Raw genomic sequence first — 55,217 nt, forward strand, 5'->3', positions numbered from 1 at the left:
GCATGGGTAGCTGCGTGCTGCTGCCGGCCAATCTGTTCGCGAGCAGAGCGGCGGCGCTGTCGTGCGCCAGCCCGAAACGGACCGGTCGACAGCGGTAGCCGCCGGGTGGGCGAACAAGGGTGGATTGCGAGGTTCGGGTGGCACGCGATCTGTTCCGGGGCCGCCGCGGTCCACATCAAGTACTTCGTTTCAGTCCAGCATCACGCGCCCCGGGTCCAGGCGAATACCGACAGGGCGAGGAAGCGTCGCACGAGAACTTCTCCGGCGGTCGAAAGATCAGGGCGACCCCGGGTGGCACCGCCCTCTCGACCACGAGCGGCAAGCCACCCACACACTTGCCCGAGTTGGCAGCGGTCGGCATAGCAGGACGCGTGGACGATCGGTTCGGTGTACATCCTGCGAGGCATGGCGTCAGCTCTTGGCTGTGACGCCCCGTGGACGAGATCGACCTACCCCGGACCAACCTCGGTGTGCCTGAAGAGCATGAGGTCGCCGGGGAGCTGTTACGCCGCAAAGGCCGGCGTTCCTCCGTCGACCGGTGCCTCAGAGCGCATCTTTGCCGGACGGTGCCCTGATTGCTGCCGTGAGACCTGTTCCTCCGAGCCGCTCAGAATCTCTGCGGTCCGATGCGTTCGACAGCGATGAAGACTGCTGCAGCAAGCAGCATGAGGTTCGTCCCCATGTTGAGGTACTCGCGTCGGCGCCCGTGCGTGACGATCGCCCCGAGCATCAGGACGATGAGTCCGAGCGCCGCGACCGGAACCAACCAAGTCAAGACATCGAACGCCCCCGGGAGGACGAGGCCCAGCACTGCAGCCATCTCCACCGCACCGAGGAGCCTGACCACGTCATCGGGAACGTCACCCGCCCAGCCTTGACCGGCGTCAACGAGTTCAGCCTTGGATTTCGTGAGTTTCATCAGACCAGCCAGGAGGAAGAGTGCGGCAAGAACTCCGGTCACTATCCAGACCGCGACGTTCATACCGCGGCAACCTCGTCGAATCGGAACCGCGCGAGTGCATCATCCTCGCTGCAGCAGCTGGCAGCGATCCGGGGATCGGACACGTGCACTCTCCTCGGGTTTGGCAGGACTGACTTGAAACTTCAAGTACGAGCATAGAGCCATTGACATGAAGGTTCAAGTCAGCAGCCGTTATCCTCCGTGGATGGCGACTAGGAAGACCTCGCGCGACGCTCGCTGGCTGACCCCCGATGAACTCGAGACGTGGCGGGCCCTGCACGAGATGGTCGTGAGGCTCCCCGCAGCACTCGGCAGTCAGCTTCAAAACGACTCGGGGCTGAGCTTCATCGAGTACTACGTGCTTGCTGCCCTCTCCGACCAGACCGACCACACGCTGCGGCTGAGCCAGTTGGCAGCCTTGGCCAACTCTGAGTTGTCGCGCCTGTCCCACCTGATCACCAGGATGGAGAAGCGCGGGTTCGTACGGCGTGCGCCCGATCCGAGCGACGGTCGCTTCAACATCGCAACCCTGACGCCCAGCGGGCTCAACCACCTCGTGGAGGCCGCTCCCGGCCATGTGGCCGAGGTGCGCCGCCTGATCTTCGACGCGCTCGACGAGCGGGCTCAACACGATGTGCGCACGGCGGCTCGGGCGATCGTTCGACGCGTGGACGAAGGGGACCTCTAGGTCGCTCTCAGTCCGTTCGGCACATCGGCTCAGAACGATTTCGGGGCTCGCGCGGCGAATCCAAGGGTCCAGGGCGGAGCGAGCTCCGACATGATGGTCGCTCCGAGGATCAGACACCCGCCGACCGCAAGACGCCACGTCAGCGGCTCCCCGGCGAAGGCGATGGCGGAGCCCGCGGCAAACACCGGCTCAAGTGCCAGGATCAGAGCGGACCTTGTCGGGGACAGTCTGGTTTGCGCCCACATCTGGGCAACGAGGCCGCCGGCAGCTATGACGAGCGCCAGGTACAGCAACAGGATCCAGTCTCTCGTGGTTGCAGGAGTCGCAATGCCTTGTGGCGCCGCGGCCGCTATGTACATCACTGCGACCACGATCATCTGGACTGCGGACATGCCGACGATCTCGTCACGCCGGCTCCAGGCGCTCAACCCGACAATCTGGAGCGCGTAAAGGATCGCCGAGAAGGCTGTGAAGAGCTCCCCCACGCCGAGCGAGACCCCTTTCAGGGCAAGGATCGCGAAGCCGATGCTCGCGATCACCACGGCTGCCCAGCCAGATCCCGGAATTCGATTTCGAAGCAACAGCCAAGCCAAGACCGGCGTGATCACGACGAACAATCCGCCGATGAACCCGGACACGCTCGCATTCGTGTACCGGAGGGCTGAGACCTGGACCAGCTGGGCCACCCCCCAGACCACACCCAGAGCCACCGCCCGTCGAAGGCTGATTGAGCCCAGCCCGAGTACCGCCCGGCGAGCCACCAGAGTCAGGGCCGCGGCAGCGATCAAGTACCGGACCGCCATGAAGTCAGCAACGGGCATGTCGGCGGTGACGGACTTCACGATGGTCAGGCCAGAGCCCCAGGCGGCAGCCATTGCCACGAGCACCATGACCGCAGGAGCGCCCGAGGTCCGCAGGTCGCCCGCAGGCGTGCTCAGTGCTCGATCCTCGTGCCCCGCGCTCTGAGGAAGCTGCCAGCCTCGCCCCCCATGACGCTGCTCAAGCGCTGGCGACCGGCGCTTGGAACCCACCCGCGTCGGCGCCAAACGTCGGGATGGCGTTGACCAGCTCGCGGGTGTACTCATGCTCCGGAGACTCGAAGAGCCGATCCACCGGACCCACTTCACGGACCACGCCCTCCTGGAGAACCAAGGCGCGGTGGGCTACCGCCCGGACGACCGCGAGGTCGTGCGACACGAAGACCACCGACGTCCCGCGTTCTGCGGAGAGACTCGACAACAGGCTCAGAATCGCAGCCTGAACCGACACGTCGAGGGCGGAGGTGATCTCATCGGCAAGGATCAACTTCGGATTGGCAGCGAACGCCCTCGCGATCGCCACGCGTTGCTTTTGGCCGCCGGAGAGCTCCGCGGGGTAGCGATGCGCCATCGACTGCAGGAGATTGACCTGTGAGAGCAGCTCCCGAACGCGCTCTTCGCGGTCTCGTCGTGACAGCTCGCCTTCGAACAACTGCATCGGCCGTGCGATGAGACTCATGACGTCGTGGCGAGGATTCAACGACATGTCAGGATTCTGGAAGACGATCTGCATGTCGCGACGGATGCTCCTCGGCCGCTTCCCGGCGTCAGGGGCAAGTTCGACGCCCTCGAAGCGGACGCTCCCGGACGACAGTGGGTGGAGGCCGGCGATCGCCCGAATGAGGGTCGACTTGCCGCTTCCGGACTCACCCACGATGGCCAGGGTTTCGGCCTGGGCTACATCGAAGCTCACACCCTTGACCACCGGCGTGCCCTGCCGGCGGGAGCGGTACTCGCACCAGAGGTCGCCCACGCGGAGCAGGGAGGAGCCAGACCTCACCTCGGGGAGCTGGAGCGGGCGGTCGTCGATCGTGAGCGCCACCTGCTCGCCGGCACGGACGCAGCGAACAGACTGCGAACCTTCGAAGACCTCGAGCCGGGGGTTGCCTTGCACGCACTGCTCGATGGCGTGGAGGCATCGCGGCGCGAACGGGCACGCGTCCTCGACGACGCTGTGGGGTGGCGCCCCCGGGATTGCGGAGAGGGCTCGCTTGCCCGAGGGGTCGGGAACCGCAGCCAGCAACGCCTTCGTGTACGGATGGGCGGGCCTGGAGAGCAGGGTCTCGACGGGCCCTGCTTCGACGACCTGCCCCCCGTACATGATCGCGACCTGATCACAGACCTCGGCCAGCAGGGGAAGGTCGTGACTGACCAGCATCGCCGCGGTCTGGTGCTGCGCCACGACCCGCTGAAGCAGGCTCATGATCCGCGCTTGGGTGGTGACGTCGAGTCCGGTCGTCGGCTCGTCGAGGATCAGAACCTCGGGATTGCAGGACAGGGCGATGGCCAGGTTGATCCGCTGCTGCTGCCCCCCACTGAACTGATGCGGATAACGCTGGAGAGCGGCCTCCGGGTTCGGTACGCCGACCTCGGTCAACAGTTCGACCTGCCGAGCGCGGAGCTCCTGGCCCCTCAGCCCCAGGTGGAGCTTCATCGGCTCCGCCATCTGGGTACCTATCGTCAGGGCGGGCGTCAGCGTCAGCGACGATGCCTGCGGTACGTAGACGACACGGCTGCCCCACACCTGGCGCAGCTTCGCGAGCGGGAGTCCAAGGAGGTCGACGTCACTCAACCGGGAAGTGCCGCCGAGGATCCGCATCGCTCCCGGCCGATAACCGATCGCCGCCAGGGCCATCGTGCTCTTCCCGCATCCGGACTCGCCCGCGACTCCGAGGACCTTGCCACGGTGAAGAGTCAGGTCGACATCGCTCACGACCTTGCTGAGCGATCCATCGCGTTGGGTGTAGGCGACGGCCAGGTCCGAGATCTCGAGGGCCACCGATGACGTGCTCATAGCATGGAGTCCTTCACGCTGTCGTTGCTGAGGTAGCGCATCATCGAGTCGGCGATCAGGTTCAGTCCTACCGAGAGCGCGGCGACCCCGACTACGGGCGCGAGCGAGGCAAAGGGCTGGACCTGCACGTATCCCAGGCTGTTTGCGATCGACAGACCCCAGTCGGACGACGGCGGCTGGGCACCGAGGCCCAGGAAGTTGAGGCTCGCGACAAAGATGACTCCGTAGGTCACCCGCAGCGCTAGGTCTGACACGACGGGCGCCATGATGTTCGGTGCGATCTCGCGCACGGCAATGGTGATCCGGCGCTCACCGCGCGCGCGCGCCGCCTGCACGTAGTCAGCCGTGACGACTGCAGCCGTGGCTCCACGGGTGACGCGACCGATTTGCGGTGCGAAGACGACGGCCACGGTGAGCAGCAGGACGAGGACCGACGATCCGAAGCCCGCGATCACGGCAAGCGCGATCAGCAGGGGCGGAAGCGTGAGCAGGATGTCGAACACGCGCGCCACGATCGCGTCGAAGAGGCCGCCGACGTACGCCGCGACCATTCCCACCAGGCCCCCTGTGAGTGTGGCAAGGGTGACAGCAGCGATCGGTACGAGTAGCACCATGCGACCGCCTGTGAGGAGGCGGCTGAGGACGTCACGGCCGAGGTTGTCGGTACCGAGGACGAGGCCGTTGCCCGGACGGGTCAGGGGCAGGCCGACGTTGAGCTGGTTCGGCGGATGCGGGGCGAGCGCCGGGCCGAACACAATCACCACCAACATCAGGGTCACCAGGAACAGGCCGATGCGGCCCATCCACGTGTGCGTGACCGGACGCAGGAACGCCAGACCGCGAACCACGCGACTTCGCGCGTCGCCTGCCTGCATCATGCCGTCGACGCTCATCGGGCGCTTCCTCTCAGCCGCGGGTTCAGGTAGGTCACCACGACGTCGGCCAAGAGACCGAGGATGACGAACACCGCGCCGAGGAGCACGATGATCGCGAGTGCCGTGTGGGAGTCCCCCTGGGCGATCGCGGCCAGGAGCAGCCTGCCGAGCCCGGGGACGGCGAACACGTTCTCCACGATGATCACGCCACCCATCAGGTAGATGATGTTGATCGCAATGGCGTTCACTAGCGGCACCGCAGCCGAGCGGAACGCGTGCCTCCAAATCACTCGATGGCGCCGCAGGCCACGCAGGACAGCAGCCCTGGTGTACGGCGCGGAAAGGGACTCAAGAACCGATGCACGGGTGATCCGCCAGATGTAGGGCACCACTCCCACGCCGAGCGTCAGCGAGGGCAGCACGAAGGCTTTCACCTGCTCGGCCGGGGTACCCAGTCCGATCGCATTGGAGGCGACCGGAAACCACCGGAGCTGGACGGCCAGGGCGATCATCACCGTCAGACCGACGACGAACTCGGGCAGCGCGGCGAGCACGGTCATGACGACGAACAGGCCCCGGTCGATCGGCCCGCCGCGCCGCGCGACGGCAACGCCCACCGCGATGGCGATGGGCACAGACCAGACGAGCGTGATCACCGCGAGCTCCGACGTGTGCGCGAAGGCCGGCAGGACGAGAGGCTTGACTGGTTGGGTTCCGGCCAGGTTCGTGCCCCAGTCGCCGCGCACGAAGTGCCAGAGCCAGTCCAGGTATTGGACGATCAGCGGCCGGTCCAGTCCCCGCGACGCCGCGAACGCGTCCAGCTGCGCGCGCGAGGCCTGCCGGCCCAGCACGTTCTTCCCGAGCTGGTCGGCCGAGTGGTTCAGCGCGAAGAACGAGATGAACGAGATGAGGAGGATCGTCAGGAGCGCCATCGCCAGCTGACGCGAGAGGGCGCGCGCTCGCGCGGCGCGCCCTCTCACGGTTCTGGGCGGCTCGTCAGCCTGTGGCTCTGCGACAGACACCAGTGTGCTCACTGACATAGGTTTCCTTCTTCGAAAGCACGCCGAAGCATGTCGGCTCAGGCAATCCAGGCCCGGCTGAAGTCGATGCTGCTCACCCTGTCCCACGTGAGTCCCTGCACCTTGCTGGCGCGGGCGTAGCCTGCGTCGACGAACAACGGAATCAGGTACGAGTAGGTCTTCCGTGCTTCGAGGAGTGCCTGCTGGCTCAGCGCCACTCGCTTGTCGGCGTCGAGCGTCGCGTAGATCTCCCCGGTCAGCTTGTCGACGGCGGGATCGTCATGGTGCGTGCCGTTCCACACGGCGCCCTTGCGGTAGAAGTAGTCGAACAGCACTGACGGGAAGGCGTTGTGCCAGTAGTCCTGGAACGCCGCAGTCTGCAGCCATCCCTTGCTCCAGTACGTCGTGGCCGGGAACTCCTTGAGCTTGATGTTGAACCCAGAGTCCTTGACGATCTGCTGCCAGGCCTGGGCGACCTCGCTCATGCCCGCCACGCCGGAAGAGGTGCTCAGCTCGACGTCGACACCGTTGGGATACCCCGCATCGGCAAGCAGTTGCTTCGCCTTCGCTGGGTCGTACTCGGGCTTGAGACCGGGCGGGTAGAACGGGCTCTCCGACGTCACGGCGATGTCAGCTGCTACGGCGCCATGTCCTTGGAATGCGGTCTTGAGCAGCGTTTCGCGGTCTGTCGCGAGCCGCAACGCTTCAACGACCCGCTGGTCGTTGAACGGCGCCTTGTCCTGGTCGAAGGTGAACACCCAGGCGCGCTCAGCCTTGATGGTCTCCAGAGCGACGTTGCTGCGCCCCTGCAGTCCCGACCAGAGAGCGGTGGGGAAGGTGTCGGTGACATCCGTGGACCCCGCCAAGACACCTTGGAGCTTCGCGCCCTGGTCCGGCGTGACAGTGGCGTCGATGCCGTCGAGGTAGGGGGCCCCGTTCCAGTAGTCGTCGTTGCGTACCAAGCTCCAGCCCTGCCCGGGTTTCCAGCTCTTCAGCTTGAAGGGGCCCGTGCCGGCGACGGTCGCAGCGCTGAAGTCGGTGCCGTCCTTGAGAATCCCGCTACCGAAAGAGGTACACACGGACTCGAGGAAGATGCTGTTTGCCTTGTTGAGCTTGAGGACCACCGTCGATGCATCAGGCGTGGACACGCCGCTGGCGTCCATGTACGGGGCGACGGCGAGGTTCACGGCACTGCCCGCCTTCGGGTCCAGCCAGTGCTTGAACGTAAAGGCGACGTCCTTGGAGGTGAAGTCGCTTCCGTCGTGCCACTTGACACCCTCGCGAAGCTTGATCGTCCACTCAGTCGCATCGGCGTTCGCCGTCCAAGCCGTCGCGAGTGCCGGCGTCGCTGCCAACGTGGTGTCGTCGATCTTGAGCAGGCGGTCGAAGATGTTGTTCAGGCACATGGCCGCGTTGATGGTGACGATAACTCCGGGGTCGAGGGCGTCGCTGGTGTCGGCATCGCTGATCGCGACGCGCAGCGTGCCTCCCTTCTTCGGCTTCCCCGCCGACTTGGTATTCGAGGGGCTGCTGGCGGGACTGCCCCCGCACGCCGCCAGGAAGAGAGCCCCCAGACCGGCGCCGCCGACGGCCAGGACGGAGCGTCGCGAAGCGACGTAGGTCAGCGGGTTGGCGGAATTCCGATCCGACCGATCAGTATCCTTCGTGGCCATTGGACGTCCTCCAGATTGGCTTGCGGGGCGCGAACAGGAGTTGCTCACGACCCGTGAAACCTAGGCCGCAGTGCTCTGGGTCACACATTGTGAGAATTCAGGACTTCGAGGCACACCACCGTCGATCCACTAGGCCGATGACACCCCCACACGCCTGCGGCATCTGCGGCGTGGTCCGATAAGGGACACTTGTTCCTCCGGGTGACGGGGCACAACGTGCGAACTGCACAAGACGGCGGGCGATGCACCAACAACGGCATTCCGGCGCGCAGCGGCTGCGAACTTCGCGGTCGATCGCGTTCGCATCCGATCCAAAGCGGTCGTTCGCGAGAGGTGTAGCTTGCTCCCAGCACGGGCCCAGCACCCGCAGTGGATCGCTCCTGGAGCCAGACGTACCCGAAGCCGCCGCGAGTCGCGTGAGCGCGAGGTGCCATGGCGGGCGGGCGCTCGGCGAGGCACTCGAAGACGAGGTACAAGAGGCCCCGCGCTCCGCCAGCGCGACGGCGGGCTTCACTCGATCGCAGCGTCTGCAATCATCCGATGGTCAGGCGGTAACATCGGGCCCCAGGTCACCGACGCGTCATGCCCGCGCATCCGGCGAGTCTTCGGGGCTTTCGAGGATGTGCTTGCGGATCAAGGCCCGTGGGTCGAGGTCGCTTAGCTCAAGCTCGTTGAACTCTGGCCCGAGATCGGCCAGAAGATCATCCTGGGTGGACTTCATGATGCGACGCAGCGTGCGGATCATCTGCCCAGCCTGACGGGCGTAGTCAGGCAACCTGTCCGGCCCCAAGATGACCGCGGCCACCAAGAGGATGACCCCGATCTCGGGTAGACCTACGCCGAACATGAGCTGTCTATGTACGCCACACCCAACGGATTCGGAACAATGATCCCGGGCACCGACGTATCTCAGGCGATCGGGCTGCGACGCTCGGAAGAGACAGCCGGGGTTTCCGAGACAATCGGATCGGAAGCGCTCAGCACGCTGTCCGCATCCACATCGTCATCGTCGATCAGGCCCTTGGTCTCCGCCTTGAAGATGCGCAGAGCACGGCCTGAGCCCCGCGCGAGCTCAGGAAGCTTCTTCGCACCGAAGAGGAGCACGAAGACGCAGAACAGGATCATCAGCTCAGGGGGTCCGATATTACGCATAGGTCCTCGCTTTGGATTCGTCGTGTCTGCCGGGATGAAGGGGCCGGTCATCCATCCGAGTGTGAGATTCATGGCTCAGTTCGCACAGGTGGAGAGTTCCAACGCGCGGTGCCGCCCGTCGTCATCTTCACAGCGAGAGCGCCTGGAGTAGACGGCGTACTCGAGGGCGGCCCGGTCTCAATCACCGGATGCACCGCCAATTCGCTTACGCGCTCATCCACGCTTTCCGGAAGTCCATCTGGTTGACGAAGTCCCAGACCACCCCATTGACCTTGTTGGACTGGGCCCAGCCGCCGTCTGTGTAGAACGGGACGACGAAGCTGTAGGTCTCGCGGACCATGACCAGGGCGGCCTGGATGAGCTGGGCCTGCGTGGTCGGGTCGGTCTCCTTCATGATCCCGGCGACCATGTCGGCCAGTCGGGGGTCTTGGTAGCGCGTATCCCACCACGGTCCCGAGGACATGTAGAAAAGTTGAAGCATCTGCGCAGGGTGGAATCGGTTCCAGTAGTCCTGGAAGGCTGGTGTTGCCATCCAGCCCTTGTCCCAGTAGGTGTTCAGTGGGAACTGCTTCAGGGTGACGTTGAAGCCCGCCGGCTTGACCACCTGCTGCCACGCTTGGGCGACGTCGAGCATGCCGGCCGTGACGTTGGACGTGCTGAGCTCGATGTCGAGGCCCTTCGGGTACCCGGCCTCGGCCAGCAGGCTCTTGGCCTTCTCGATGTTGAACTCGGACTTGTGTCCGGTCGGATAGAAGACCGACCCGGGCGTCGCCCCGAAGTCGTCCGTAAGGACGCCGTGGCCCTGAAGTGCGACGCGGAGCATCGTGTCCCGGTCGGTGGCCAGCTTGAGTGCCTCCAAGACCTTCTGGTTGTCGTAGGGCGCGTGCCGCTGATCGAACGCGAAGACCCATGCGCTCTTGTTCTTGAACGTCTGCACAGAGACGTCGGACCGGCCCTTGAGGCTGGTCCAGTAGGAGATCGGAAGATCGTCGGTGACGTCGGTTGAGCCGGCAAGAATCCCCTGGAGCTTCGCGCCCTGATCGGGCGTGATCTTGACTTCGATTCCGTCGAGGTACGGTGCGCCGCCCCAGTAGGCGTCGTTGCGAGCTGCTGCCCAAGCTGTCCCGGCGGTCCACGACGTGAGCTTGAATGGCCCGGTGCCGATAGCAGTCCTCGGCGTGAAGGACGTCGTGCCCGCCTTGGTGATCTTCGCGTTCCAGTTCGACCCGACCAGCGCCGGCAGAATGCTGTTCGGCGTCTTGAGCTTCACGACCACCGTCAGAGGGTCGGGGGTCTCGATGCCGGATGGGTCGATGTACGGGCTCATTCCGCCGTACATCTCGTTTCCGCTCTTGGGATCGACCCATCTCTTGAGAGTCGCGGCGACGTCGGCCGAGGTGAAATCGCTTCCGTCATGCCACTTCACGCCCGGGCGCAGTCGGAACGTCCACGTCAGCGCGTCGGGGGTCGATTCCCACGACTCAGCAAGGGCAGGCTTTGCAACGAAGTCGTCGTCGACCCGAGTCAGGGAGTCGTAGAGGGCGTTGCAGACGATGGCGGTGTTCTGCGAAATGATGAGGCCCGGGTCGAGACTGTCCGTGGCTTGGCCATCGCTGACCGCCATCTTGATGATGCCGCCCTTCTTCGGTGCTTGCGCAGGGCCGGAGGTCCGTGGTGCCGAGGCCGGTGAGCTGCTGCAGCCAGCGAAGAGCAGTGCGCCCAGGCCCACCCCGCCGACGGCGAGCACTTGCCGACGGGAGAGATTCGCCCCCGCCACCGCACTGCGAACCGCTTCAACGTCCCTGGTCGGATCGGTCATCTGAAACCCCTTCGGCCCGTCGTGGAATCTCGGCGACGCTAGCGACGGGCACCGAGCGCGTCACTTGGAGAAAACAAGAGCGCGCATGCAGGCCACAGTTGGTTTTCCAGCCCCGACGGCCAGCGTGCCCGGGTCGTACAGCCGCTGGCTTGGGCATGCGCGAAGTGGGGCGAGCGCGCCGCCCATCAGCACCGACCGGCGTCGACAGAACGCCCGATGGCCATCGCTGGCGGCCGGCGGATCCACGCGCGCAGCTGTCAGCAGATCTCACTCCTGGCTCAGGGGCCAGGTCCAGCCACGCCTACTTCGCCGCGGTTGTGCGCCGTCATCCCGGAGAGTCGCACGTCGCATTCGAATCCATAACGACCCGCCGTTGGGGCGCGGTGGCGTGTCCGTGCTGGTTACTTCCGCGCACCCTGCGGCGGGCGGCTGGGAATTGCCTCGGTGATGGCGTAGGCGGTGTCCACGAAAGCCTGCGCCTGATGCTCCGACAGATTTCGAGTGGAGGCCTTCTCCAGGGTCTGCCACAGGGTCGCGATGGGTTCACGCATGGCTCGGCCCTTGTCGGTGAGGTGGACCAGCATCACGCGTCGGTCGTGTGCCGACGGCTCACGCACGAGGAGACCCGCGTCCTGCATGCGACCGAGGGACTTGGAAACGGTGGAGTGATCCAGACCGACGCTTTCGATCAGCTCGGACTGGCTCTGGCCGTCCCGGTCGAAAAGCTGCATCAGCAACAGTTCCTGTCCAGGATGGAGGTCCATCTCGCGGAGCAGGGTGGCGGCGTAGGCACGGTGGGCGCGGGCGAGTTGGAAGATCGCGTAGCTCATCGGCCCTCCCCCGGCCGTGGTGGGAATGCGAGGCATGATCCTCCCTCTCAGCCGCGTCGGGACGCGTCGTCGGTGTAGCCGGCCGTGGCCACCGTAGAACGTCGCTGTACCTGGGCGTCGTACTCGCGTCCAGATCGGGTCAACGGCGCGAGTGGTCAGGCGACGGTGAGGACGAGCTTTCCCCGCACGTGCCCGGCGTCGCTGGCCTGCTGGGCCGTGGCGGCCTGGTCGAGCGGGTAGGTCGTGACCGTGGTTCGGAGCTCGCCGCTCGCGGCGGCCTTGGCCACGGCGGCCAGGCGATCTGTCGGCGCTTCCGAGCGTCCCCTCGCGAAGGTGATCCCCAGCTGCTCCGCCCCGAAGTCGGCGATGGTCACGATCCGCTCGGTGCCACCCCGCAGCGTGATCGAGTCCTCGAGAGCGCCCTTCCCGGCTAGGTCGAAGACGGCGTCCACGCCGCCAGGGGCTATCGCCTTCACGCGCTCGACCAGGCCATCGCCGTACAGCGTCGCCGTGGCGCCGAGCGAGGTGAGGTAGTCCTGGTTCGAGGAGCCCGCGGTGGCGATGACTCGGGCTCCACGGGCCGTGGCCAGCTGGACCGCCAGGGTTCCGACCCCACCGGAGGCGCCGTGCATCAGTACGGTCTCGCCGGCAGCGACAGCGAGCAGATCCAGGACCCGCTCCGCGGTTTCACTCGCCACCGGCAGCGCCGCCGCGTCCTGCCACTCGAGGCCATCGGGCTTGAGGACCACTTGGGAGGCCAGCGCGTACTCGGCGTAGGAGCCGGTGTCCGACCAGCCCAGCACACCGTCGCCCACCTGCACGTCGGTGACGCGCTCACCCACGGCGTCCACCACGCCAGCGAGCTCACCACCGGGAATGACCGGGAAGGTCGTCGGGCGTATGGCCGCCATCATTCCGGACCGGATCTTGCCGTCCACCGCGTTCAGGCCGGCAGCCTTCACGCGGACCCGGATCTGGCCAGGTCCGGGAACCGGGACCTCCAGGTCCGTTTCGTGCAGCACGTCCGGACCACCGAAACGCTCAAACACGATTGCCTTCATGATGTCTCCGTTCCTCAGCGCGAGCACTTGTGTGGCCAGCCACATAACTACCGTACAGCAAATATGTGGCTAGCCAAGCAACTGGCCGAGACGCCGCGCTCAGTGCCGCCCGGCACACGCGCCGCCTGGGTCTGTTCGAAGACCGGCCCTGGGTTTCGCCGAAGGTGCAAGAGGTGTGAGGGCTTGCGATCTTCGATCGCTGCTCTGGTGGATGAGAATCGGTGGGTCGCCTGGCGACGTCGGGACACACTGGTGCGGGTGAGCCCGTAGAGGTGTATGGCGTGAGGTCTTCGGGTTCTCTGGATTGTTGCTGCGAGCACGTGGGTCTGTATCCCGGCAGAAGGCCTCCCAGGCGACCACCCGGCCGCGACGGCCGCGGCCGCGGACCCGAAGGGAGTGGTCGCGATGGAAGTGCTGTTCGAGCGGGTCGCTGGCCTGGACGTCGGCAAGAACACGGTCACGGTCTGTGTGCGGGCACCTGGCGCCCGCCGCGGTCGTCACACCGAGACCAGGACGTTCAAGACGACCACGGGGTCGCTGCGCCTGATGCGGGACTGGTTGCTGGAGTCCGGGGTGACGATCGCGGCGATGGAGTCGACCTCGACGTACTGGAAGCCGCCCTTCTACTGCCTCGAGGAGGTCATGGAGGTCTGGCTGCTCAACGCCGCGCACATGAAGGCGGTGCCCGGCCGGAAGACCGACGTGCGCGACGCGGAGTGGATCGCTCAACTGCTCGAGCACGGGCTGCTGCGCCCTTCGTTCGTGCCGCCACCGGACATCCGGCGGCTGCGGATGCTGACCCGCTACCGGGTCCAGCTGATGGGTGACCGGACCCGCGAGACGATCCGGCTCGAGCTAATGCTCGAGGACGCCTCGATCAAGCTCTCCGCGGTGGCGTCCTCGGTCACCACCGTCTCGGCACGTGCGATGCTGGCCGCGCTGATCGACGGCGAACGCGACCCCTCGCACTGGCCGACCTGGCCAAGGGCAAGATGCGGCGCAAGCTCCCCGAGCTCGCCCAGGCCCTGGATGGCAACTTCGACGCCCACCACGCGCGGCTGGCCGGATCGATCTTGGGCCGCCTGGACTTGGTCGAGCAGGCTCAGGCCGAGCTCGACGAGGTCATCCGGGCCGCCTGCCAGCCGTGGGCACGCCAGATCGAGCTGCTCCAGACCATCCCCGGGGTCGGGGAGAAGGTCGCCCAGGTGATCGTGGCCGAGACCGGTGCCGACATGACCCGGTTCCCCACCGCAGCGCACCTTTGCTCGTGGGCCGGGCTCGCGCCGGCAATGTATGAGTCGGCCGGCAAACGCACCCCAGCCGGCCGACGCGCCGGCAACAAGTGGCTCACCGCGATGCTCGTCGAGGCCGCCGGCTCGGTGGGCCGGATGCACGGCAAGAACTACCTCGCCGCCCAACACGCTCGCCTGACCCGCCGCCGCGGCATGGGCCGCGCCCAGGTCGCCGTCGCCCACTCGATCCTGACCGCGGCCTACTACATGCTGCTACGCGACCAGCCCTACCAAGACCTCGGCGCCGACTGGCTCACCAAGCGCAACGAGGAAGCACACACCCGCCGCCTGGTCGCCCAGCTCGAACGGCTCGGCCACACCGTGGTCATCGACCCCGCAGCCTGACCACCTCAGCCGAACACACGTCGGGCTCCGCCCGACGCGCTGACGCGCACGCCCTCGGCTAGGTCATTCACGGGTCTGTGTCCTCTTCCCTAGCCACTACGAGCGACCTCGAGGAGGATGTGTCAGCTGGGCGCCGTCAAGGGCGTCACTCGAGCTTCGGCCTGTCCTTCAGGTGCTCTGGAGTACCTGATGTCCACGTGCACCCTGATGCCGAGACGTCGACCGGCTTGGCGCGCTGACCAGTTGAAGTCCACGATGCGTTGAGTCGTCTGCGCGTCGATGCGAGCCTCGTACTCGCCGGCGGCAACCAAGGCATCCGCGATCTCGGCCACCATCTCCTCTGACCGGGCGCGACGCTCTGCATCGCCCCCGATGGCAAGGAAGCGTTCCGGGCTTCCCCAGGTGCTCACATCTGTCCCTCTCGCCGACGCCTTCCCTGCGCAGTCCGTGCGGAGATTCCTCCGACCCGTCCGAGAGCACTGCCGCCTGTCTGGAACCGGCGCGGATCCGTGGGAGACCGCAACGACGAAAGTCGGGAAGGAGCGGGGGAATCAGACCCGCGCCGGTCCGGGGACCGTACGACCGACTGGACCCGTTACCGTGAGGTAGTACCGCAATGTGGATGTGACGCCGACCACAGCACCACGAGGAACGCGGCGGTTAGAACCGGGTCTGTCCATCCATCGGCCGGCGGGCGAGGTCCGCCAACCGTGCCGCCCGAGACCCCCCGCAACCAAGCTCCTTCTGGATCTGGAGCCGGGAAACCGGACCCGCCGGCGAGGCGCTGTCGAGCGCGCGGATCACCGAAACGGCAGCCCTGTCGTCGAGACCGGCATGCCGAGTGGCGGCCGGTCCGTCGCCATTCGGCCGGTTGGGCGCAGGGTTCGTGCCGGCCATGTCGCCGGCACCCTCAGCGCCGAGTCTCGTGCCGTTGATCCCGTCAGTCTCGGCGGCTGATGCCGGGCGACCAGGGGCAGGCGGGCGCGATCCGGCCTCTGCGTCCGAAGATGCGCTCTCGCCGCGACGCGCCAAGCCGGCGAGCACCTCGATACCCAGGGCGAGGGCGATCGGCGGCCAGGCCGCGACGGCACGTGCCGTGGCCGACGGCTCTGCCGCTGCCACATTGGCCGCCAGCGAGGCGCTGAGCCCCAGGGCAAGCAGGAGCCAGGTCAGCGCTGCCGGCCGCCTGCCGGCACGCGAGTCGGCCAGCAGCACCGAAACGGCAGCCACGACGGCACCGTCGATGGAGACCGGCAGCAGCCACGAGGTCAGGCCACTCTCCCCCGACCGCAACGCAACCGCTCAACTAGGTCGCTTCGCGAGGCGCGGTCCGCACGTTCCTGGCTGATCGATTCTGGCCAAGAGGTAGCTCTGGCGCTCTCCGAGCCAATCGCCACCCTCAGGTGGTGCCGCGGGTAACGACGGACGGCTTAGAGGGACCAAGCGTTCGACGGTGTTGGGATCGACGCCGATCTGCTCGCCGAGGGACACCGCGGTCAGACCGGAACCAAGGAATGCGTCGCATAACCGTTCGTTGGACATGGGCACTCCCCAGACCTCATCAGACGATTTCACGCTGGCGGGACGTCCCGAGACGTCCCGAAGTCGTCGTTGAGAAGTCCCGCAGGCAGGCAGGAAGGTCGAGGTGGTTCACAACTCGGGATCAGGAGGAACCATGGCAACCACGGAGACCGCTTCCCTTGCAGCCGCAACTGCGGGTCCCCTCGAGCCCGCATCAGGTCTCGCCGGTCTGCCGATGCTGATCCCGGTGCCGCGGGCCGCGCAGATCCTCGGTATCAGTCGCTCTGCGGCGTACCGCTGCGCGGCCTGCGGCGACCTCCCGACCACGCACCTCGGTGGCAGGGTCTACGTGATCACCGCCAAGCTGCAGGAGCTGCTGTCGGCATGAGTGGAAACGTCTCACGTCGCCCGTCGGGCGAATGGGAGTACCGGTTCGAGGCCGGGCCCGATCGGCTGACCGGGAAGCGCCGCCGGGTCACGAAGTCGGGCTATCGCACAAAGCGAGAAGCAACCCAGGCGATGAACCAAGCCATCGCCGCCTTCCATCAAGGTCGACACGTACAGCGGACACGACGCACCGTCGAAGACTTCCTCAACGAGTGGCACAGCGCCGTGCGGAGCGCGCTGCGGCCCTCGACCTGGGTGAATTACCGCAACTACCTCGACGCTTACGTCATCCCTGTCATCGGCGACACCCCGTTGCAGGACCTCGACGCCGTGCGGTTGAACCTTCTGTACGGCCACCTTCTCGAGCGCGGCCGCGTCAAGTCGAAGGGTGGCCTGTCCCCGAAGACAGTGCAGAACGTCCACCGGATGCTCCACCGCGCCATGCGCGACGCGGTCAAGTGGGGGCAGCTTCCAAGGAACTACGCGGAGGACGCCGAGCCTCCACGCGCACCACGGCCCCGGCCGACTGTCTGGACTCCTGAGCAGCTCGGCGCATTCGTGCAGCACGTGCGAAACGACCGGTTCTACGCGCTCTGGCTTCTCGTAGCGACAACGGGTCTGCGCCGTGGAGAACTCGCCGGCCTTCAGCGTCACGACATCGACTTCCGCACCCGAACGATCTCGCCCAGTACCCCTCGGGTGGTCGTAGCTGGACGTGCCGTCGAGTCAGAGGCGAAGACACGAAGCGGCGTTCGCAACCTCGCCCTGGACCCGGTAACACTGGAGGCGCTTCGTGACTACGTGGTCAGCTGGGACACCGAGCGCGACGCGCTCGGCCAGGACACCCAGCTGCTGTTCGTGTGGCCCAACGGTCGTCCCCTTCACCCGGACACGATCACGGCGCTCTTCCACCAGCACTGCGAGCGAGCCGGCCTTCCGCGGATTCGCCTGCATGACGTACGCCACTCATACGCGACCGCAGCTCTGAAGGCTGGGATCCCGGCCAAGGTCATCAGCGAACGCTTGGGACACGCGACGGCCGCCTTCACACTCCAGACCTACACCCACGTCATCCCCGGCATGGACGAGCTCGCTGCCGAGGCCATCGCCCGGATGATCCTCACGCCCGCCGTTGCAGACGCAGACGCGGGCGGCAGCATTCTCGGCAGCATCACAGAAGATGCAGCGCCGGAAACAAGCAAAGAACCCGCTGACCTGCTGCGTTTCCGCAGGTCAGCGGGTTCTTCATCCAGTAGCGGGGGCAGGATTTGAACCTGCGACCTCTGGACGCCGTCGGGGGCATCGCGGCTACTACGGATTCGGTCCGGAAGCTACCGATTCGCTCGGTGTGGTGAGGGATCCGCCCTCGCTTCCAGTCACAGGATACCCGTCCAGTACCGAGTGGGACGGCCCCAATCTGGACACTAAATGGACACGGATCGAATCGCGCAACCAGGTCCTCGGCCCTGGATGCCCTAAGCGTTCAGGGTTCCAGCACGCGCTTGAGGTTTCCGACAAACACCTTGTTACGGCGCGGAACCATGAGGGCCATCATCGGCGTCATGAGCATCCTGAGTCCGCTTGGTCGCATCTCGACCGCGCGCGTGAAACGTGCGTCATCCCCGGCCGGCTCGACCGTGTAGGTGATCTGTGGCTGCAGGCCGGCGAAGTCAGCGCGATACACCACCCGTGCGCCGGGCTCGACCTCCAGCGCGGTGAAGGTGCCGTCGGTCTTGCCCATGAACGGCTTGAACTTCAGGGGGTATGTCTTGCCTACGACGGGGACGGGATCGGTCTCGGGAGGCACCGAGGCTATGTCGACGTGCCAGTTCGGTTCATTGCGGAGGTCGGCGACGTACGAGAAGACGTCGTCTGCCGTTCGGGCGACGACGACACTCTCAGCCGATGTGATCATGACTCCTCCTCAGACAGGGCGTCGCTTGGCTGGCATCCGCGGGGTGCCCTGACGCCAGGTCCCATTCCAAACTATCGCTCCGCCGCTCGTTGGGGCGGCGAGTCGCGAGCGGCTCGAGTGCTCAATTTCAAGCTGTCCGCCGGCCTCGGCGTCGTTTGCCGAAAGATGCGCGGACCGGGAATGCCGCTCAGGCCCCGGGTCGAGATCGCAAATCAGGCCGCCGCGATTGACCGGCTCGTGGCCTTCCTCGGCCTGGCATCCCCACGGCTAGGTAGCCGAGTCACGGGAGTGGCTCCAATGGCCTGGCCCGCGCGTGGCGGTCGATCGAGGTATTCACTTTGTTGCGGAACCGAACGATGCTTGGGGTGACTCGCCAATCCCCGTCCGCGCTGAGGAGCCAGGAATGCCGGATCAACAGGGACCGAAGGTGGTTCTGCGCGGGCCTGCCGAGGGCGACAGCATCATCTTGCCGATGGGGGGCCTACAGGCGCACATCACGCGCAAGGCGTCCCGCACTGAGACCGGCGGACATTGGGCTCTCGGGGAGGCCTGGCAGGACCCGGGCTTCGACAACCCGCCGCACACCCACGATGAAGCAGAAGCCTTCTACGTCCTGGAAGGGTCCTACACCTTCTACACCGACACCGATCCGGCAGAGGGGGTGGGGCCGGGCACCTTCGTGTTCATCCCGCCTGGAGCGGTGCACGGCTTCAGGACCGGTCCCGAGGGTGGGCGACTGCTGTGCCTGTGGCCATCGACCGTCGAGGCGGCGTTCTTCGGTGCGTCCTCATGAGCACAACCAGCCGACGAGCGACCGCAGCCTCTGGTTAATGGGCGGGGCTTCCGAAGCGCACCCGGTTCCCGAGCGGGTCGGTGACTACGAACTCGACCAGACCGTAGGCCTGCTCCTCGGGGGCCGAGACTCCGAGTACATCTGCTTCGCGCAACTTCTTCCAGTAGGCCACTGCGTCTCGGACATGCACGAAGCAGGTTCCCGGAGTGAGGGAGACGCTCTGCTCCCCGGGCGGGGTTTGCGAGAAGTGCAGCTCGACCGGGCCGTCGTGCATGACCAGGTATCCGTCGTACCGGCCTGCGACGTCGAAACCGAGTTTGCTGTAATGCGCCTCGGTGGCAGCCAGGTCCGCGCTGGGCAGAATCGGGATGGCCGAGCGAGCATCCGACCCCCTGCCCTGGGCGCGGAGTCGTTCCAGCCACACCCGGAGCGGAACCGTGATGTTCAGCCCACTAGCGCGGCGCGCCGCCCACAGTGCGCACCCGGCACAGATGTACACCCCGGGGGTGTCGCCCAGCTCGGTTAACCGAGCCCGATCCCGCGTGCGGCCGCAGCAGCCACACTGAGCAGTCGAAGGCTCTGCCACGCTATTGGTCATGCCCCATTGTCCGCCGTCTCGTCAACTGCCAGGACCGGCGCAACCTCCGTCAGCGGCGAACCAGCAGTTGAGGCACGAGCATGTGGCGTGACCTCGCGATCGGCTTCGCAGCCACAGTCATCGTCGCGTGGCTGGTGCTCATCGTGGCTTTGCTCGTCGTGCGACCCAAGGGAGGCCTGCTCAGGGAGGCGCTTCGCATACTGCCCGATCTGATCCGGCTTCTGACGCGACTGGCCAGGGACTCGACGCTCCCCCGCGGCGTCCGAGTACGCATCGCACTGCTGATGGGGTACCTGGCCCTGCCCATCGACCTCATCCCGGACTTCATCCCCGTACTCGGCTACGCCGACGACGCGATCGTGGTCGCAGCCGTCCTGCGCAGCGTCGTCCGCCGCGTCGGCTCGGAGCCATTGCAAAGACACTGGCCCGGCACGAACGACGGCTTCGCGGCACTGTGCAGACTCGCTGGCATTGCCCCGCCGACCGAGCAGACTGCCAACAACTGACGGCCGAGTCCCCACCGCCCAACTGTCTCTTCGACTCGCCTGACCCACGCTGAGCCAATTGTTCATGCTCGGCCGCCGATTGGCCTTGGCCGATGCCGACTCGGCGCTACTCGGCCAGCCCCTGCCGCGCGAAGTCGACGGCCTCGGCGAGCAGTGTTTGCCACAGCTCCCGGTCGACGCTGGGGATCGACACCCACTCACGGAAGACCTTGCCGGCCGGGGCGAACGGGTCGCCGTCGTGGTTGCCGACGAGCTCGGTGACCCGCTGGCGAGGCAGCTTTACGACCAGGCATCCGGCCTTGTCGTCGTAGGAGGCCAGGAACTTCCCGGCCAGCCGCACGCAGGCGTAACCCATCATCGTGGCTCGGCCGATGGCCGGGTCGTAGAGCAGGTCGTCGGTGAGCTCCTCGTAGAGATCGCGGGCCACGTCGGCAGCGTCCCCGCCGGACTGCTCCGACGGGGACATGCCTTTCGGGTCTCGCGGCATCAGGCCACCGGTGGCGTGAAGACGCCGAACTGGTTGCCTGACGGGTCGCGCAGGTAGGCGAAGGTCGGGGCGCCGGGTCCGGGGTCGAGGTGCTTGCTCACCACCGAGCCGCCGAGCTGTTCGGCGTCGGCGCAGGTGGCCTCGACATCGGCGACGAGGATGTAGAAGACGGCGTGGTCGGGCACCTGCCCGCCGGTGCCGAAGATGCCGCCCATCGGTCCCTCGGCGCCGGACGCCGTGATGTTGCGGTAGTCCATCCCACCGGACGCCGCTGGCCCGTCGGCCTCGAAGGTCCAGTCGAAGAGGCTGCCGTAGAACTTCGCGGCGCCGTCGGGATCACTGGTGGCGACCTCGAACCAGGCGAGGGTGCCGGGGGCTGGGTTGGTCATGGGGGGTCTCCTTCTGCGTTGCGGGTCACCCGCCGGGGCGACGGGTCACACCCACGGTCTCGGGCCTTCGCGACACCCCTGTGTCGGAGTTTGGCAGGAGATCTTCGGGACGCAGCGCCGCCTCCGGCAGCTTCGTCTCGTGGCCGTCGACGATCGTCTCCGGGGCGACCCGCTGCGGGCGCGGCAGCGAGGGCGTCGGTTCGGCTCGGGTGATGCGATCCATCCGGAAGACGCGGTCGTCCTCCCGCAGGTGGCACCAGGCGGTGAGGTACGAGCCGTTTGGCCCAACCACGACGTGCTGCGGCTCGACCTCGCGCTCGGTCTCGAGGCCGCCGACGTCGATGTAGCTGATGCGCAGCACCTGGTTGTCACGCACGGCTCGCCAGATCGTCTCGGCGATCTCGGCATCGGGGTCGGGAGCAGGCTGGACGAGCAGCCTTACCTTCTCGGCGGTCGCACGCGCCTCCGCGAGGGCTCGCTCGGGCATCGCCGCCACGATCTTCTGCAGCGCGCTGCGGGCGTCGCGCGTGAAGAGCACGTGCTCGCTGCGGCTCAGCGCGACCGCGACCGCGGCCGCCTCGCGTGGCGTGAAGTTCAGCGGCGGCAGGCTCAACGAACGGTCCAGGGTGTAACCCCCGCCGCGTCCCTGCTTCGTCGCGAGCGGGACTCCGGCCTGCCCCAGCGCGCTCAGGTCGCGCTCGATGGTCCTGACGCTGACCTCGAAGTGCTCGGCCAGCCGGCCCGCCGTACGCCCCCTGGGCCCGGCCGCCCGCAGCTCCTCGACCAATGCGTAGAGGCGGTCGATGCGGTTCATGTTCGCCAGCGTAGACGCGGGCGGGGACAAGAAATCAGATCCACTTCCCGGTTGTCCTGATCAGGTCCCCGCCGGCCGTCAGGTTTGAACAGGTGGCCGCGGGAAGCCTGGACCCAGACTCGCCCAGGTGGAGGCTTGGGGAGGCACGGGGACCATTGCCACTACGAGCGGCGTGCCTCATCAAGGTTCGCGGCGAGCTTGTCGAGTGCCATCGCCCATCCGGCGGCACCCGGGGATCCTGCGGGAACGCCGAGGTGGGTCAACACCATCCTGGTTCCACCACTGACGTGCTCGAGCTCGACTCTGACCTCGGTCGTGGTGGGGTGACCCTCGGGCATGCCCATCTGCTCCGGTGACTTCACGTTGCCGTTCTCGTCCGACATCGAGTCGGTGTACACGAGGCGCTGGTTCTTGATGACCTCGAGATATTCGCCGGTGAACCACATCTGCATCGTGCCGTCCGACGTCGTCATCTCCATGCACAGCAGACGGATGCCGCCCACGCGCACATCCATCTTGACTACAGGGATGGTTGCTCCGCCTGGGCCGTACCAGGCTGCGAAGTGTTCGGGCTCTGTCCACATCTTCCAGATCAGTTCCGGCGGTGCATCGAGAGTCCGCTCGATCACCAGGTTCTGGCCGTCGTTGTCATCGTTCATCGTCATGGCCCGTCTTTCGTTGCTGGCGGAGTTGTTGGAGGTAGGTGTCCATCCGTTCGAAGCGGGCCTCCCAGACGGGTCGGTACTGCTCGGCCCAGGTCGAGACCTCTTCGAGTGGTGCCGCGTCGAGGGCGCAAGGTCTGAACTGCGCACGTTGACCTCGCACGATCAGCCCGGCGCGTTCGAGCACCTTGAGGTGCTTGGAGATCGCCGGGAGTGAAAGCTCGAACGGTTCGGCGAGCTGGTTGACGTTTGCCTCTCCTTCGGTGAGGCGCGCCAAGATCGCTCGCCGCGTTGAGTTGGCCAGTGCCGCGAAAGTCTCGTCGAGCCGATCCTCCTTGGCCGCCGACGTCGTCCCTGCACTCATAGTTTTCCTATCAGTTAATTAACTGATAGGAAAACTACGCGCTGGGCGGCTCCGAGTCAAGCCCCGCTTAGCCACGACGGTGCACTCGAGACTGAGCACTGGCCCGGTCACACGACCATTGCGGCCGCGAACGGCGCCGACGTCACCCGCGTCGCTGCCCAGAGCAGGCGCCGCGATCTCGGACTGTGATGAGGGCGAAAGAAGCCGAAGTCTGGTGACATGTTAGGGAAGAACTCGGCGGTGCGCCCATCGGGTCGCCCACGACGCCGAGCACGAACTGACCCATGTCGTCCCGAAACTGACGGCCGCCGTAGTCCCGCCTACCCAGCCGACCGGAATGCCCGATAGGTCATTCCGCTGCCGACCGGGCGCGCCAGGCTTGGAATCCACCGACCAGATCGGTGGAGGATCGCAGCCCCAGCTCCTGAAGCGTCGCGGCGGCCAGGCTCGAGCTGTAACCCTCGTTGCAGACGATGATGAACCGCAGGTCGGCTCTGGTCGCAATGGGCAAGCGGTGTGGTGAGGTGGGGTCGAGTCGCCATTCCAGGACGTTGCGGTCGACCACGATGGCGCCGGGCAGGTCACCCTCGCGTTGGCGTTGCTCGAGTGGTCGGATGTCGATGAGGATCGCCCCTTGGGCGATTTCATCGGCGAGGTCCTCGACCTGGACCCGGTCGAGGTTGTTCCGGGCCTGCGCAAGCAGCTTGTCGATTGCCGAGGGGTCTGTCATGGCGCCGCCTCCTCAACGCGATTCTAGGAGGCGCGGGCCCTGACGCGAATCCGGCTGCCGTGGCTCGGGGCGTTGATGATGCCCCGCGGGCGAAGGTGTTCGGGACGTGGCCGGACCGGCTCGATCTCGTAGGCACGGAGCAGCTCGCGGAGGATCTCGACGGACTCCACGAGCGAGAAGGCCGCTCCGATGCACCGGCGGGGGCCGCCCCCGAATGGGATCCATGTGTTCGTTGAAGGGTTCGAGCCGAGGAACCGATCGGGACGGAACTCGCTGACGTCGTCGTGGAGTGCCTCACTGAGCCCGACGAGTCCGAGGGCGGGTGAGACCACGACGCCGGCGGGGAGCCGGTATCCGGCCACGTCGGTGTCTTCGGTGAGGGTGCGGGTGGCCTGGAAGATGACGGGGCGCAGCCGCATGGCCTCCTTGACGACAGCCTCGAGGTACTGGTCACTCTCGAGGCTCGGATTGTCGACAGCCTGTTGAGCGCGGCTCATTGCTTCGGGGTGATGCGCGAGCTCATGCAGCGTCCAGGACAAGGCGGTAGCGGTGGTCTCGTGGCCGGCGAGGAGGAAGGTGATCAGCTGGTCGCGGAGTTCGGCGTCGGTGAGCACGTCGCCGTCGTCGCTCGGGCGAAGCAGGCGCGACAGCAGGTCGTCCCGGTCCGAGGTCGTCGGGTCCGCACGGCGGGCGGCGATCTCGGCGTACAGCAGATTGTCGAGCTCCTGTTGCGCGGCGGCATGGCCTCGCCATGGGGGAAGCTTCTGGAGCTGGGGGTAGCGCCAGGCGAGCAGCATGATCAGGTCGAGGTTGGCGATCTTGGTGACCAGCGGGCGGAGCTCGGCCAGCCGTTCCGGGTCGGTCACCCCGAAGACGACCCGCAGGATGATCTCCAGGGTGATCGCCTGCATGCGTCCGATGGCGGCGAACTCGTCGCCGTCGGACCATCGTTCGATCTCGGCGCGGGCGAGGTCGGCGAACATGGGTCGGTAGCCGTTCAGGGCGCCGGTGGTGAAGGCGGGTGTCAGTAGCTTGCGGGCGCGGGCGTGCTGGCCTTCGTCGAGCAGGAGGAGGGAGTGCTCCCCCATCACGTCGAGCAGGCTCGAGTTGCCCTCGCCTGCGTGGTAAGTCGTGACGTTGCCTGCGAAGACCTGCCGGATGTCCTCGGGATTGGCCAGGGCGACGACCGTGACCATCGACCCGTGTGGCCCGTACGGCATCCGTATCGAGAACACGTCACCATGCTGCTGGTGCAGCCGGCGCATGACGGTTGGCCGGTAGCGCATCAGCAGGATCGCCTGAAGCGCATCCGGCAGGCGAAGGCCGGGAGGCAGGCCGGCCCGCGTCGTGGTCAGTTGAGTCACTCCCGAACCGTACCTTTGGCCATTCGCCGGACAGTCCGGAGATGACGTCATCGAGGCGCGGGGCTGACAGGTCCCGGGCGACGGTGGGTCTCGTACATCCGAGCAAACACCAGCGCACCCGAAACGGCGGTCAGCGCTGCCACGGTCCACACGGATGCCCGCACACCCCACAGGTCGGCGACGACCCCGGACAGGACCGCGCCGACGGCAAAGCCGCCGTCGCGCCACAGGCGGTAGATCCCGACCGACCTCGCGCGCCAGGCGGGGTGGGCGACGTCGCCGATCACGGCGAGCAGGGTCGGGTAGACCATCGCGGTCCCGGCGCCGAGGAGCACGGCTCCCATTGCCCACGGCCCGAAGGAGTCGGAGGCGGCGACGATCCCGAGCGCGCCGGCCTGGGTGAGCATGCCGCCGACGATCAGAGACTTCCGGCCGATTCGATCCGACAGCGCGCCAGTGCCGAGTTGTCCAAGCCCCCACACCGCTGGGTAGATCGCGGCCAGGACGCCGATGCGGCCCACCGAGAGACCAGCGCTGGCGAACAAGAGCGGAAAGAGTCCCCAAGCTAGACCGTCGTTGAGGTTGTTCACCATTCCGGCCTGGCACGCTGCGGACAGGGCCGGCTCACGCAGGCTGGTCTGGGCGAACACCTCACGCTGACTGAGCTCGGCGTGAAGGTGAGCGTCGCTGCCGTCGTCCTTTGCCTTGTGTGCACGAGCTTCCGCGTCCGCGTGCCCGCGGGTCTCGTGCACGAAGATCGTGGACAGGCCGAGTCCGAGGGCAGCGAAGGCGATGCCGAGGTAGAAGGGCTCTGGTCGTAATCCGTGTTCGGCGGCGAGGTAGCCGGTGGCGAGCGCGGTCGCTGCGACCGCGCCGTAGCCGGCGGCCTCGTTGAGGCCCATCGCGAAGCCACGGCGCTCAGGTCCGACGAGGTCGATCTTCATGATCACCGTGGTCGACCAGGTCAGTCCCTGGCTCACACCCAGGAGCACGTTGGCGACGATCACCCACCACCACGACGGCGCCCAGATCAGGAGCAACGGGACGGGCAGGGCGACCAGCCACCCGGCAACCAGGACCGGTTTGCGGCCGTAGCGGTCCGACCAGGTCCCGGCGAGGTAGTTCGTGGCCGCCTTGGCCACCCCGAACGCCAGGATGTAGGTCATCCCGGCGGTGTAGGCATTAAGGTGGAAGACCTGGTCGGCCAGCAGCGGCAGGACAGTGCGTTCCTGGCCGAGCATCCCGCCGACCAGCGCGTTGACCGCGACCAGCAGGGAGAATTGCGCGAGGTTGGCGCGCAGTCCGAGCCTCAAGGGTGACGAGTGGTCGGTGCGGGCAGTTGTCACGGGCCGGACTCCAGGTCGACGCCGTGGGAGGCAGCCCAGTCTGCAGGTCCGCCGAGAAGGACGCGCACCTTGTGCCGTCCGGCACGCTCCAACACGCTGGCCGCGGTCATTGCACGCTCGCCGTGTCCACACATCACGGTCACGAGGCCCGGGGCCATCTTTGGCGCGGTTGCGGCAAGGCCGCCGAGCTCGTGGTGCTCGGCTCCGGGTAGATGCCCGGCGGCGAACTCCGAGTCCTGGCGGATGTCGAGCACGTGCTCATCAGCTCTCAGTGCGTCCGCCGTGGTCAGTCCAGTCGCGGAAGTCGGCAAGCCCTCATCCACCCAGGCCACAAGACCTCCGGCGAGTTCCCCCGCCACGTCGTAGCCGACCTTCGCTGCCTGACCGGCGATCTCGGTCGGGTCCTGGTCAGAGTTGCGGAGTACGACGACCGAGGTGCCGTCGGGCACGAGCCAGCCGAGCCAGGTGGCGAAGGCCGCGCGCAACTCGTTGGACAGTGATCCGGGAACGTGTGCGGCGGCATAGTCGGCGATCGGTCGGACGTCGACGAGCATCGCCCCATCCGCAAGGAGGCGACGCACCTGCTCGACGCCGAGCTGCGCCAGGGCCAGCGGCTCGGGAAGGACCGTGGGTCCGCGTCGGTTCGCTTCGCCGAGGCGATGGAAGTACGTCGGGAAGGATCCGAGTGAGCCGAGGAGCCGGGCCACGAACTCGCCCTCATCGGTGGTCGCCAGCAGTGGGTTGGTGGCTCGCTCGCGGCCGACGGTGCTGGTGCGCTCGGCCCCGGGGGGTGCCGAGCAGAAGGAGCCGGCACCATGGGTGGGCCACACGGCAACCTCGTCAGGCAGCCCCATCAAGCGGTGCAGGGAGTGGTACTGCGCGCGGGCAAGGTCCTCGGTGCGCTCGGGCGCGACGAGGTCGGTCCGCGCGGCTGCTCCGACGATCAGGGAGCCTCCGGTGAACACACCGATTGGAGCGGCGCCGTCGAGGAGTAGAAATGCGAGGTGCTCGTCGGTGTGGCCCGGCGTGGCCCAGGCCTGCAGTCGGAGTCCACCGAGGTCGACCTCGTCGCCGTCGTGCAGCCCGCGGTGTGGGAAGGCTCGTCCGCCGGCGGCCGATGCCAGCACCACGGCGTCGTCGGTGGCGGAGAGCTGGACAGCGCCGGAGAGGAAGTCGGCGTGCAGGTGGGTGTCGGCGGCGTAGGCGATCTTGAGTCCGCGCCGGGCGGCCATTTCTCGTACCGATCGCAGGTCGCGGGAGGCATCGACCGCCAGCGCTCGACCGTCACCCAGATCGACCAGGTAGGCGCTGTTGCCCAGTCCCTCGTCGACCAGCGCCTCGACCTTCACCCCGGTGACGCTCACTCGGGCTTCCCGGCCATGACCAGGACGTAGCCGAGGTAGGGCACGGCTCGTGCCATCCGGGGCATGAGCCACATCATCTTGCGGAAGTACGCCGGACGGGACATACCGCGTGCGACCACCGAGGCCGCGTGCTTGCCCTCGTCTGCCAGGAAGCCTCGCGCGGTCATCATCTCGAAGGGCCCGGACTCGGTGCGTAGGTTGGTCAGACCTGCGCCGCCGTAGATCTCGACCCACTCCTCGACGCTGTCGAACCGCAGTCCCGGGCAGACCTCACCCAGGAAGATCTGTCGTGCCTCCTCGGTCGGCGGACGGAGCCAGAAGAACTCGGTGGCCAGCACCCGACCGCCGGGGCGGCACACTCGCGCGAGTTCCGCGGCGGCCTGCTTGCGGTTGACGAACATGGTGACCGCCTCAGCGACCACGACGTCGAAGGAGTTGTCGGGGTAGGGCAGCGCGAGGATGTCTGCCTCCTCGACGCTGACCCGCGAGGCGACCTTGGAACCTGAGACGTTGGCCGCGGCCCGCTCACGCATCAGCGGGGCGATGTCGGCTGCTACGACCTCGGCGCCGCACTCCTGGGCCAGCCTGATCGCGGTCGTCCCGACCCCGCAGCCGACGTCGAGCACCCGCTCGCCCGGCTGCACGTCGGCCCAGTCGAGCAGCCTGTCGGTCGAGGCACGCCCGCCGGGGTGGATGACCCGCTTGCCCAACACTGCGAGGAACGCATACGGATCGAGCGCCCGCACCTCGTCAGCGGTCAATGTCGCCATCAGATTCACCCCAACCATCATCATCAAGTGATTTCTTGAATACTGACGATCACTCCGAGCATTGTCAAGAGATTGTTTGAATAGTCGGGACCTGAGTCGGCTCCGACGTCAGAAGGTCAGGACCTGGTCAACTGCGACGACCCAGCCGGCAAGCTCGTCCATGGTCGATCGGCTGGCCTCCTCGATCAGGTGCGAGGCAGCCAACCCGCGCGCGTCCAGACAGGTTCCGCAAACAAGCGATCCGCCCGCCGTGGCGGGCGAACCCTTGAAGCATTCGGTCCAGTTGGTAGTAGCCGTCCGGGGTCTTCTGGCCGGCAATCGCGCACGTCACGGCGTCGCCCATCAAGAAGACCGAAACCTCGACATCCTCACGTCGAGCCAGAGCCACGGCTAACCGGACCGCGTTGTAGGTCTCGTCCGATCCGTAGGCGGGACCGTTGATCACGAGCAGGACGGACTTCATGAGCCGGCGCCGCTCACTGGGAGCCGCTCCGCGGCCCACTCCGGGAATCCATCCTCCAGTCTGGCCGCGTTGACGCCGCGGCGGGTGAGCAGGCGTACGGCGTCGTCGGCGTAGACGCAGTAGGGCCCGCGGCAGTAGGCGACCACGTCGGCGCCGTCGGGGATCTCCCCCAGGCGCGACTTCAGGTCCTGGGGCGGAATCGAAATGGCACCACGGATGTGGCCGGCCGCGAACTCCTGCTCCGGCCGAACGTCGAGCACGACGACGTCACCCTGGCGCAGCCGGGTCCGGAGCTGGTCCCGGGTCACTGTGTTGAGTTTGGTCCTGTCCCCCAGGTAGTCCGAGGCGAGGCGGTCCAGCTCTGCGACGTGGAGCTCGGCCGCTTGCCTCATGGTGCGCCACAGCGTGCCGACCAGAGGACTGGACAGTGAGTAGTGAATCCGGGTGCCATCACGGCGGGAGGTGACGAGCCCTGCCTTCAACAGCCGCTGGAGGTGCTGGGAGGTGTTGGCCACGGTCTGCTCGATCTCGGCGGCCAGCTCGTCCACGGAGCGCTCGCCTTGAGCCAGCACGTCGACGAGTTCCGCGCGACGGCCGTTGGCCAGGGCCTTCGCCGCTTCGGCGAGCGCGTCGTACAGGGCCGCTTTGGCCTGATGGTCACCCACCCGTGGACCTCCTCAACTTCTTCTTCAAGAGTTCTCTTGACAAGCATGCCACAGCGGAGTGTTATTCAAGGCATCTCTTGAACAATCGGACCCGAGGTAAGGAGCGTGGTGATGGTGGCAACGGTGGACACGGTCGAGTTGGAGACCAAGGTCAAGGAGATGTACCGCCACGTGGCTCAGGAGCCGGGCGGCAACTACCACTTCGAGCTGGGCGAGCCCCTTGCTCTGCGCGTGGGCTATGACGCCGATCGGCTGAAGAACGTGCCGACCGGGGCAGTCGAGTCGTTCGCGGGCGTGGGCTTCTTCTTCGACCTCGCGGCGCTGACCCGCGGCGAGACGGTGGTCGATCTGGGCAGTGGGTCCGGCATGGACGCCTTCTACGCCGCCGACTACGTGGGATCGTCGGGCCGGGTCGTCGGTATCGACTTCACCCTCGAACAGCTGGAGAAGGCGCGCAAGCTCGCCGCCGGCGCGGGTGCGGCTCAAGTCGAGTTCCTGGAGGGCCGGATCGAGGCGGTTCCACTCCCTGATGCGAGCGTGGACTGTGTGATCTCGAACGGGGTCATCAACCTGGCCCCCGACAAGAACGTGGTGTTCGCCGAAGCAGCACGTGTGCTGCGTCAGGGCGGACGCCTGGCGATCGCCGACATCATCACCGAGAAGCCACTGACCGAGGCGATCGTGTGCAATGCCGACCTGTGGGCATCGTGCATCGGCGGCGCGGCGGAGCAGGAGATCTACCTGCAGGCGATCGAGTCAGCCGGCTTCACGATCGACACGCTGCGAGTCAACACGTACGCGTTCCTCTCCGACCAGGCCCGCAACGCCAGTGCGAAGTACGGCGTCAAGAGCGTCTCTGTCCTCGCGACCAAGTCAGCGTTCTGAGTTGGCACCTCGGTCGTCCTTCCCCGTTGGTGAGGATGTCGCCAGGACGTAGGAAACCTCCGCTGGGATTCCGTCAGGGTGCTGGCAGTGTGCGTCGAAGCCTGCGCTGGCCAGCCACGCCACGCACTGGTCGGTCGTGACATCGTGATAGACGGCTGGGTCGAGCCGCCCGGGCAACGGGTACTCGCGGCCGCGGAAGACAAGGAGGAGCCGGCCACCGGGACGCAGGACTCGGGCGATCTCGGCGATGGTGGCCTCGGGCTCGGTCCAGAAGTAGAGGTTGTGGACCGAGAGCACCGCGTCTTGCGAGTTGTCATCGACTGGGAGCCTTACTCCATCCCCTCGATGGAGCGTCGCGGCGCCTCTCCGGATGAGCTCGGAGTTGCGGCGCCTGGCCAGACTGACCATCTCCTCGGAGACGTCCACACCGGTGACCCGGGTACCGAGGTTTGCAAGGAGACCGAGGGTGCGACCCGGGCCGAAGCCGATCTCGAGGATGTCCTCACCTGGACGGGGTGCAAGGAGGTCCACAGCGGCGTCGTTGGTCTTCGCGGTCTCCTTCACCCACAGCCGCCCGATCAGGGGGCCGGCGAGTCCGTGCGGGTGGGCAGCCTGTTCGGAGAGGTAGCGGGTCAGCGGTCGGGTGGCGGCGGACAGCGCTCGTCGTGGCCAGGGCCTGCGGTCCAGGGAGCATTGGCGAACAAGGGCGGGCATCAGGCACCTCCGGTTGGGTTCATCGATCGAGAGATCATTGCGGCGAGGGTGGTCGCAACGACTGCGTCGTCGTAGGGCGACGGCGAGGCGAGGGGGACGGGGTCGAAGCGGCAGTGCACCCCCCACAGCACGCACAGCTCCACCGTGGTGCGCGCGACCAGGTCGACCGGGCCGGGCAGTCTGAACAAGCCCGCCCGCTGGCGGCTGTCGAGGTAGGCCTCCATGGCGGACATCTGGTTGCCGCGGCCGGTTTCGGACCAGACCTTGCCGAGCTCGGGGAGCTCGGGGGCACAGCGGTCGACGAGCTTGATGGCGACGCGATTGCGCGATAGCCGCTCGTAGAGGTCCACGACGATGCCGGAAAGCTCGGCAGCGGCCTCGACGGGAGTGCGCGGCGGCGCCTGACGCCGCAGCGCCTTAGTGAGAGCCAGGTCGGGGACCTCGGCGGCCAGGCGTCCCGTCACCAGCTCGGCGAGCTCGCCGTCAGCCGGCGCGGGCAGCGGCAGAGCGGTGGTGTCGGGCAGTGGTTCGAGTCTGTCGCCGTAACGAACGGCCGCAGCGAACAAGGCTTCCTTGGTAGCGGCGTAGCCGTAGAGGGTGCCTTTCGCCAGGCCGAGGACGTCGGCAATGTCCTGCACCTGGGTGCGCCGATAGCCGTGGGCCACGAAGACGCGCACCGCGGCCTCAATGACGGCGGGCAGTCTGTCTGGAGGGATAAGGCGTGCCACCCGTTCAGAATAACTGACTGACCCGGTCAGTCAAGTCCGGTTCCTGCAACGCCGCTGACCAGGACCCGTATCCGAGGTCGCAGAGTTGTGCCGGCACCCCATCGCAAGCGACCCTGCCGACACCCTCGGGATCCGTGAGTCCGTCCGGGTCATCGCCGCCTCACCGCCCTGTCGAGGATCGAGGTCGCGGTGCGCGTTTACGTGACCCACACCAGCCCACGGATCAACCCGGGTTCGGTGCCGGACTAGGCGAACGCCACCGTCATAGCGCCGGCCACGACTTCCTCGACGACCTTGGCAGCCCCCACGATGGTGGAGCCCTTCACGAGGTGCTCCTCGGTGATCCCCCGGGGCTTGGCACACGCGCCGCACAGCCAGACCTGGCCGCCGTTGTCGACGAACTCGGCGTACAGGTCGGCGAGGACCGGCAGACCGGGTTGGGCGATTCCGTCGGTTCCGCCCTGGGTGCCGAGCCACACGGCTTCGATCGTGCAGAGCACGATCGCGTCCTGCCCCGTGGCTGCTGCGATGTTCGCGGCGACGAACGGGAGTGTGGCGCGCTCGGGTTCTTCCTTGCCGTAGGTGCAGTTGAAGATCAGCTTGTCGCTCATCTCATTTTCCCCTTTCCACAGTGATGAATAGGCGTCCGTCGCCGGGCACCTCGATCGAAACCACGACATGACCCATCAGGCGGGCCATGGACGGCAGGTCCTCCTTCGCGGCCGGATCGCTCGTGCTAACCACGAGCAGGTCGCCGATCGGGATGCGCTGAATCTGTTGCCGGAACTGCCCGGCGAGCCCGTCGGCGCACCCGAGGTCGCCCGCGTCGTAGTGGTGAACGAGCCCCGACTGCGCGTCCGACTCCACGTCTGCGATCGAGCGGAAGCCTGAGCACAGGAGGTCGATCGCGGTGATGCGATCGTCTCCCCCGACGTCGAGCATCAGGTGCTGCTCGATCAGGTACCAGCCGTTCGGCCTGTGCAGTCGGAGTCGATAGGTCACCGCCGCTCGGCCCTCGACCGCCTCGGCGCTCGATGCCTCGACCTGGAACGGATCGGCGTCGGTGAACCAGCTCGAGAACCAGCCGATTGCGGCGTCGCCGCCCTCGTCGGTCATGAATCCGGGCGGGACCAGCATCCTCATCGCGAGATCGTCGGCCAGCACCGAGCGGGCCGTAGTGAAGTCCCGCGCGGTCAGGGCGTTGAGGAAGACCGTTGCGACATCGCATGGTCCCTGTGCCGTGTCGGGAGACTCTGGGGTCTGGGTGGTCAACATGGCGCTCACCCCTGCTCGACCGGGTAGATCTCGTCGGCGACCAGCCCGTGGGCCTCTCGATGAACCGCGTGCGCGGCGTCCGCATTGGGGGCTTCTACGAGGCAGAAGACCTTGCCGCCCTCCGCGTCTACCCAGTAGTGCAGGTAGCGGACGCCGAAGCGCTGCTGGACCTGGAGGTCGGCCTCGTGGGCGCCCGCGACGTCGGCCAAGGTGGTGCCGTCGGGAAGCGTGTTGTGTACATCCATGTAGAGCGACATTCGTCCTCAGCTCCCTTCGTCTTCGATTCCCTTCTGTTGCTCACGCTAGGAAGCCCACCGTTCCGCGACCGTTCCGCGTTGCACACTGTCCGGAGCCGGGGTTCGCCGTACGATTCGTGAGGTGAACGAGGTCGCGATCCAGCTCCTCGGCCGGTTCTCGGTCGCCGTCGACGGTGCCCCGATTTCTGGCGACGCTTGGCGAAGTCGGCGCGCAGCCGACGTGGTCAAGCTGCTCGCGCTCTCCCCTGACCGCCGCCTGCACCGGTCGCAGGTGATGGAGGCGCTCTGGCCCGAGAGCGATCCGCAGGGCTCGGGCGCCAACCTACGCAAGGCGCTGCACTTCGCTCGACGCGCTACCGGAGACGAGCAGACCATCGTGAGCCAGCAGGGGGTCCTCGTCCTCTGGCCCGACGCCCAGGTCGACACCGACGTCGAGCGTTTCGAGATCGCAGCTCGCCGCGCGCTGGCTGAGGGCGACCCTGCGGCTTGCCGAGCTGTCGCGGACCTGTACGGCGGCGACCTCCTTCCCGATGATCGCTACGAGTCCTGGTTGGCTGAGCCGCACCACCGGTTGCGCCAGCGGTACCTGGATCTCCTTCGGGTCGGAACCTTGTGGGCACGCCTGGCCGAGGAAGACCCCACCGACGAGCAGGCGGCCCGTTCTCTCATGCGGGCTCATCTCGATGCTGGCGAGCGCCGCGAGGCGATTCGGCGCTTTGAAAGGCTCCGCGAGGCCCTGCACGACCAGCTTGGGGTCGGGCCGGATCGCGCGACGATCTCCCTTTACGAGGAAGTCCTCGCTGTCGAAGGTGCCCCCAAGCCCACGGAGGCAGAGCGTGCGCACGCCTTGCTGGCGTGGGCTCTGGTGCACATGAATCGAAACGAGATCGAGGAGGCCGAGCGTGCCGCAGAGGAGGCTCGCGCCATTGCCCTGGACTCCGGCCTGGGCCGGGAACTCGGTGAAGCCGCGGTCATCCTGGCCAAAGTCGCCATGGCTCAAGGCCGATGGCGAGAGCGATTCGCCGAGGAACTCGGTGAGTCCATGCGGCTGCGGGCCAACATGGAGCCCATCGTGTACGACGCCCATCTGTGCCTCGCCGAGTACTACCTCGCGGCCCCAGACGGCTACGAGCTCGCCGCCGACTTCGCGCGCCAGATGATGCAGATCGCCGACGAGGCCGGGTCGGCGACCGGCGCCGCGCTCGCCACGCTCATGCTCGGAGAGGCCGAGCTGCTCGGCGGCCACCTCGTCGAGGCTGAGAAGCACCTCAAGGAGGCGGCCGAGGCCAACGACCGCGAAGGCTGTCTGTCGGGCTCGGCTCTGGCCCGGCAACGGCTCGCTGAAGCCGCCGTGATCAACGGCCGCAAGTTCGACGCCAACCGTCTGCTCAACCGTGCTCGTGCCATCGCGGTCCGCTCAGACCTTGCCAGCCACCTCATGGTTCGTGTTTTCGGCACCATGATCCGGGCTGCCGATGAGAAGCAGATGCTCACGGTTCTGCGCGTGGCGGAGCGCGAGCTGGGCCAGATGCGTTCGTGCGAGCCGTGCTCGATGGGCTACCTGACCAGTGCCGCAGCTGCCTGCGCACGAGCCGGGGATCTGAACCGAGCACGCGCCTTCCTCACCGAAGCGGAACGGATCGCGGGCATGTGGCAAGGCGGTTTGTGGAGCGGCGCCGTCTGGGAGGCCCGCGGCGTACTCCGGCACGCGGAAGGCGCGCATGAACAGGCCCGTGCCATGTACGCAGAGGCCGCGCAGGAATACACACGCGCCGGGAACGATTCGGATGCTGTCCGGTGCACGGAAGCCGCGAGCCAGTTGCCGAGCCACGCCGCCGCGGAGTAGGCGCTCCAACGGACGGTGGCCACCGCTCCCCCGGTCACGACCTCGATGCCGCTGATCTTCAGGGGAGGGCCCGAGGTCCCGACAAGTGCCGGCGGTCTCGTCCGCGGGGCCCCTCAGATCGCTCCGAGGTTGAGTCGCCTGGCTTCCTCGGCGGCGCGTTCGGAGGCACGGGCGCGGGTGTAGCGGATGAGCATGTCGGTGCGGGTCCAGCCGGCGATGGCCATGAGTCCGGATTCGGATCCCCCGGCGGCGAGCCAGCGGTGGGCGGCGGTGTGCCGGAGGCGGTGGGGCCGGAAGCCTTGGACGCCGGCGCGGGTGGCGCGGCGGCGCAGTGCGCGACTGAGTCCTTCGCGGCCGAACTGCTTGCCGCGGTTGCCCAGCCACAGGTCAGGTGACGCGGCGCGTGGGTGTTGTTCGCGTTCGGCGAGGTAGCGCAGCAGGGCTTCGGTGGTGGCCTGGCCGATCGGGATGACGCGGCCGCGGCCGCCTTTGCCGCGGCGGATGGTGATGAGGCGGCTGATGAGGTCGACGTCGTCGAGGTGGAGGTCGGCGACCTCGCCGGATCGGATGGCGGTCTCGAACATCAGTCGGATGATCGCCTCGTCGCGTCGGTGGTGCAGCGTGTGCGCTGAGGGGGTTGCGCCCTCTTCAAGCTCGGGTACGGCGCAGGTGCGGATGAGGGCGCGAAGTTCGTTGTCGGTGAACGGTTCGACCAGGGGTGTTTGGACACGGGGTGCCTTCATGCCGGGGAACGGGTTGGACGGGATGTCACCGCCGGCGGTGAGCCAGGTGGCGAAGCGGCGCACGGCTTGTTGCCGGATGCGGGCGGTGCCAGGCGCATTGCCACCATCGAGCATGCCCGCGACCCATGTATTCAGGGAGGCACGGCTCATCGGGAGCTGATCGGTCTCGGCGCACCAGCGCAGGTAGCGGGTGGCGCAGTCGGCGTAGACCGCGATGGTGCCGGGGGCCTTGTTCTCGGCGCGGAGCGCGAGCTTCCAGGAGTCGAGGTGGTCGAGGGCGGCGGTGACGGTCAATTCGGTCATGGCCGCACTGCACAGCCAGCCCTCGTCCGGGCTCACCGCCGGGATGGCGGCTGTGAAGGTGATGGGTGGACCAGTCGGTCCCGGTTGTCCGGAAAACCCGTCACTAAGTGGACACTTGATCAAGTTCGTAAATGCTTTCAGGCTCGGAATCCGTAGATTCCGAGCCTGAAATTCGTAGCGGGGGCAGGATTTGAACCTGCGACCTCTGGATGAAGTCAGCCACCTACCCGCGGTTGCTCGTCAGTGCCCGATCCAGCGCATCCTTGCTGGTAGCGCTTGCGACTGGGCGCTCTGACGATGCTCACTGTAACCCGTCGATACTCACCGTCGCGCAGGAGTATCTGGCCCGTTGATGGCCCCTGATCGAATCTCACCGCTGGCCAGCCCAGGTACGGCACTGCGCGTCGCGAGATACCCACACCGCCGTTTCGCGGATGTCCGGATCAGCCGATGAGCGGGCACAGGGGCTTTGTAGCTCCGTTCAGCCGCGGTTTAGTGCTTTGTCTAGTGCTGCGGTTCGAGCCTCGAGGAAGGTCCGGGAGACGGCGGCTTTGGCTTGGATGGAGTCGAAGTTGTGGTACGCACCGGGTACGACGTGCAGCGTGGTGGCGACGCCGGCTTGCTGCAGGCGGTGGGCGTAGGTGACGTCCTCATCGTGGAACAGGTCGTTGGTGCCGACGCCAATCCATGCGGGCGGAAGGCCGGCGAGGTCCTCGTAGCGGGCGGGCGCGGCCAGCGGGGGCACGTTGCCGCCAGCGGTGGCCGGACCGAGGTAGGAGCGCCAGCCGAACCGGTTGCTGGCCGGGCTCCAGATGCGGAGCCTCCGCGGGTTGATGTCGGTGCGGGTGGTGGTCCGGTCGTCGAGCATCGGGTAGGACAGCATTTGCAGGACCGGATGGATCTCGCCGCGTTCTCTGGCCAGTAGTGCCAGCGCGGCGGCCAGACCTCCGCCGGCGCTCTCGCCGCCGATGGCGATGCGTGCGGGGTCGATGTCGGGCTGGCGGGCGAGCCATCGCAGTGCGGTGTAGCAGTCATCCAGTGGCGTGGGGAACGGGTGTTCGGGGGCGAGCCGGTACTCCACCGAGACGACGACGATGCCCAGCTGATCGGCGATCCGGCGGCAGAAGTCGCTGTCCTGCGCCGCGTCGCCGAGCACCATTCCGCCGCCGTGGATCCACAACAGTGCCGGAGTTCGAGGCCTGGGCGACGGCGGTCGGAAGACGTGTACGGACACGTCGGCGTCCACGGAGACGACCTGCGCGTCCAGCCGTCGACCGCGCCCGGTGAGCTTGGTCAGGACGCGGAGCGTGGAAAGCGTTCGGGCGTTGATGATGGTGCGGGGAAGGAACCGCGCGCCGCGCAGCTCTGGGTGGAAGGGCTGCTCGGCCGTCACGTTCTTGTCGGATGGAGGGCGTGCTGGTTGTTTGCTGCGCTGCTTCATGACTCTCCTCGGGAGATCTGCAAAACGAGTGGTGGGTGGATTCAGCAGAGTCAGGTCGGCATCTTGTTGAACCGGCGGATGACGCGGTCGAAGCTGCGGGCCGGGGCGACGCGGTAGACCGCGTTGATGGTCCGGGCGGTCGTGCCGGCGGTGCGTCGTAGCTTGGGGTTCCGGTCGGTGGCCGCCGCGAGGATCACCTTGGCGACCACGGCGGGGTCGTCGCCGTTGCTGAGGTTCTTGGCGAGCAGCTCGTCGTAGTTGCGCCGTCCCGCCGCGTAGAGCGGCATGGGGGTGTCGGCCTCCACGCTGTGGCCGGCGAACGGGGTGTTGATCGGGCCCGGCTCGACGAGCAGGACCCGGATGCCTTGGTCGCGGACCTCGTGGTCCAGCGACTGGGAGTAGCCGTTGACCGCGTGCTTGGTCGCGACGTAGAGAGTCATGAAAGGGCTCGGGATGAACCCGCTGAGGGAGGACACATTGATGATGCGTCCGCTGCCTTGGGCGCGCATGTGCGGCAGCACCGCCTTGGACATCCGCATGACCCCGTAGACATTGATGTCGAAGATGTCCTCCGTTTGGGCGATCGAGAACTCCTCCGCTGCCCCCGTTGAGCCGACACCGGCGTTGTTGACCAGGACGTCGATGCGCCCGAACCGGTCGATCACCTCCTTGACCGCCAAGGCGACCGATTCGTCGCTAGTCACGTCGAGGTCAAGGTAAGTGACCCCCGCGGGGGCGGTGAGACGCGCGGTGTTGCGGCCGGTTCCGATCACATCGAAACCTGCTGCGACCAAGGCGACCGCCGTGGCTTTGCCGATGCCTGACGAGGCGCCGGTTACCAGCGCGACCTGCGAAGTAGTGAGGTTGCTCATGAGATCTCCTGTGGTCGAAGTACACCGATCAGTGTACTTCTGAGACGGTACACCGTTCGGTTTACTTTCCGCAAGAGGCGACCTACAATCGAGGCCGTGACCACCACCACCCAGACCCGCAAGCCGGGAGCGCGCGCCAGGCTCATCGCCGCAGCCGAGCGCCTCTTCTATGCCGAGGGCATTCACGCCGTCGGTGTCGACAGGCTGTGCGCCGAAGCCGGGGTGTCCAAGCGGTCGCTCTACCAACATTTCGGGGGCAAGGACGACGTCGTGACCGCCATGGTGCAGGCACGAGCAGACGAGTTCGGACGCCAACTGACCGGTGAAAATCGGTCGCCTCGGGGGCGGGTCCTGGTCGTCTTCGAGGCGCTGGACCGCGGCTCTGAGGCACCCGACTTCCACGGGTGCCCCTTCGTCGGCGCCGTGACCGAGCTGAAGGATCGCGATCATCCTGCCGCACGGCTCGCGCGCGAGCAGAAGAACCGACTCACCGAATACTTCCAAGCCGCCCTGATCGACGGCGGGGCCCGCGATCCCGGCCTGCTCGCACCCCAGCTCACCCTGATCTTCGACGGCGCCAGCGCCCACGCAATGATGCATTTCGGATCGACGCCGGCGACTCGTCAAGCGGTCGAGACGCTGCTGAGTGCACACGGAATGTGACCGAAGCCGGTACCGAGCCTGGAATTCCTCAAGCGCCAGGGACCGAGCGCCTCGCACCAAGATCAGCCCGTCTGCGCCGGGGCGCCTCGGAACGTGCGTCGGTAGGCGAGCGGGGAGACACCGATCGCGGCGTTGAGGTGCTCGCGCAAGGACGTGCCACCCGCGAAGCCGACCCGGGCGGCGACCTCATCGACCGCGAGGTCCGTGGATTCCAGCAGATGCCGAGCGCGGCCGACGCGCTGCTGGATCAGCCACCGGCCCGGGCTCATGCCCACCTCCTCGTTGAAGCGGCGCGTGAAGGTGCGCACGCTCATGTGGGAGTGCGAGGCCAGATCGGCGAGCGTCAGGGGGTGATGGAGGTTCTCCAGGACCCACTGGCGCGCGGCGGAGGTCCCGCTCGAGGTGTTCTGGGGAACGGGATGCTCGATGTACTGCGCCTGGCCGCCGTCGCGCCACGGAGGGGCGACGCAGATCCTCGCCACCTGGTTCGCGATCTCGCTGCCGTGGTCCGCGCGAACGAGGTGCAGGCAGACGTCGATGCCGGACGCTGCGCCTGCCGAGGTCAGTACGTCCCCGTCATCGACGAATAGGACGTCCGGGTCGAGCGCCACCTGCGGGTACCACTCACGGAAGAGGTCAACGAGGCACCAGTGCGTCGTCGCCGGTCTTCCGTCCAGCAGTCCTGCTGCTGCCAGCACGAAGGCGCCCGAGCAGATCGACACGATGCGCGTCCCGGGCGACATGAACCTGAGCGCGTGCGCGAGGGCTGTCGGCGCCGCCCGGCTGATCTCAGAGGTCTCGAACGGCGGGACGATGACCGTGTCCGCGGTGCGCAGCACCTCGGGACCGTGCTCGACGGTGATCGAGAAGTCGGCGTTGGTCCGCACCGCGCGGCCGTCTGCGGAGCAGGTCAGGACCTCGTAACGACCGAACGCGGCTCCGAAGACGCGGTGCGGGATACCCAGCTCGAAGGGATAGACCCCGTCGGGGGCGAGGACGACGACACGATGAGCAGTGGTCATGGCAGGATCCCGTCGCAAGAGGCAGAACGAGCCATCATACGCCGACTCAATCGCTCGAGCCGCCTCCCATACGACCCGAGCTGAGTGCCCGTTCGTACGTCTCCCGATTCAGCAGAGGGAGCTCGCCAGTGGCGTTCGTCGTGGCGATGTACTCACGCATCCGGCCCTGAGCCTCCTTCGACTGATCCCGCACCAGGAACTCTCCGTGCTCGAACTGCAAGCCGCGTTCGAGGGGCAGGGTGCTGCCGAAGTAGACCGAGCGCTTGATCGCCCCGAGCGACTTCTTCGCTCGCAGGCTCATGTACTCGGCGCGCTCGATCGAGCGCGCCAGTACCTGGTCCTGAGGGACCACTTCGTCGATCGCGCCGAGCGCGAGGGCCTCTGCCGGGGTGAACGCACGACCTTCGAGAACGGCGACGAGCGCCTGCTGCGTGCCGATCAGGCGAGGCAGTCGCTGAGAGCCGCCGCCACCCGGCGTCAGGGCGAGCAGGACCTCTGACAGACCGATCGCATAGTCCCCATCCGCCATGATGCGCAGGTCACACGCCCAGGCCAGTTCGGCGCCGACGGCGAGAGCCGACCCGTTGAGAGCCGCGATGAAGATGGTGCCGCTTGCATTCATCTTCAGGAACGTCGCGTGGAAGCTGTCGAGCTGCAGGAGAGTCTTCAGGCGGGTCCTTCTTGCGAGGGTTCTGACAACCGGCAGTCGGTTGATGAGCCTCGCCATGCGTGCGACCAGTCGAGCGAGGCGGGTGTTGATCGGCGGGAATCCGGTTCCACCTTCCTGGAGCCAGGCGACATCGGAGTGGCTCAAGAAACGTTCAGGATGCGTGCCCGTGAAGATGACCGCGTGAATGTCGGGATCGCGGTCGACCCGATCGACCAGCTCCTTGAGCTCTTTGGCCATCGTGGCGTCGAACAGGGCATGTGGGCCCCCGTCGAGACGGGCGATAAGCACCCCGGTCTCGCCCTCGACGGCGATGTGCCCTTCGGGCTGCGTGCCAGATCCATGTGGACCACCGACCGCCGGCGAGTGGGACCCGGTCATGACGGTCCCCCGACGGTGAGCACGATCTTGCCTGTGGTCCGGCCGGTCTCGCCGAGGGCATGGGCCTTCGCGGCCTCGGCGAGGGGGAATGTCGCCTCGATGTGGGCGTGGAGCGCACCGGCTTCGACGAGCTCGGCGATGGCTTGCATTCCTGCGCGGTCGTCCTCGACGAGAAGCCTCTCGAACCGGATACCGCGCTCGGTGATGTCAGCCAGCTCCTCGGGCTCGATGGGCACAGGAAGGATCGAGACGAGGGTGCCGCCCGGTCGTATCACGGCGAGCGAGCGGGCGCGGCCAGCGGTGTCCATGGAGATCGAGTCGAGGACCACGTCGATGTCCTTCACCGCCTCGGCGACGTCTACCGTCTGGTAGTCGATGGCCTCGTCTACCCCGAGAGAGAGCAGGAAGTCGTGCTTGGCGGCGCTGGCGGTTCCGATGACATACGCGCCGCGGGACCTTGCGATCTGGACAGCCAGATGGCCGACTCCACCCGCCGCCGCGTGGATGAGGACCCGTTGACCTGGCTGGACATCGGCGGTCTCGACGAGTGCCTGGTAAGCGGTCAGTGCGGCAAGCGGCAGGGCCCCGGCCTGGACGTGGTCGATTCCGGCAGGCTTGTGGACGAACGCCCGGGCGGGGGCGGTCACGTATTCCGCGTGGGCGCCGACTCCGCGCGGGTAGGGCAGCATGCCGAATACCTCGTCGCCCGGTTTGAACACGGTGACACCGGTGCCAATAGCCTCGACCACGCCGGACACGTCCCAGCCGAGTACGGCCGGCAACATGTCGACACTCATCGGAACAGCCCGGTTCCACCAGTCGGTCGGGTTGAGGCCGGAGGCCCGGACGGCGATCAGGATCTCGCTCAGGCCCGGTGTGGGCCGGGGCACCTCCACCTCCTCGAGGACCTCTGGAGGCCCGTGGATCTCTTGGCGAATGGCTCGCATGGTCGTGGCGGTCGTCGTCATGCTTCCAGCGTGTCCGGCCCCGCCACACGACGCCATGGCACGATTGCCATCTTTCGACGAGATCACGCCACGGCCTGCAGGCAAGTCCGGAGACCTGCACCACGGGCCGCTTTGCAGACCAGCAGGCTTCACCGCTCCCACCGCTCCTCCCACTGCATCATCGCGGCGAGAATCGGCAGGAGGTCGCGGCCCTTGTCGGTCAGCACGTACTCGTATCGGTCGGGCGCACTCTGGTACTTGCGCCGCTCGACTATCTCGGCGCTGGTCAGCCACTTCAGGCGCTCCGAGAGAACCTTGCGGGAGATGCCGAGGTGTCTCTGGAAGTCTTCGAATCGGCATACGCCGAGCGCCCCTTGCGCGACGATCTCGAGATCCCACGAGCGCTTGAGGATGTTCACCGCTGGGCGTGCGTGAGCCCGTCGCGGAGCGAACGCTTCGCTTCGGCGATGCGCAGCGCGTCCTCGACAGTGAGTCCCCCCGGCAGGTCGAGAGCGGGGCTGTCGGGCAGGGAGGCGGCCAGCGCCTCAGCGGTAGTGGTGATCACCCACAGGTTGTACGGGTTGTCCGCTCTCGCCTGTTCAGTGGCTGGGCCGCGGTGTCGTCCCGGCGTCAGGAACCGGGGCGTGTCGCGGGTGTGGCTCGTGGCCGGGAAAGGAGCAGTTGATGGCCCCTGGATCGAATCCCCGACCGGCCGGGCCCGGCCACTCGGCGCCATCTACTTGTCCGATAGGCCGGCTGTCTCTACGACGGGGAACAACTCGTGAGAACGGGGTGAGAGATTGCTCCCCACATCAGGGTTTCGCGCGCGGCACGGCCGCTTGAAAGGCGCCGAGCCGAGGCCAGCAGTCCTGATTGGGATCAGATCGCGCGTGCTAGGGGCGCTCAGGCGCCTTGGCTAGCGGAACTCGTCGATCGGAGGGTTGACTGAACGTCTTCGAGGAGCTGCTTGTAGCGCACCGGAGGTGCGCCGAGCGGAAAGTCCCGCAGAACTTGGTCGTGCAACCGCCGAAGCCGAGGAGGCACTGCCTTGTCTTGGCGAGCCAAGGTGTGCACCGCTACGACCCCCAGCAGCGCCAAATTCTGATCTAGGGCCAGGCCGACGCTCTCCGCCTTGGCCCACGCGGCAAGGTCCTGAGTTCCGGTGTCGGTCTGCCCACCGGCTGCGATGCTCGTGAACGTCGGGGTCGCCGCCGTGCGCGCTTCCTCTGCGCAGCCCGCCGACGACATGTAAAGCAGGCTGATCTGTGGCTCAGACTCAAGGACCCGCAATCCGTCGGGTAGTTCGACGAGCTGATTGAGTTGGGCGGAGACGATCTGGCACAAGTCGGCCCACGCTCGAACCAGTACGTCGACTGCGGGCGCCGCGAGGGCGTTGTGATAGCCACCGTTGGAAAGCAGCGCACCCGAAGGCGGAGCGACCTCAGGGCCAACAAAGATCGGGTTGTTGGAGGATGCCGCGAGAGCAGTGCCAGCGCACTCCTCCACCCAACTCTGAGCCCGGACGAGCCAACCAAGGACCCTCGGTGCGCTTCTGAAGGAAACCGGGGCCTGATACGCGCGCAAGTCTTCGGGATTGCGACCCGCGAGAAGTTCGCGAAGATGACGGACGCCGGATGCCTGGAACTCGTCATTCCACACCGTCTCAAGAGCCTCACTGTAGTGCGCGTCGGGCGCTCCTACAGCGGCAGCGGACAGGGCCAGGACGAGCTCGGAGGCTCCAAGGCGTGGCCTACCGGACAAGGCCACGTCGCACAGGACGGCGGCCGCAACCGGGGACCCGTTGATCATGGCCATGCCTTCACCCAGTTCCAGCGTGCCGTCGAAGTCGGCCCGGAACAGGTGGCTGAGCGCGATGATGTCCCCCGGCTCACCGTGTCCGCGCCCCGGCACCGGCGGGAGGTCTTCGTTCAACATCTCGATGAGTCGAACGGCAGTGTCCGCGCGCAGGCACGCGGTTCCGTTCAAGACGTCGGCAAGGCGCGCCAGAAGGATCCCTCGAGTCAACCGCTCCGGGAGCGGATCACCGAAGGCAGCGGGGGTGCTCGGAAGGCGCGCGGCGTACTCGGCCCGCTCCACCTCACCCATGACCGTCTTCGCCGCCGTGTGATGACGCGTGGTCACGCCATACAACCGCTGGTCGGAGTTTTGATCTACGAACTGCAGAAACTGCTTTCGGCGCTCCGCGATTCTCCGCAGCGCAGCGTCACCTAGTCGGACCTCCGCACCGTCTGCTACGGCACTCACCAGATCGAGAGTGAGGTCCGAAGCAGAGTTGATCTCATGTACTTCGTGATCAACGCCCTGACCGGCGGTCATCGATCGTCTTCTGACGTAGTTGAGCGTCGTTGTGCATCGAAATGGTTGTCAACCAGCTCGCGGAGGAAGTCAGAGACCTGCTTGGGTCTATGTCCGAACAAGGATCCGTGCCCAAGACCCTCGATCTCGTGATACCTGGCTTGCGGAGCGAGTTCTGCAAGCTCTGCGCTATAGGCGGGTGGGGCACAAACATCCTCTGAGAAGCAGACGATCTCGAGCGGAGAAGTCACCAAGGGGAGGCGGTCTACCAGATCGAAGTCGATGCACGGGACCCACTGTGTGGCCACGGTGGCCTCCGTATTCGCTACCGCGTCCGGATCCTCGAGCGCCTCGCGAAGCATCGGCCACAGGTCGGGATCTTGAAGGGCGCTAGCCGGATACATCATCGCTGCGTAATGGGTTGCAGAGAAGGCGGGAGGAAGACTGCCGCCTGCGTCACGGTATGCGACCTCGGCCCTCATGTAGTCGCCGATCCAGCCATGATGCCCCCGCGCGGCACCAGCCAAGGAAATGCCCAGAGTGACGAGTTCCGGGTAGTCCGCCGCGAGCTGCAGCATGATCAGAGCCCCGAGAGAATGCCCAATGACCACGGCCGGGCGGTCGCAAAGCTTCGTTAGAAGCTCGGCAGTATCAGCTGCGAAGTCCGCAATGGTCCATGGCAGCGGAGCCCTGCAGGTTGTGCCAAGCGATCCGCGGTTTTCGAACATGATCGACCGATACCCATCGGCAAATGCTTCGGCATAGTCGGGGCCCCAATCTGACGCCCGGCCACCTCCTCCCGAGAGCCACAGGATCGGCGGTCCGTCGCCGGTCTCTGCGTAGAAGGTGGCCAGGTTGGTCAGGTGAATCGGCGTCACGGGTTAAGCGCCTCCTGCGCGAAGGGAGCGGAAGCCGCTTCATTGCGAACGTCGGTTGTGGCCCATTCCTCAAGATTGGCATCTGCGAGCTCGATCTGACGTCGCTCGGCATCGAGATCCATACTCCGCGAGAGCACCAGGTACACGCCGGCCGATACCGCCATTCCGACAAATGCTGCCACGTCGTAACCGAGGTGCTTGCCGATCGGGCCCGACCACCAGTGGGTGACGGCAAACGGCACCATCGCGGCAACACTGAGCCCGTAGGCGGTGTATCCGCGCCAGTTCCAACTGCCGTACATGCCGCGCGGATTGAAGATCTCCCGGATCGAGTAGCGACCGCGTCGCACGAGGAAGAAGTCGACCAGATTGGTCGCCGTCCATGGAGCGAGCGCATAGAAGAGGATCGTGAGGAAGTTCGCGAAGTTGGTCACGAACTGGTCAGAAGCCTTGAACGAAATCAAAACGGAGACCAGGCCGAATGCACCCGTGACCATAGGGCGGGCGAAACGTCCGGGCGTCGACGGGCGGAACGAGTCAGAAATGCTGAGCACGGTGAGACCACCACCGTAGGTGTTCATGCAGATCAAGATGGCGGTACCGACCAGGGTCACGCCGAGCAGGATGTGCCCGAAACCGCCGAAGACCGCGTCACCCGCTGCGGTCAGCCCAGAGACATAGTCGAGCTTGGGGAACGCAGCGGTCACAACGGCACCGATGCCGGCCACGACGATGCCGGTGATCGCCATGCCGAGGTAGGTGCCGAAGAACGAGGCCTTGGTGCTCAGATGAGGCAGGTAACGGGTGTAATCCGAAACGTACGGGGCCCAGGACAGAGTTGCGACGGCCATAGCGCTGGCTTGAAGCATGAAACCGGCCATGGAGAAGCCCTGGGTGAAGCTCCCGCTGCCAGCGGGCACGTCGAGGACGAACGGCGCAGCCACGACGAGCAGCAGAAGCGCGACGACGAAGGCTCCCGTGACCCAGCGCGAGACCTTGTGCACGAGGTCATATCCGGCGACTGCCAGCGCGACTCCGACGACGGCCGTCAAGATCATGCCAGTGTCGAGGCTGATGTGGAACAGGTTGTTGAGACCCTGCGCCAGCAAGACGATGCCGAAGACGTTGATGCCCAGGTAGGTGGCTACGGCGATCAGGTAAATGAGGACGGCGCCCAGGTAGCCGTACTGCGGCCGCGATTGAATCATCTGCGGGATACCTAACTGCGGGCCCTGCGAGGCGTGAAACGCAGCGAAGAAGGTCCCGAACATTGACCCGAGAACGATCGCGACGAGAGACCAGAGAAGATTCAAGCCACTGAAGAAGCCGATGCTGCCAATGGCGATGCCGGTCAGGTTCGCCGAACAGGCAATCCAGACAGGGGTGACGTGCCACGGCTTGCCGTGCCGTTCGCGCCGAGGGATGTACTCGATCGAGCGCTTCTCGATCAGCTGCGTTGAGTCGGTCGACGTCAGAGAGTTCGGTGTCTGGTGAGACATGACGCATGCCTTTCTACCTGTTGTGAGGCTAGTCCGGTTGTTCGGCCCGACGCAGCCCTCAGTTTCCGCAAGAATCACCCGCCCGTGACCCGGGTCACACGGCTCGTTCCGTTCAACGGCACGCCGGTTCCGGGCTCGAGTCGTGGGCCCCAGGGGTGGCCGATAGGGACCGGTACTGGGCCTCGCGGGCCTTCGGTTGCCGCTTCAGCGGGGGGAGGCCGTCGCCACTGCGAAGCCCGCGATCCACTCCGGTATGGCGTGATAGAAGCGGGAGTTCACCTCGTAGTCGCCCGTCGCAGCCAAGGCTGCGAACGCGGCGATCCAGGTCCGAACCTCGTGCCCCGAGCCCCCACCCTGAGCGCCCATCCACTCGACAGTCCAACTGTCGAGGGCTGCCAATTCGTTCTTCTCGAGGTGGTCGAGGAACTCGTTGTCCCAGGCAGGGTTGATAGGGATCATGCTCGAATCCCCCGCCGCGTAGGCGCGGCCGGCGGCCACGACCCGCTCTTCACCCTTGGCCCGCTGTTCGGCAGTCGGCGGATGTCCCTCGATGAGAGCATCGGCAACTCGAGGCGGGGCACCCTCCAGGACCGGAACAGGAGGATCGTGCGAGAGACCCCCGGAGCCGACGAAGAGGACCCGTCTGTCCATCGTGGCTGCCACTTCACCTATTGCGGCACCCAGAGCTCGGATGCGGGAGATCGGGCACAAGGGAGTCGCAACCCCGTTGACGAATACAGGGACGACCGGGATGCGGTCGATGCCTCCGAAGATGACCTCCAGCGGCTGCACAAACCCGTGATCGACCACCATTCGCGCGGAAACCGTCAGATCGATGCCCCGATCAAGGACACCTCGGGCGAGCTCGACGGCAGCCTCGTTGTCGACCGACAGCGGGCCGGACGCAGAGCCGAAATCACCCACGGCGGTCGCGCCTGTCGCGAGGCAGAACGGCGGCATCTCCTTGTAGAAGAACCCGTTGTAGTGGTCCGGTGCGAAAAGGACCACGAGCTCGGGATCGAACTTCTTGACCCACCCGCGCGCGGCGTCGACCGCCGCGTCGACGGCTGCGAGAACCTCAGTAGCGGGGTCGTTCTTCCCGATCAGTGGGGAGTGAGACAGACCAAGTGTGGCGGCTCGCATTCGTCCGACTCCTTCAGTGCTCGTGGTTCGGGTGGACGATGACCTTGCCCGTGATAGCGCCGTCGATCATGAGCTGAAAGCCCTTGTGGATCTCGTCCAGGGGGATGGCTCGGTCGATGACCGGCCGCACCCCTGTGGTCTCGAGCATCCGGAGCAGCGCGATCATCTCGTGGCGTGTGCACCCGGTGGAGCCGAGGATGCGCTGCTGCTGGTAGAAGACCCGGCCGAGATCGGCGGACGGGTTCATTCCTGACGTCGCGCCCGCGGTGACCACCGTCCCGCCCGGGCGCAAGCACTTGAGGGTGTGGGCCCAGGTGGCCTCACCCACAGTCTCGATCACAGCGTCGACCTTGGCGGGGAGCCGCCCTCCGGTTTCGACGACGCCGGCAGCTCCCCACGTGAGTGCCTCAGCTCGTTTGGACTCACTGCGGCTGGTCGCCCACACCTCGGCGCCAGCGGCGGCAGCGAGCATGATGGCTGCCGAGGCAACGCCCCCGCCGGCGCCCTGGACGAGCACCTTGTCGCCCGCCTTGACCTGAGCCTGTGTGAACAGCATCCGGTAAGCCGTTCCCCAGGCAACAGGGAGGCACGCTGCCTCGTCGAACGACAGGCCCGTCGGTTTCGGAAGCACATTGCGTCGGGGAACCGTGAGGTACTCGGCGAACGCACCGTCGTGGCCTTCAGACAGCAGCGAACGGAGGGGATCGATCGTTTCGTCACCCATGCCTCGATCGGCGTCAGCGACGATCGGGTACACGACGACCTCGTTGCCCTCTTCGTCGTAGCCGGCCGCATCGCAACCGAGAATCCGAGGCAGTTGTTCTGCGGGGTGACCCACGCCGCGCAGCGTCCACAGGTCGTGCATGTTCAGCGACGAGGCCACGACCTTGACCAAGGCCCAACCCGGAGGCGGGGTGGGGACTGCGACATCCAGCAGCTCGAGGCAGGACAACGGGTCGATGGCGCTCTGCGACGTGGCGACAGCAGCTCTCATGTCCCAAACCGTCTCTCGATCCGTGAGGAAGAGACACGGCTCGTGCCGTTGTGCGGCACATGCGGTGGAGTACACGGTCCGCAGCGACTTCTCTTCTCTGCATGACGTCCACCACTGATCCCACGACGGTAGCGGTCACGTCTGCTGGGCCACACAGCGGCGCGATCGAGCTGCCCCATGGGGCCCTGCAACGGCCGGCGGAGATGCGGCGCAACATCGACGTCTCCGGACTTGTCGACCACGAGGGTGGCCTCCTGGACCGCGCGGTGTTCACCGACCACTCGATCTACGCCCAGGAGATGCGCCGGGTCTTCGCTCCGAGTTGGCTGTTCCTCGCACACACCGACCAGTTCAAGAAGCCGGGTGACTTCTTCGCCACCTTCATGGGCGAGGATCCCGTGCTCGTCACCCTGACGAGAGAGAAGAAGCTCAAGGCGTTCCTCAACTCGTGTCGCCACCGAGGAGCCCGGGTCTGCCGCGCTGACTTCGGTCAGACACGCAACTTCACCTGTAGTTACCACGGCTGGTCCTACGATCTGGATGGGAAGCTCGTCTCGGTCCCCAACGAGGCCGGATACCCCGAGTCGTTTGAACGCGACGATTGGGGTCTCGTCGAGGTGCCGCACATCGAGACCTACAACGGCCTCATCTTCGGAACCTGGAATCCCAGCCCAATCCCGCTGCGCGAGTCGCTGGGCGACATGGCCTGGTACATGGACGCGATGCTCGACCACGACGACGATGGCACTGAAGTCGTTGGCGGCATCCACAAGTGGGTTCTCGACGGCAACTGGAAGCTTGCTGCAGAGCAGTTCGCGACCGACTGGTACCACGTCAACATGAGCCATGCCTCGGCGCTCATGGTGATGTCGCCAACCGGCAAAGGCCCCCGTGACGAAATCGTGCACCGAACCGGCCGGCAGTACGTCGACCCGAACGGACACGGCGCGGGTTTCCCGGTCCACACGAAGAACCGGTTCGACGCCAAGACGGTCCACGACCACACCGACTACACGGCCCTGCGGGAACGGCTCGGCGATGCTCGCGTTGAAGGCCCGCTGACCAATGGTCACGCCACGGTCTTCCCGAACTTCTCGTACCTGCCCGTCAACGGATCCATCCGGATCTGGCACCCCAAGGGCCCGGACAAGATGGAGGTCTGGGCGTGGACGATCGTCGACAAGTGCTGGCCCGATGAGGTCAAGCAGGCCCAGCGCCTCTACAACCTTCGAACCTTCGGCCCGTCCGGCATCTTCGAGCAGGACGACGGCGAAAACTGGTCGGAATGCCAAGCCATCGCCGCCGGATTCATCACCAACGGCGTGGCCCTGAACTACCAGATGGGCCTCGGCTCAGAACGCGAGGACGGCCGCTACCCAGGCACGACCTCCGAGCTGTACAGCGACGCCGCCGGCCGTTCGTTCTACGCCCGCTGGCGCACCTTGATGAACACGCCGGCCTGGCACGAAGGGGACGCACGATGAGCGAGGGAATCCTGGTAGCGAACCTCGACGACATCGCCGAAGGCGAGGGCATCGCCATCGACAAGTCCATCACTGGCACCGACGACAACATCGCACTCCTGCGCGACGACGACGGGGCCGTCTGGGCTCTGGACGACACCTGCACTCATGAGACCGCCTCGTTGGCAGAAGGCTGGGTCGAGGACGGGCACGTGGAGTGCCCGCTGCACGCCTCGAAGTTCTGCCTCAAGAGCGGGGACGTTCAGGGCCTACCCGCGACCAGGAACACCTGCCCGCACCGGGTGGAGATCCGCGATGGCGGCATCTGGTTGTTCCCGAACGAGACACCATGAGCAGCACCTGCAGCGTCGTCATCGTCGGCGGGGGAATCGGGGGTGTCAGCACTGCGGCCGCACTCCGCAACCGCGGATTCCTCGGCGACCTCACCATCGTCGACGCAGGCGAGCTTCCCTACGACCGGCCGCCACTGAGCAAGGACTACCTCGCTGGCCGGAAGAGCCTCGACGACATCGCGCTCCAGTCACCCGATTGGTACGACGACCAGAGCATCACCTTGCGCAACAACACGACGGTCGCCGCGCTGCGTGCTGACAGCGGGACCGTCGAGCTCACCACCGGGGAGCAGCTCCGCGCCGACCGAGTCGTCCTCGCCACCGGAGGCCAGGCAGTACGACCCCGCCTGCCCGGCGCAGGCATCGATGCCCTGCACGTTCTCCGCAGCGCGGAAGATGCAGACAATCTCCGCAAGGTGCTCCTACCTGGCGCACGCATCCTCGTCGTCGGCGCCGGCCTCATCGGCGCCGAGGTCGCCTCGACCGCCCTCCACCTGGGGGCCGACGTCACACTCGTCGACCCACTCGCGGAGCCCCTCTCAGCCGCAATCGGTCGAGATGCTGCGGAGTGGCTTCACTCAGTCCACGCCGCCAACGGCATCACAACCATCACGGCCGGCATCGACGGGTTCGAGAAGACAACTGACGGGATTCGCACCTACCTCCGCGGCGAACCACACCACTTCGATGCCGTCGTCCTCGGGGTAGGTATGACCCCCAACACGCAGCTTGCCGAATGGGCCGGCCTCGCCGTCGACCGCGGCATCATCGTCAGCGCCGGTCAGTTGACCTCGAACCCCGCCGTCCTCGCTGTCGGCGACCCGACCCGGCGCACCGTAGACGGCGCAGTCCGCAAGCGCGCCGAACACTGGGAGGCAGCTCAGCACGATGGTGCGAGGGCCGCAGCCACCATCCTCGGCCTTTCGCTACCCGCAGAAACCGCCCCGTGGTTCTGGACCGACCGGCACGGACTCCATGTCGAGGCGGTCGGTCAGATGAGCGCTGCGACGACGGCAGTCACACGTGGCGCCATCGGCGAACCGCCGTTCGCGGTGTTCGGCATCCGCCACGGCAACGTCGTCTCTGCAGCGGCGGTCAACGACTCCAACGCCGTGCGCGCCGCCCGTCGCCTCATCGATCGCGCCATCGCCGTCGATTGCCGACAGCTGGGCGATCCCGGCGTCGACCTCCGAAAGCTTCTCCGTGCCTGAAGTGCCGACAAGCGGAACAGCACCTGGATCCAGCACAACCAGGGAGGGTTGATCAGATCGTGACAACAACCAACCACTCGACCGTCGCTGGCGGCCTCGCGTCGCTACAGACGCACTTCGAGGTCCAGCAGTTCTACTACCGCGAGGCCGAGCTTCTCGATGACGGCCGTTACGCCGACTGGCTCACGCTGCTCGCCGACGACCTCGACTACTGGATGCCCACGCGCACCAACAGGTTGCGTCGCCAACAGGCCCTCGCCACCGCTGCACGCGGCGAGGCCGCGTTCTACGACGAGTCCAAGGAGTCTCTCGCGTGGCGGATCCGCAGATTCGACTCCGGTATGGCCTGGGCCGAAGACCCACCCTCGCGCACGCGCCACCTGGTCACCAACGTTGTTGCCCGCCACGTCGACCCCGACGATAACGCGGGGTTCGCTGCCGATGACCTCGCCGTCAGGTCGGCCTTCATCGTCTACCGCAACCGGCTCGAACGCGAAGAGAACATCTTCGCCGGCTCTCGCGACGACATCTTGCGCCGCAGCGACGAAGGGTTCCAGGTCGCCCGCCGCGTGATCCTGCTCGACCAGAACGTGCTGCTGTCCAAGAACATCTCCACCTTCTTCTGAGAGGCCCCAACGTGACCACCACGGAACTCGAGCTGATCCGCCACACCATCCCCACCACGCTGGGCGACATCAATGTCGTCGAGGTCGGAAGCGGCCCGGTGCTGGTGATGCTGCACGGCGGCGGCCCCGGCGCCTCCGGGATCTCGAACTACCACCAGAACCTCGCGACCCTCGCCCAGCACTTCCGCGTGCTCCTGCCCGACCAGCCCGGCTTCGGCAACAGCTACCGGCCGACTGAAGCCGAACTCGAAGCCCGTTCCATCACCGAGATCACCGTGGACGCACTGTTCCAGGCAATCGACGCACTGAACATCGACCGATTTCATCTCCTCGGAAACAGCCTCGGCGGCGCGGCCGCGATCGCGATGGCCCAAACACATCGCGATCGCGTCACGAAACTGGTCCTGATGGCACCCGGTGGCGGGTGGCTCCCGTTCGGCCCGACACCCACCGAGGGCCAGAAGCAAATGTTCTCCTACTTCAACGGGGCCGGACCTTCGGAGCAGAAGATGGCCAGCTTCATCCGAACCATGGTGTTCGACCACAGACAGTTCGGCAAAGACGTCGTGAGAGCACGTTTCGAGGCCTCCATCGAAACCACCCACGTCGAGTTCTACCACCACTACAACGCAGCGTTCGCCAAGCGCCGCGGCATGGACCCACTGTGGAAGGATCTTCACTTGATCAAGGCCCCCACACTGCTGCTGTGGGGCCGAGACGACCGCACAATCACCCTCGACGGCGCCCAGCTGATGCTCAAGCTCATCCCTGACGTCCAGCTTCACGTGTTCGGCAACTGCGGGCACTGGGTCCAGCTCGAACGTCAGGGCGAGTTCGAGCAGCACGTCACCACCTTCCTGAGCGACCAGCGGAGCCACTCATGACGGGCTGGCTCGAGGGCTACACCGCACTCATCACGGGCGGCGGGTCCGGCATCGGTGCGGCAGTCGCTCGGCGCTACGTCGCGGAAGGCGCCTCCGTAGTCATCATGGGGCGCGGCAAAGACAGACTGGACAACGTCGTCGCGACCAGCGCCGATCCGAGCCGGATGCACGCTATCGAAGGCGACGTACGCTCCGTCGCCGACCTGGAGAGAACGGTCAGCGAGACCGTCCGCATCTTCGGCACTCTCGATGTTCTGGTGCCGAACGCCGGCATGTGGGACTTCCAGCGGCAGCTGACCAAACTGACCGGCACCGAGCTCTCCGAAACTTTCGACGAGCTCTTCTCGGTCAACGTCAAGGGCTATCTCCTCGCCTGCCACGCCGCATGGCCCGAACTGGTCAAGTCGCGCGGGAGCATCGTGATGACACTCTCCAACGCGTCGCTCTACGTCAACGGCGGCGGACCCATCTACACGGCCAGCAAACACGCCTGCCTCGGCCTGATGCGAGAACTGGCCTACGAACTCGCACCCAAGGTCAGAGTCAACGGAGTCGCCTGCGGCGGCATGAACACCGACCTTCGGGGACCCGCCACCCTCGACCTCGACGGACGCTCGATCGCGACGTCCTTCGCAAACAAGTCAAGCGAGTCCCCCCGCCCACCTCTACCGTTGTGGGACTCCAGCACCGATCCGACAGACTTCACCGGCTCCTACGTTCTGCTTGCATCGCGCGAGCAGGCAGGACCCATCACCGGACATGCCATCTCCGTCGACGGCGGAATGGGTGTCCGCGGGTTCCGCAGTGACGCCGGAGGCGACAACCTATGAGGACCAGACACATGCCCAACGTCGACATCAACCCCGCAAGTGCCGTCGCACGCCACGCGCGCTTCAACCCTGACGCCACAGCAGTCGTGTACGCGGGCGGAGACCTCACCTACGCGGACCTGAACGACAAGGCCGCGCGGTTCGCGACCGTCCTGACCCAGAACGGCGTCGCGCAGGAGGACCGAGTCGCGTTCCTCGGCATGAACAGCACGTCGTTCCTCGTCACGATGCTCGCTGCGTTTCGTCTCGGCGCCATCTTCGTGCCCGTGAACTTCCGCCTCGCTCCCCCCGAGACCCTGGCCGTTCTCGAACAGTCCGGCGCCTCGGTTCTCGTCTGTGAGGAAGGGCACCGAGCTCTGGTCGACGGACTTGTGAAGCCCGCCGTCCTCGAGGCTCTGTTCCTCGTCGACGACGACTCCGAGGTGCCGGCCAGTTCGTCCGCCGCCAGGTGGACATCGTGGTCGAGTGCGATCGCGTCCGCCTCGCCCACCGCCGAGGTCAGCACCCGTACCGAGGACGACGTGGCCATCCTGATGTTCACGTCGGGAACAACCGGGAGGAGCAAGGGAGTCACCCTGACCCACGGAAACA

The 55,217-nt window shown here is 66.5% G+C and carries 61 protein-coding genes and 2 pseudogenes (1 of these 63 only partly in view); 17 read left to right on the top strand and 46 right to left on the bottom strand.

The annotated features are described in order from the left end of the window. Nucleotides 1-607 precede the first annotated feature (607 nt). Nucleotides 608-982, bottom strand: coding sequence for a DoxX family protein (locus EFL26_RS19725; RefSeq protein ID WP_123224631.1), 375 nt, complete (start codon nt 980-982; stop codon nt 608-610). Nucleotides 983-1,130: 148 nt separating this feature from the next. Here EFL26_RS19725 and EFL26_RS19730 point away from each other — a divergent pair, with 148 nt between their 5' ends. Beyond that, nucleotides 1,131-1,649: a MarR family winged helix-turn-helix transcriptional regulator gene (locus EFL26_RS19730; RefSeq protein ID WP_221177068.1), complete on the top strand. Its 519-nt coding sequence runs from the start codon at nt 1,131-1,133 to the stop codon at nt 1,647-1,649. Between the two features lie 29 nt (nt 1,650-1,678). Here the strand turns inward: EFL26_RS19730 and EFL26_RS19735 are convergent, their stop codons facing one another. From EFL26_RS19735 to EFL26_RS19780, 10 genes are all read right to left on the bottom strand, one after another. After that, complete coding sequence (locus EFL26_RS19735; protein ID WP_183408282.1) at nt 1,679-2,539, bottom strand: DMT family transporter; 861 nt, start codon at nt 2,537-2,539, stop codon at nt 1,679-1,681. Nucleotides 2,540-2,648: 109 nt separating this feature from the next. Beyond that, complete coding sequence (locus EFL26_RS19740) at nt 2,649-4,466, bottom strand: dipeptide ABC transporter ATP-binding protein (RefSeq protein WP_183408283.1); 1,818 nt, start codon at nt 4,464-4,466, stop codon at nt 2,649-2,651. A gap of 11 nt (nt 4,467-4,477) precedes the next feature. Continuing rightward, nucleotides 4,478-5,374 (bottom strand): ABC transporter permease, encoded by an 897-nt coding sequence (locus EFL26_RS19745; RefSeq protein WP_123224635.1) that lies wholly within the window; start codon nt 5,372-5,374, stop codon nt 4,478-4,480. Further along, complete coding sequence (locus EFL26_RS19750; RefSeq protein WP_183408284.1) at nt 5,371-6,390, bottom strand: ABC transporter permease; 1,020 nt, start codon at nt 6,388-6,390, stop codon at nt 5,371-5,373. Before EFL26_RS19750 ends, EFL26_RS19745 begins: the two co-directional genes overlap by 4 nt. Nucleotides 6,391-6,434: 44 nt before the next feature. After that, entirely contained in the window at nt 6,435-8,048 is a 1,614-nt protein-coding gene (locus EFL26_RS19755; RefSeq protein WP_123224637.1) for an ABC transporter substrate-binding protein, read from the bottom strand. A gap of 580 nt (nt 8,049-8,628) precedes the next feature. Beyond that, nucleotides 8,629-8,895 (bottom strand): sec-independent translocase, encoded by a 267-nt coding sequence (locus tag EFL26_RS19760; protein ID WP_123224638.1) that lies wholly within the window; start codon nt 8,893-8,895, stop codon nt 8,629-8,631. 62 nt (nt 8,896-8,957) lie between these two features. Then, nucleotides 8,958-9,251, bottom strand: coding sequence for a twin-arginine translocase TatA/TatE family subunit (gene tatA, locus EFL26_RS19765; protein WP_246000296.1), 294 nt, complete (start codon nt 9,249-9,251; stop codon nt 8,958-8,960). Nucleotides 9,252-9,405: 154 nt separating this feature from the next. Next, entirely contained in the window at nt 9,406-11,019 is a 1,614-nt protein-coding gene (locus EFL26_RS19770; protein WP_123224640.1) for an ABC transporter substrate-binding protein, read from the bottom strand. A gap of 401 nt (nt 11,020-11,420) precedes the next feature. Further along, on the bottom strand, nt 11,421-11,849 hold the full coding sequence (locus tag EFL26_RS19775) for a MarR family winged helix-turn-helix transcriptional regulator (RefSeq protein ID WP_246000297.1): 429 nt from the start codon (nt 11,847-11,849) through the stop codon (nt 11,421-11,423). A gap of 155 nt (nt 11,850-12,004) precedes the next feature. Beyond that, a complete protein-coding gene (locus EFL26_RS19780) occupies nt 12,005-12,910 on the bottom strand; it encodes an NADP-dependent oxidoreductase (protein ID WP_123224642.1) in 906 nt (301 codons plus the stop codon). Between the two features lie 405 nt (nt 12,911-13,315). On the opposite strand from EFL26_RS19780, the pseudogene EFL26_RS25025 reads away from it, so the two are divergent. Further along, nucleotides 13,316-13,768: pseudogene (locus tag EFL26_RS25025) on the top strand (IS110 family transposase); the annotation flags it as partial. Between the two features lie 134 nt (nt 13,769-13,902). After that, nucleotides 13,903-14,547 carry a transposase gene (locus EFL26_RS24815; protein WP_246000298.1) on the top strand — a complete coding sequence of 215 codons (645 nt, stop codon included), beginning with the start codon at nt 13,903-13,905 and terminating at the stop codon, nt 14,545-14,547. Nucleotides 14,548-14,669: 122 nt separating this feature from the next. Here EFL26_RS24815 and EFL26_RS19790 read toward each other — a convergent pair whose 3' ends face one another. Together EFL26_RS19790 and EFL26_RS19795 are read right to left on the bottom strand one after the other, a co-directional pair. Continuing rightward, nucleotides 14,670-14,957 carry a hypothetical protein gene (locus tag EFL26_RS19790; RefSeq protein WP_148046780.1) on the bottom strand — a complete coding sequence of 96 codons (288 nt, stop codon included), beginning with the start codon at nt 14,955-14,957 and terminating at the stop codon, nt 14,670-14,672. Between the two features lie 250 nt (nt 14,958-15,207). Next, complete coding sequence (locus EFL26_RS19795; protein WP_123224644.1) at nt 15,208-15,840, bottom strand: DUF2637 domain-containing protein; 633 nt, start codon at nt 15,838-15,840, stop codon at nt 15,208-15,210. Between the two features lie 382 nt (nt 15,841-16,222). Here EFL26_RS19795 and EFL26_RS19800 point away from each other — a divergent pair, with 382 nt between their 5' ends. Next, nucleotides 16,223-16,456, top strand: coding sequence for a helix-turn-helix domain-containing protein (locus EFL26_RS19800; protein ID WP_221177070.1), 234 nt, complete (start codon nt 16,223-16,225; stop codon nt 16,454-16,456). Then, a complete protein-coding gene (locus EFL26_RS19805) occupies nt 16,453-17,727 on the top strand; it encodes a site-specific integrase (RefSeq protein ID WP_123224646.1) in 1,275 nt (424 codons plus the stop codon). Before EFL26_RS19800 ends, EFL26_RS19805 begins: the two co-directional genes overlap by 4 nt. A gap of 211 nt (nt 17,728-17,938) precedes the next feature. Here EFL26_RS19805 and EFL26_RS19810 read toward each other — a convergent pair whose 3' ends face one another. Then, nucleotides 17,939-18,370, bottom strand: a complete 432-nt coding sequence (locus EFL26_RS19810) for an SRPBCC family protein (protein ID WP_123224647.1) — start codon at nt 18,368-18,370, stop codon at nt 17,939-17,941. A 403-nt stretch (nt 18,371-18,773) separates the two neighbouring features. Between EFL26_RS19810 and EFL26_RS19815 the strand changes: the two genes are divergently transcribed. After that, a complete protein-coding gene (locus tag EFL26_RS19815; RefSeq protein ID WP_123224648.1) occupies nt 18,774-19,163 on the top strand; it encodes a cupin domain-containing protein in 390 nt (129 codons plus the stop codon). Nucleotides 19,164-19,197: 34 nt separating this feature from the next. Here EFL26_RS19815 and EFL26_RS19820 read toward each other — a convergent pair whose 3' ends face one another. Next, a complete protein-coding gene (locus tag EFL26_RS19820; protein WP_123224649.1) occupies nt 19,198-19,662 on the bottom strand; it encodes a VOC family protein in 465 nt (154 codons plus the stop codon). Between the two features lie 179 nt (nt 19,663-19,841). On the opposite strand from EFL26_RS19820, the gene EFL26_RS19825 reads away from it, so the two are divergent. Beyond that, the gene (locus EFL26_RS19825) at nt 19,842-20,267 is read left to right on the top strand and encodes a YkvA family protein (RefSeq protein ID WP_123224650.1); all 426 of its coding nucleotides are present in this window, start codon (nt 19,842-19,844) and stop codon (nt 20,265-20,267) included. A 106-nt stretch (nt 20,268-20,373) separates the two neighbouring features. Here the strand turns inward: EFL26_RS19825 and EFL26_RS19830 are convergent, their stop codons facing one another. The 13 genes and pseudogenes from EFL26_RS19830 to EFL26_RS19885 all read right to left on the bottom strand — a co-directional run bounded on the left by EFL26_RS19830 (nt 20,374) and on the right by EFL26_RS19885 (nt 29,685). After that, the gene (locus tag EFL26_RS19830) at nt 20,374-20,733 is read right to left on the bottom strand and encodes a hypothetical protein (protein ID WP_123224651.1); all 360 of its coding nucleotides are present in this window, start codon (nt 20,731-20,733) and stop codon (nt 20,374-20,376) included. A 20-nt stretch (nt 20,734-20,753) separates the two neighbouring features. Continuing rightward, nucleotides 20,754-21,143 (bottom strand): VOC family protein, encoded by a 390-nt coding sequence (locus EFL26_RS19835; RefSeq protein ID WP_123224652.1) that lies wholly within the window; start codon nt 21,141-21,143, stop codon nt 20,754-20,756. A 25-nt stretch (nt 21,144-21,168) separates the two neighbouring features. Beyond that, a complete protein-coding gene (locus EFL26_RS19840) occupies nt 21,169-21,957 on the bottom strand; it encodes a helix-turn-helix transcriptional regulator (RefSeq protein ID WP_123224653.1) in 789 nt (262 codons plus the stop codon). 161 nt (nt 21,958-22,118) lie between these two features. Then, the gene (locus EFL26_RS19845; RefSeq protein WP_221177071.1) at nt 22,119-22,622 is read right to left on the bottom strand and encodes an SRPBCC family protein; all 504 of its coding nucleotides are present in this window, start codon (nt 22,620-22,622) and stop codon (nt 22,119-22,121) included. After that, nucleotides 22,606-22,983 carry an ArsR/SmtB family transcription factor gene (locus EFL26_RS19850; protein WP_123224654.1) on the bottom strand — a complete coding sequence of 126 codons (378 nt, stop codon included), beginning with the start codon at nt 22,981-22,983 and terminating at the stop codon, nt 22,606-22,608. The genes EFL26_RS19845 and EFL26_RS19850 overlap by 17 nt, the downstream gene beginning before the upstream one ends. A 349-nt stretch (nt 22,984-23,332) precedes the next feature. Next, complete coding sequence (locus EFL26_RS19855; protein ID WP_123224655.1) at nt 23,333-23,713, bottom strand: rhodanese-like domain-containing protein; 381 nt, start codon at nt 23,711-23,713, stop codon at nt 23,333-23,335. 23 nt (nt 23,714-23,736) lie between these two features. Continuing rightward, nucleotides 23,737-25,077 (bottom strand): cytochrome P450, encoded by a 1,341-nt coding sequence (locus EFL26_RS19860; protein ID WP_246000299.1) that lies wholly within the window; start codon nt 25,075-25,077, stop codon nt 23,737-23,739. A gap of 47 nt (nt 25,078-25,124) precedes the next feature. Then, nucleotides 25,125-26,423, bottom strand: coding sequence for an MFS transporter (locus tag EFL26_RS19865; RefSeq protein WP_246000300.1), 1,299 nt, complete (start codon nt 26,421-26,423; stop codon nt 25,125-25,127). Then, the gene (locus EFL26_RS19870; protein WP_123224657.1) at nt 26,420-27,787 is read right to left on the bottom strand and encodes an MBL fold metallo-hydrolase; all 1,368 of its coding nucleotides are present in this window, start codon (nt 27,785-27,787) and stop codon (nt 26,420-26,422) included. Before EFL26_RS19870 ends, EFL26_RS19865 begins: the two co-directional genes overlap by 4 nt. After that, a complete protein-coding gene (locus EFL26_RS19875; RefSeq protein ID WP_183408286.1) occupies nt 27,784-28,557 on the bottom strand; it encodes a class I SAM-dependent methyltransferase in 774 nt (257 codons plus the stop codon). Before EFL26_RS19875 ends, EFL26_RS19870 begins: the two co-directional genes overlap by 4 nt. A 108-nt stretch (nt 28,558-28,665) precedes the next feature. Further along, a complete protein-coding gene (locus tag EFL26_RS25030) occupies nt 28,666-28,875 on the bottom strand; it encodes a DsrE family protein (RefSeq protein ID WP_425464120.1) in 210 nt (69 codons plus the stop codon). After that, nucleotides 28,808-29,020, bottom strand: a pseudogene (locus EFL26_RS25035) (DsrE/DsrF/TusD sulfur relay family protein); the annotation flags it as partial. The gene EFL26_RS25030 and the pseudogene EFL26_RS25035, both read right to left, overlap by 68 nt. Then, the gene (locus EFL26_RS19885; RefSeq protein WP_123224659.1) at nt 29,017-29,685 is read right to left on the bottom strand and encodes an ArsR/SmtB family transcription factor; all 669 of its coding nucleotides are present in this window, start codon (nt 29,683-29,685) and stop codon (nt 29,017-29,019) included. The gene EFL26_RS19885 and the pseudogene EFL26_RS25035, both read right to left, overlap by 4 nt. A gap of 111 nt (nt 29,686-29,796) precedes the next feature. Here EFL26_RS19885 and EFL26_RS19890 point away from each other — a divergent pair, with 111 nt between their 5' ends. After that, nucleotides 29,797-30,570, top strand: coding sequence for a methyltransferase domain-containing protein (locus tag EFL26_RS19890; protein ID WP_123224660.1), 774 nt, complete (start codon nt 29,797-29,799; stop codon nt 30,568-30,570). Here EFL26_RS19890 and EFL26_RS19895 read toward each other — a convergent pair. The 5 genes from EFL26_RS19895 to EFL26_RS19915 form a co-directional block, all read right to left on the bottom strand. Then, the gene (locus tag EFL26_RS19895) at nt 30,559-31,134 is read right to left on the bottom strand and encodes a class I SAM-dependent methyltransferase (protein WP_183408287.1); all 576 of its coding nucleotides are present in this window, start codon (nt 31,132-31,134) and stop codon (nt 30,559-30,561) included. The two genes, EFL26_RS19890 and EFL26_RS19895, sit on opposite strands and share 12 nt — an antisense overlap. A 149-nt stretch (nt 31,135-31,283) precedes the next feature. Beyond that, nucleotides 31,284-32,012: a TetR/AcrR family transcriptional regulator gene (locus EFL26_RS19900; protein WP_123224662.1), complete on the bottom strand. Its 729-nt coding sequence runs from the start codon at nt 32,010-32,012 to the stop codon at nt 31,284-31,286. Between the two features lie 245 nt (nt 32,013-32,257). Continuing rightward, on the bottom strand, nt 32,258-32,623 hold the full coding sequence (locus tag EFL26_RS19905; RefSeq protein ID WP_123224663.1) for a DsrE family protein: 366 nt from the start codon (nt 32,621-32,623) through the stop codon (nt 32,258-32,260). Nucleotide 32,624: 1 nt separating this feature from the next. Beyond that, complete coding sequence (locus EFL26_RS19910; RefSeq protein ID WP_123224819.1) at nt 32,625-33,287, bottom strand: sulfurtransferase TusA family protein; 663 nt, start codon at nt 33,285-33,287, stop codon at nt 32,625-32,627. 5 nt (nt 33,288-33,292) lie between these two features. Further along, a complete protein-coding gene (locus EFL26_RS19915; RefSeq protein ID WP_246000301.1) occupies nt 33,293-33,532 on the bottom strand; it encodes a DUF4242 domain-containing protein in 240 nt (79 codons plus the stop codon). 133 nt (nt 33,533-33,665) lie between these two features. Between EFL26_RS19915 and EFL26_RS19920 the strand changes: the two genes are divergently transcribed. Further along, nucleotides 33,666-35,390 (top strand): AfsR/SARP family transcriptional regulator, encoded by a 1,725-nt coding sequence (locus EFL26_RS19920; protein WP_246000302.1) that lies wholly within the window; start codon nt 33,666-33,668, stop codon nt 35,388-35,390. A gap of 113 nt (nt 35,391-35,503) precedes the next feature. On the opposite strand, the gene EFL26_RS24370 is transcribed toward EFL26_RS19920, so the two are convergent. The 3 genes from EFL26_RS24370 to EFL26_RS19935 form a co-directional block, all read right to left on the bottom strand. Then, nucleotides 35,504-36,472, bottom strand: a complete 969-nt coding sequence (locus EFL26_RS24370; protein ID WP_246000303.1) for a tyrosine-type recombinase/integrase — start codon at nt 36,470-36,472, stop codon at nt 35,504-35,506. A gap of 445 nt (nt 36,473-36,917) precedes the next feature. Beyond that, entirely contained in the window at nt 36,918-37,877 is a 960-nt protein-coding gene (locus tag EFL26_RS19930; RefSeq protein WP_123224666.1) for an alpha/beta hydrolase, read from the bottom strand. Between the two features lie 50 nt (nt 37,878-37,927). Then, on the bottom strand, nt 37,928-38,749 hold the full coding sequence (locus EFL26_RS19935; protein WP_123224667.1) for an oxidoreductase: 822 nt from the start codon (nt 38,747-38,749) through the stop codon (nt 37,928-37,930). 96 nt (nt 38,750-38,845) lie between these two features. Here EFL26_RS19935 and EFL26_RS19940 point away from each other — a divergent pair, with 96 nt between their 5' ends. Beyond that, a complete protein-coding gene (locus tag EFL26_RS19940; RefSeq protein WP_123224668.1) occupies nt 38,846-39,412 on the top strand; it encodes a TetR/AcrR family transcriptional regulator in 567 nt (188 codons plus the stop codon). Nucleotides 39,413-39,474: 62 nt separating this feature from the next. On the opposite strand, the gene EFL26_RS19945 is transcribed toward EFL26_RS19940, so the two are convergent. The 10 genes from EFL26_RS19945 to EFL26_RS19985 form a co-directional block, all read right to left on the bottom strand. Continuing rightward, complete coding sequence (locus tag EFL26_RS19945) at nt 39,475-40,434, bottom strand: GlxA family transcriptional regulator (RefSeq protein ID WP_123224669.1); 960 nt, start codon at nt 40,432-40,434, stop codon at nt 39,475-39,477. 46 nt (nt 40,435-40,480) lie between these two features. After that, on the bottom strand, nt 40,481-41,482 hold the full coding sequence (locus tag EFL26_RS19950; protein ID WP_123224670.1) for an enoyl-CoA hydratase/isomerase family protein: 1,002 nt from the start codon (nt 41,480-41,482) through the stop codon (nt 40,481-40,483). After that, nucleotides 41,479-42,450 (bottom strand): NADP-dependent oxidoreductase, encoded by a 972-nt coding sequence (locus EFL26_RS19955; RefSeq protein ID WP_221177073.1) that lies wholly within the window; start codon nt 42,448-42,450, stop codon nt 41,479-41,481. Before EFL26_RS19955 ends, EFL26_RS19950 begins: the two co-directional genes overlap by 4 nt. Nucleotides 42,451-42,578: 128 nt before the next feature. Beyond that, nucleotides 42,579-42,848, bottom strand: a complete 270-nt coding sequence (locus EFL26_RS19960; RefSeq protein ID WP_123224671.1) for a winged helix-turn-helix transcriptional regulator — start codon at nt 42,846-42,848, stop codon at nt 42,579-42,581. Then, entirely contained in the window at nt 42,845-42,994 is a 150-nt protein-coding gene (locus tag EFL26_RS24375) for a hypothetical protein (RefSeq protein WP_183408288.1), read from the bottom strand. The genes EFL26_RS19960 and EFL26_RS24375 overlap by 4 nt, the downstream gene beginning before the upstream one ends. A gap of 338 nt (nt 42,995-43,332) precedes the next feature. Continuing rightward, nucleotides 43,333-44,766 (bottom strand): aromatic amino acid lyase, encoded by a 1,434-nt coding sequence (locus tag EFL26_RS19965; protein ID WP_123224672.1) that lies wholly within the window; start codon nt 44,764-44,766, stop codon nt 43,333-43,335. After that, the gene (locus tag EFL26_RS19970; protein ID WP_123224673.1) at nt 44,763-45,623 is read right to left on the bottom strand and encodes an alpha/beta fold hydrolase; all 861 of its coding nucleotides are present in this window, start codon (nt 45,621-45,623) and stop codon (nt 44,763-44,765) included. The genes EFL26_RS19965 and EFL26_RS19970 overlap by 4 nt, the downstream gene beginning before the upstream one ends. Continuing rightward, nucleotides 45,620-47,122 (bottom strand): purine-cytosine permease family protein, encoded by a 1,503-nt coding sequence (locus EFL26_RS19975; RefSeq protein ID WP_123224674.1) that lies wholly within the window; start codon nt 47,120-47,122, stop codon nt 45,620-45,622. Before EFL26_RS19975 ends, EFL26_RS19970 begins: the two co-directional genes overlap by 4 nt. Nucleotides 47,123-47,326: 204 nt before the next feature. Next, complete coding sequence (locus tag EFL26_RS19980) at nt 47,327-48,265, bottom strand: 3-carboxyethylcatechol 2,3-dioxygenase (RefSeq protein ID WP_123224675.1); 939 nt, start codon at nt 48,263-48,265, stop codon at nt 47,327-47,329. 13 nt (nt 48,266-48,278) lie between these two features. Beyond that, nucleotides 48,279-49,259, bottom strand: a complete 981-nt coding sequence (locus EFL26_RS19985; RefSeq protein ID WP_123224676.1) for a zinc-binding dehydrogenase — start codon at nt 49,257-49,259, stop codon at nt 48,279-48,281. Nucleotides 49,260-49,360: 101 nt separating this feature from the next. Between EFL26_RS19985 and EFL26_RS19990 the strand changes: the two genes are divergently transcribed. The 7 genes in view from EFL26_RS19990 to EFL26_RS20020 are tightly spaced (at most 59 nt apart) and all read left to right on the top strand, a layout consistent with a single transcriptional unit that may run on beyond the window. Next, nucleotides 49,361-50,743: an aromatic ring-hydroxylating oxygenase subunit alpha gene (locus EFL26_RS19990; protein ID WP_123224677.1), complete on the top strand. Its 1,383-nt coding sequence runs from the start codon at nt 49,361-49,363 to the stop codon at nt 50,741-50,743. Then, nucleotides 50,740-51,075: a non-heme iron oxygenase ferredoxin subunit gene (locus tag EFL26_RS19995; protein WP_123224678.1), complete on the top strand. Its 336-nt coding sequence runs from the start codon at nt 50,740-50,742 to the stop codon at nt 51,073-51,075. Before EFL26_RS19990 ends, EFL26_RS19995 begins: the two co-directional genes overlap by 4 nt. Next, nucleotides 51,072-52,286, top strand: a complete 1,215-nt coding sequence (locus EFL26_RS20000) for an NAD(P)/FAD-dependent oxidoreductase (protein ID WP_123224679.1) — start codon at nt 51,072-51,074, stop codon at nt 52,284-52,286. The genes EFL26_RS19995 and EFL26_RS20000 overlap by 4 nt, the downstream gene beginning before the upstream one ends. A 59-nt stretch (nt 52,287-52,345) precedes the next feature. Further along, nucleotides 52,346-52,912: a 3-phenylpropionate/cinnamic acid dioxygenase subunit beta gene (locus EFL26_RS20005; RefSeq protein ID WP_123224680.1), complete on the top strand. Its 567-nt coding sequence runs from the start codon at nt 52,346-52,348 to the stop codon at nt 52,910-52,912. Nucleotides 52,913-52,923: 11 nt separating this feature from the next. Next, the gene (locus EFL26_RS20010) at nt 52,924-53,796 is read left to right on the top strand and encodes an alpha/beta fold hydrolase (RefSeq protein WP_221177074.1); all 873 of its coding nucleotides are present in this window, start codon (nt 52,924-52,926) and stop codon (nt 53,794-53,796) included. Beyond that, nucleotides 53,793-54,626: an SDR family NAD(P)-dependent oxidoreductase gene (locus EFL26_RS20015; RefSeq protein ID WP_123224681.1), complete on the top strand. Its 834-nt coding sequence runs from the start codon at nt 53,793-53,795 to the stop codon at nt 54,624-54,626. The genes EFL26_RS20010 and EFL26_RS20015 overlap by 4 nt, the downstream gene beginning before the upstream one ends. Before the next feature lie 11 nt (nt 54,627-54,637). Further along, nucleotides 54,638-55,217: the 5' portion of an AMP-binding protein gene (locus EFL26_RS20020; protein ID WP_183408289.1), read on the top strand. 989 nt of this gene lie beyond the right edge of the window; only the first 580 of its 1,569 coding nucleotides appear in the window; it begins with the start codon at nt 54,638-54,640; its stop codon lies off the right edge, out of view.

This window comes from Nocardioides pocheonensis (assembly GCF_003725535.1).
Classification (GTDB): Bacteria; Actinomycetota; Actinomycetes; order Propionibacteriales; family Nocardioidaceae; genus Marmoricola; species Marmoricola pocheonensis.

Excerpts from the sequence above, each read along its gene's own strand:
- EFL26_RS19725 (WP_123224631.1), bottom strand. The coding sequence starts at position 982 with ATGAACGTCGCGGTCTGGATAGTGACCGGAGTTCTTGCCGCACTCTTC.
- EFL26_RS19730 (WP_221177068.1), top strand. The coding sequence starts at position 1,131 with ATGAAGGTTCAAGTCAGCAGCCGTTATCCTCCGTGGATGGCGACTAGG.
- EFL26_RS19735 (WP_183408282.1), bottom strand. The coding sequence starts at position 2,539 with ATGGTGCTCGTGGCAATGGCTGCCGCCTGGGGCTCTGGCCTGACCATC.
- EFL26_RS19745 (WP_123224635.1), bottom strand. The coding sequence starts at position 5,374 with ATGAGCGTCGACGGCATGATGCAGGCAGGCGACGCGCGAAGTCGCGTG.
- EFL26_RS19755 (WP_123224637.1), bottom strand. The coding sequence starts at position 8,048 with ATGGCCACGAAGGATACTGATCGGTCGGATCGGAATTCCGCCAACCCG.
- EFL26_RS19760 (WP_123224638.1), bottom strand. The coding sequence starts at position 8,895 with ATGTTCGGCGTAGGTCTACCCGAGATCGGGGTCATCCTCTTGGTGGCC.
- tatA (WP_246000296.1), bottom strand. The coding sequence starts at position 9,251 with ATGACCGGCCCCTTCATCCCGGCAGACACGACGAATCCAAAGCGAGGA.
- EFL26_RS19770 (WP_123224640.1), bottom strand. The coding sequence starts at position 11,019 with ATGACCGATCCGACCAGGGACGTTGAAGCGGTTCGCAGTGCGGTGGCG.
- EFL26_RS19775 (WP_246000297.1), bottom strand. The coding sequence starts at position 11,849 with ATGAGCTACGCGATCTTCCAACTCGCCCGCGCCCACCGTGCCTACGCC.
- EFL26_RS19780 (WP_123224642.1), bottom strand. The coding sequence starts at position 12,910 with ATGAAGGCAATCGTGTTTGAGCGTTTCGGTGGTCCGGACGTGCTGCAC.
- EFL26_RS24815 (WP_246000298.1), top strand. The coding sequence starts at position 13,903 with ATGCGGCGCAAGCTCCCCGAGCTCGCCCAGGCCCTGGATGGCAACTTC.
- EFL26_RS19800 (WP_221177070.1), top strand. The coding sequence starts at position 16,223 with ATGGCAACCACGGAGACCGCTTCCCTTGCAGCCGCAACTGCGGGTCCC.
- EFL26_RS19805 (WP_123224646.1), top strand. The coding sequence starts at position 16,453 with ATGAGTGGAAACGTCTCACGTCGCCCGTCGGGCGAATGGGAGTACCGG.
- EFL26_RS19810 (WP_123224647.1), bottom strand. The coding sequence starts at position 18,370 with ATGATCACATCGGCTGAGAGTGTCGTCGTCGCCCGAACGGCAGACGAC.
- EFL26_RS19815 (WP_123224648.1), top strand. The coding sequence starts at position 18,774 with ATGCCGGATCAACAGGGACCGAAGGTGGTTCTGCGCGGGCCTGCCGAG.
- EFL26_RS19825 (WP_123224650.1), top strand. The coding sequence starts at position 19,842 with ATGTGGCGTGACCTCGCGATCGGCTTCGCAGCCACAGTCATCGTCGCG.
- EFL26_RS19830 (WP_123224651.1), bottom strand. The coding sequence starts at position 20,733 with ATGTCCCCGTCGGAGCAGTCCGGCGGGGACGCTGCCGACGTGGCCCGC.
- EFL26_RS19835 (WP_123224652.1), bottom strand. The coding sequence starts at position 21,143 with ATGACCAACCCAGCCCCCGGCACCCTCGCCTGGTTCGAGGTCGCCACC.
- EFL26_RS19840 (WP_123224653.1), bottom strand. The coding sequence starts at position 21,957 with ATGAACCGCATCGACCGCCTCTACGCATTGGTCGAGGAGCTGCGGGCG.
- EFL26_RS19845 (WP_221177071.1), bottom strand. The coding sequence starts at position 22,622 with ATGACGATGAACGATGACAACGACGGCCAGAACCTGGTGATCGAGCGG.
- EFL26_RS19850 (WP_123224654.1), bottom strand. The coding sequence starts at position 22,983 with ATGAGTGCAGGGACGACGTCGGCGGCCAAGGAGGATCGGCTCGACGAG.
- EFL26_RS19855 (WP_123224655.1), bottom strand. The coding sequence starts at position 23,713 with ATGACAGACCCCTCGGCAATCGACAAGCTGCTTGCGCAGGCCCGGAAC.
- EFL26_RS19875 (WP_183408286.1), bottom strand. The coding sequence starts at position 28,557 with ATGGCGACATTGACCGCTGACGAGGTGCGGGCGCTCGATCCGTATGCG.
- EFL26_RS19890 (WP_123224660.1), top strand. The coding sequence starts at position 29,797 with ATGGTGGCAACGGTGGACACGGTCGAGTTGGAGACCAAGGTCAAGGAG.
- EFL26_RS19905 (WP_123224663.1), bottom strand. The coding sequence starts at position 32,623 with ATGAGCGACAAGCTGATCTTCAACTGCACCTACGGCAAGGAAGAACCC.
- EFL26_RS19910 (WP_123224819.1), bottom strand. The coding sequence starts at position 33,287 with ATGTTGACCACCCAGACCCCAGAGTCTCCCGACACGGCACAGGGACCA.
- EFL26_RS19915 (WP_246000301.1), bottom strand. The coding sequence starts at position 33,532 with ATGGATGTACACAACACGCTTCCCGACGGCACCACCTTGGCCGACGTC.
- EFL26_RS19930 (WP_123224666.1), bottom strand. The coding sequence starts at position 37,877 with ATGAAGCAGCGCAGCAAACAACCAGCACGCCCTCCATCCGACAAGAAC.
- EFL26_RS19935 (WP_123224667.1), bottom strand. The coding sequence starts at position 38,749 with ATGAGCAACCTCACTACTTCGCAGGTCGCGCTGGTAACCGGCGCCTCG.
- EFL26_RS19945 (WP_123224669.1), bottom strand. The coding sequence starts at position 40,434 with ATGACCACTGCTCATCGTGTCGTCGTCCTCGCCCCCGACGGGGTCTAT.
- EFL26_RS19950 (WP_123224670.1), bottom strand. The coding sequence starts at position 41,482 with ATGACCGGGTCCCACTCGCCGGCGGTCGGTGGTCCACATGGATCTGGC.
- EFL26_RS19955 (WP_221177073.1), bottom strand. The coding sequence starts at position 42,450 with ATGACGACGACCGCCACGACCATGCGAGCCATTCGCCAAGAGATCCAC.
- EFL26_RS19965 (WP_123224672.1), bottom strand. The coding sequence starts at position 44,766 with ATGACCGCCGGTCAGGGCGTTGATCACGAAGTACATGAGATCAACTCT.
- EFL26_RS19975 (WP_123224674.1), bottom strand. The coding sequence starts at position 47,122 with ATGTCTCACCAGACACCGAACTCTCTGACGTCGACCGACTCAACGCAG.
- EFL26_RS19980 (WP_123224675.1), bottom strand. The coding sequence starts at position 48,265 with ATGCGAGCCGCCACACTTGGTCTGTCTCACTCCCCACTGATCGGGAAG.
- EFL26_RS19985 (WP_123224676.1), bottom strand. The coding sequence starts at position 49,259 with ATGAGAGCTGCTGTCGCCACGTCGCAGAGCGCCATCGACCCGTTGTCC.
- EFL26_RS19990 (WP_123224677.1), top strand. The coding sequence starts at position 49,361 with ATGACGTCCACCACTGATCCCACGACGGTAGCGGTCACGTCTGCTGGG.
- EFL26_RS19995 (WP_123224678.1), top strand. The coding sequence starts at position 50,740 with ATGAGCGAGGGAATCCTGGTAGCGAACCTCGACGACATCGCCGAAGGC.
- EFL26_RS20000 (WP_123224679.1), top strand. The coding sequence starts at position 51,072 with ATGAGCAGCACCTGCAGCGTCGTCATCGTCGGCGGGGGAATCGGGGGT.
- EFL26_RS20015 (WP_123224681.1), top strand. The coding sequence starts at position 53,793 with ATGACGGGCTGGCTCGAGGGCTACACCGCACTCATCACGGGCGGCGGG.